Annotated in this window: 49 protein-coding genes (1 of these 49 only partly in view); 30 read left to right on the forward strand and 19 right to left on the reverse strand. The window is 69.7% G+C overall.

Annotated elements, in window-relative coordinates; genetic code table 11:
- On the forward strand, positions 1-380 hold the 3' end of the coding sequence (locus ACXIZN_RS01775; protein ID WP_457952150.1) for a vWA domain-containing protein. 721 nt of this gene lie to the left of the window's left edge; 380 of the gene's 1,101 nt are visible here — the last part of the coding sequence; its start codon lies beyond the left edge, outside the window; it ends in the stop codon at positions 378-380.
- Positions 373-1,485, forward strand: coding sequence for an XdhC family protein (locus ACXIZN_RS01780; protein ID WP_457952152.1), 1,113 nt, complete (start codon positions 373-375; stop codon positions 1,483-1,485). The genes ACXIZN_RS01775 and ACXIZN_RS01780 overlap by 8 nt, the downstream gene beginning before the upstream one ends.
- Here ACXIZN_RS01780 and ACXIZN_RS01785 read toward each other — a convergent pair.
- On the reverse strand, positions 1,463-1,942 hold the full coding sequence (locus tag ACXIZN_RS01785) for an Lrp/AsnC family transcriptional regulator (protein ID WP_457952153.1): 480 nt from the start codon (positions 1,940-1,942) through the stop codon (positions 1,463-1,465). The two genes, ACXIZN_RS01780 and ACXIZN_RS01785, sit on opposite strands and share 23 nt — an antisense overlap.
- A gap of 70 nt (positions 1,943-2,012) precedes the next feature.
- Between ACXIZN_RS01785 and ACXIZN_RS01790 the strand changes: the two genes are divergently transcribed.
- The 8 genes from ACXIZN_RS01790 to ACXIZN_RS01825 all read left to right on the forward strand — a co-directional run bounded on the left by ACXIZN_RS01790 (position 2,013) and on the right by ACXIZN_RS01825 (position 10,413).
- Positions 2,013-2,930 carry a threonine ammonia-lyase gene (locus ACXIZN_RS01790; protein ID WP_457952155.1) on the forward strand — a complete coding sequence of 306 codons (918 nt, stop codon included), beginning with the start codon at positions 2,013-2,015 and terminating at the stop codon, positions 2,928-2,930.
- 349 nt (positions 2,931-3,279) lie between these two features.
- Entirely contained in the window at positions 3,280-3,810 is a 531-nt protein-coding gene (locus ACXIZN_RS01795) for a (2Fe-2S)-binding protein (protein ID WP_016336316.1), read from the forward strand.
- A complete protein-coding gene (locus ACXIZN_RS01800) occupies positions 3,810-6,248 on the forward strand; it encodes a xanthine dehydrogenase family protein molybdopterin-binding subunit (protein ID WP_457952156.1) in 2,439 nt (812 codons plus the stop codon). The genes ACXIZN_RS01795 and ACXIZN_RS01800 overlap by 1 nt, the downstream gene beginning before the upstream one ends.
- Complete coding sequence (locus ACXIZN_RS01805) at positions 6,245-7,099, forward strand: FAD binding domain-containing protein (RefSeq protein WP_457952157.1); 855 nt, start codon at positions 6,245-6,247, stop codon at positions 7,097-7,099. Before ACXIZN_RS01800 ends, ACXIZN_RS01805 begins: the two co-directional genes overlap by 4 nt.
- Before the next feature lie 25 nt (positions 7,100-7,124).
- Entirely contained in the window at positions 7,125-7,766 is a 642-nt protein-coding gene (locus ACXIZN_RS01810) for an SRPBCC family protein (protein ID WP_457952159.1), read from the forward strand.
- Between the two features lie 42 nt (positions 7,767-7,808).
- Positions 7,809-8,867, forward strand: coding sequence for an NAD(P)-binding domain-containing protein (locus ACXIZN_RS01815; RefSeq protein ID WP_457952161.1), 1,059 nt, complete (start codon positions 7,809-7,811; stop codon positions 8,865-8,867).
- Positions 8,868-8,919: 52 nt separating this feature from the next.
- A complete protein-coding gene (locus tag ACXIZN_RS01820) occupies positions 8,920-9,498 on the forward strand; it encodes a TetR/AcrR family transcriptional regulator (RefSeq protein ID WP_457952163.1) in 579 nt (192 codons plus the stop codon).
- A gap of 54 nt (positions 9,499-9,552) precedes the next feature.
- Positions 9,553-10,413 carry an NAD(P)-dependent oxidoreductase gene (locus tag ACXIZN_RS01825; protein WP_457952164.1) on the forward strand — a complete coding sequence of 287 codons (861 nt, stop codon included), beginning with the start codon at positions 9,553-9,555 and terminating at the stop codon, positions 10,411-10,413.
- 1 nt (position 10,414) lies between these two features.
- Here ACXIZN_RS01825 and ACXIZN_RS01830 read toward each other — a convergent pair whose 3' ends face one another.
- On the reverse strand, positions 10,415-11,275 hold the full coding sequence (locus ACXIZN_RS01830) for an SDR family NAD(P)-dependent oxidoreductase (protein WP_457952165.1): 861 nt from the start codon (positions 11,273-11,275) through the stop codon (positions 10,415-10,417).
- Between the two features lie 3 nt (positions 11,276-11,278).
- Complete coding sequence (locus ACXIZN_RS01835; RefSeq protein ID WP_457952166.1) at positions 11,279-11,824, reverse strand: nuclear transport factor 2 family protein; 546 nt, start codon at positions 11,822-11,824, stop codon at positions 11,279-11,281.
- Positions 11,825-11,928: 104 nt separating this feature from the next.
- Between ACXIZN_RS01835 and ACXIZN_RS01840 the strand changes: the two genes are divergently transcribed.
- Positions 11,929-12,822, forward strand: coding sequence for a LysR family transcriptional regulator (locus ACXIZN_RS01840; RefSeq protein ID WP_457952168.1), 894 nt, complete (start codon positions 11,929-11,931; stop codon positions 12,820-12,822).
- On the opposite strand, the gene iolD is transcribed toward ACXIZN_RS01840, so the two are convergent.
- The 7 genes from iolD to ACXIZN_RS01875 are packed head-to-tail and all read right to left on the reverse strand — an operon-like array spanning position 12,803 to position 20,177.
- A complete protein-coding gene (iolD, locus tag ACXIZN_RS01845) occupies positions 12,803-14,641 on the reverse strand; it encodes a 3D-(3,5/4)-trihydroxycyclohexane-1,2-dione acylhydrolase (decyclizing) (RefSeq protein WP_457952170.1) in 1,839 nt (612 codons plus the stop codon). The two genes, ACXIZN_RS01840 and iolD, sit on opposite strands and share 20 nt — an antisense overlap.
- Positions 14,638-15,528 (reverse strand): 5-deoxy-glucuronate isomerase, encoded by an 891-nt coding sequence (gene iolB, locus ACXIZN_RS01850; protein WP_457952172.1) that lies wholly within the window; start codon positions 15,526-15,528, stop codon positions 14,638-14,640. The genes iolD and iolB overlap by 4 nt, the downstream gene beginning before the upstream one ends.
- Complete coding sequence (gene iolC / locus ACXIZN_RS01855; protein WP_457952174.1) at positions 15,525-16,457, reverse strand: 5-dehydro-2-deoxygluconokinase; 933 nt, start codon at positions 16,455-16,457, stop codon at positions 15,525-15,527. The genes iolB and iolC overlap by 4 nt, the downstream gene beginning before the upstream one ends.
- On the reverse strand, positions 16,454-17,239 hold the full coding sequence (locus tag ACXIZN_RS01860) for an ATP-binding cassette domain-containing protein (protein WP_257485143.1): 786 nt from the start codon (positions 17,237-17,239) through the stop codon (positions 16,454-16,456). Before ACXIZN_RS01860 ends, iolC begins: the two co-directional genes overlap by 4 nt.
- Entirely contained in the window at positions 17,236-18,270 is a 1,035-nt protein-coding gene (locus tag ACXIZN_RS01865; RefSeq protein ID WP_457952176.1) for an ABC transporter permease, read from the reverse strand. The genes ACXIZN_RS01860 and ACXIZN_RS01865 overlap by 4 nt, the downstream gene beginning before the upstream one ends.
- Positions 18,267-19,253, reverse strand: coding sequence for a sugar ABC transporter substrate-binding protein (locus tag ACXIZN_RS01870; RefSeq protein WP_457952177.1), 987 nt, complete (start codon positions 19,251-19,253; stop codon positions 18,267-18,269). The genes ACXIZN_RS01865 and ACXIZN_RS01870 overlap by 4 nt, the downstream gene beginning before the upstream one ends.
- A gap of 24 nt (positions 19,254-19,277) precedes the next feature.
- Positions 19,278-20,177 (reverse strand): sugar phosphate isomerase/epimerase family protein, encoded by a 900-nt coding sequence (locus tag ACXIZN_RS01875; RefSeq protein ID WP_457952179.1) that lies wholly within the window; start codon positions 20,175-20,177, stop codon positions 19,278-19,280.
- Between the two features lie 118 nt (positions 20,178-20,295).
- Between ACXIZN_RS01875 and ACXIZN_RS01880 the strand changes: the two genes are divergently transcribed.
- From ACXIZN_RS01880 to ACXIZN_RS01890, 3 genes are all read left to right on the forward strand, one after another.
- Positions 20,296-21,300: a LacI family DNA-binding transcriptional regulator gene (locus tag ACXIZN_RS01880; protein WP_192742680.1), complete on the forward strand. Its 1,005-nt coding sequence runs from the start codon at positions 20,296-20,298 to the stop codon at positions 21,298-21,300.
- A 4-nt stretch (positions 21,301-21,304) separates the two neighbouring features.
- Positions 21,305-22,306, forward strand: a complete 1,002-nt coding sequence (locus ACXIZN_RS01885) for a Gfo/Idh/MocA family protein (RefSeq protein WP_457952181.1) — start codon at positions 21,305-21,307, stop codon at positions 22,304-22,306.
- Positions 22,307-22,752: 446 nt separating this feature from the next.
- A complete protein-coding gene (locus tag ACXIZN_RS01890) occupies positions 22,753-23,280 on the forward strand; it encodes a hypothetical protein (RefSeq protein ID WP_457952182.1) in 528 nt (175 codons plus the stop codon).
- Here ACXIZN_RS01890 and ACXIZN_RS01895 read toward each other — a convergent pair.
- The gene (locus ACXIZN_RS01895; RefSeq protein WP_457952184.1) at positions 23,277-26,255 is read right to left on the reverse strand and encodes a BTAD domain-containing putative transcriptional regulator; all 2,979 of its coding nucleotides are present in this window, start codon (positions 26,253-26,255) and stop codon (positions 23,277-23,279) included. The genes ACXIZN_RS01890 and ACXIZN_RS01895 overlap by 4 nt on opposite strands.
- A gap of 416 nt (positions 26,256-26,671) precedes the next feature.
- Here ACXIZN_RS01895 and ACXIZN_RS01900 point away from each other — a divergent pair, with 416 nt between their 5' ends.
- The 4 genes from ACXIZN_RS01900 to ACXIZN_RS01915 are packed head-to-tail and all read left to right on the forward strand — an operon-like array spanning position 26,672 to position 29,660.
- Positions 26,672-27,067: a GntR family transcriptional regulator gene (locus ACXIZN_RS01900; protein WP_126733463.1), complete on the forward strand. Its 396-nt coding sequence runs from the start codon at positions 26,672-26,674 to the stop codon at positions 27,065-27,067.
- Positions 27,064-27,927, forward strand: coding sequence for an ABC transporter ATP-binding protein (locus ACXIZN_RS01905; RefSeq protein ID WP_457952185.1), 864 nt, complete (start codon positions 27,064-27,066; stop codon positions 27,925-27,927). Before ACXIZN_RS01900 ends, ACXIZN_RS01905 begins: the two co-directional genes overlap by 4 nt.
- A 9-nt stretch (positions 27,928-27,936) precedes the next feature.
- Complete coding sequence (locus ACXIZN_RS01910) at positions 27,937-28,725, forward strand: ABC transporter permease (RefSeq protein ID WP_457952187.1); 789 nt, start codon at positions 27,937-27,939, stop codon at positions 28,723-28,725.
- A gap of 14 nt (positions 28,726-28,739) precedes the next feature.
- The gene (locus ACXIZN_RS01915; protein WP_457952188.1) at positions 28,740-29,660 is read left to right on the forward strand and encodes an ABC transporter permease; all 921 of its coding nucleotides are present in this window, start codon (positions 28,740-28,742) and stop codon (positions 29,658-29,660) included.
- A gap of 136 nt (positions 29,661-29,796) precedes the next feature.
- On the opposite strand, the gene asnB is transcribed toward ACXIZN_RS01915, so the two are convergent.
- Positions 29,797-31,629: an asparagine synthase (glutamine-hydrolyzing) gene (gene asnB, locus ACXIZN_RS01920; protein WP_457952190.1), complete on the reverse strand. Its 1,833-nt coding sequence runs from the start codon at positions 31,627-31,629 to the stop codon at positions 29,797-29,799.
- 344 nt (positions 31,630-31,973) lie between these two features.
- Here asnB and kdpF point away from each other — a divergent pair, with 344 nt between their 5' ends.
- From kdpF to ACXIZN_RS01950, 6 genes are read left to right on the forward strand one after another with little or no spacing between them, the layout of a single operon-like run.
- Entirely contained in the window at positions 31,974-32,075 is a 102-nt protein-coding gene (gene kdpF, locus ACXIZN_RS01925; RefSeq protein WP_007031325.1) for a K(+)-transporting ATPase subunit F, read from the forward strand.
- A gap of 37 nt (positions 32,076-32,112) precedes the next feature.
- Entirely contained in the window at positions 32,113-33,774 is a 1,662-nt protein-coding gene (kdpA, locus tag ACXIZN_RS01930) for a potassium-transporting ATPase subunit KdpA (protein ID WP_457952192.1), read from the forward strand.
- Positions 33,771-35,864 (forward strand): potassium-transporting ATPase subunit KdpB, encoded by a 2,094-nt coding sequence (gene kdpB / locus ACXIZN_RS01935; protein WP_457952193.1) that lies wholly within the window; start codon positions 33,771-33,773, stop codon positions 35,862-35,864. Before kdpA ends, kdpB begins: the two co-directional genes overlap by 4 nt.
- 4 nt (positions 35,865-35,868) lie before the next feature.
- Complete coding sequence (locus tag ACXIZN_RS01940; RefSeq protein ID WP_457952195.1) at positions 35,869-36,480, forward strand: potassium-transporting ATPase subunit C; 612 nt, start codon at positions 35,869-35,871, stop codon at positions 36,478-36,480.
- Positions 36,481-36,485: 5 nt separating this feature from the next.
- Complete coding sequence (locus ACXIZN_RS01945; RefSeq protein ID WP_457952197.1) at positions 36,486-39,071, forward strand: DUF4118 domain-containing protein; 2,586 nt, start codon at positions 36,486-36,488, stop codon at positions 39,069-39,071.
- The gene (locus ACXIZN_RS01950) at positions 39,068-39,769 is read left to right on the forward strand and encodes a response regulator (RefSeq protein WP_126733454.1); all 702 of its coding nucleotides are present in this window, start codon (positions 39,068-39,070) and stop codon (positions 39,767-39,769) included. The genes ACXIZN_RS01945 and ACXIZN_RS01950 overlap by 4 nt, the downstream gene beginning before the upstream one ends.
- A gap of 178 nt (positions 39,770-39,947) precedes the next feature.
- Here the strand turns inward: ACXIZN_RS01950 and ACXIZN_RS01955 are convergent, their stop codons facing one another.
- Positions 39,948-40,544 (reverse strand): hypothetical protein, encoded by a 597-nt coding sequence (locus tag ACXIZN_RS01955; protein ID WP_457952199.1) that lies wholly within the window; start codon positions 40,542-40,544, stop codon positions 39,948-39,950.
- A 193-nt stretch (positions 40,545-40,737) separates the two neighbouring features.
- Here ACXIZN_RS01955 and ACXIZN_RS01960 point away from each other — a divergent pair, with 193 nt between their 5' ends.
- A complete protein-coding gene (locus ACXIZN_RS01960) occupies positions 40,738-41,034 on the forward strand; it encodes an acylphosphatase (protein WP_457952201.1) in 297 nt (98 codons plus the stop codon).
- Positions 41,035-41,122: 88 nt separating this feature from the next.
- Positions 41,123-44,722: a chromosome segregation protein SMC gene (gene smc / locus ACXIZN_RS01965; protein ID WP_457952203.1), complete on the forward strand. Its 3,600-nt coding sequence runs from the start codon at positions 41,123-41,125 to the stop codon at positions 44,720-44,722.
- A gap of 42 nt (positions 44,723-44,764) precedes the next feature.
- Here smc and ACXIZN_RS01970 read toward each other — a convergent pair whose 3' ends face one another.
- Together ACXIZN_RS01970 and ACXIZN_RS01975 are read right to left on the reverse strand one after the other, a co-directional pair.
- A complete protein-coding gene (locus ACXIZN_RS01970) occupies positions 44,765-46,348 on the reverse strand; it encodes a sodium:solute symporter (RefSeq protein WP_457952205.1) in 1,584 nt (527 codons plus the stop codon).
- A gap of 9 nt (positions 46,349-46,357) precedes the next feature.
- On the reverse strand, positions 46,358-47,566 hold the full coding sequence (locus ACXIZN_RS01975; RefSeq protein ID WP_457952207.1) for an anhydro-N-acetylmuramic acid kinase: 1,209 nt from the start codon (positions 47,564-47,566) through the stop codon (positions 46,358-46,360).
- 152 nt (positions 47,567-47,718) lie between these two features.
- Between ACXIZN_RS01975 and ftsY the strand changes: the two genes are divergently transcribed.
- A complete protein-coding gene (ftsY, locus tag ACXIZN_RS01980) occupies positions 47,719-49,041 on the forward strand; it encodes a signal recognition particle-docking protein FtsY (RefSeq protein ID WP_457952209.1) in 1,323 nt (440 codons plus the stop codon).
- Here the strand turns inward: ftsY and ACXIZN_RS01985 are convergent.
- Positions 49,038-49,607 carry a hypothetical protein gene (locus ACXIZN_RS01985; protein ID WP_457952211.1) on the reverse strand — a complete coding sequence of 190 codons (570 nt, stop codon included), beginning with the start codon at positions 49,605-49,607 and terminating at the stop codon, positions 49,038-49,040. The genes ftsY and ACXIZN_RS01985 overlap by 4 nt on opposite strands.
- A gap of 89 nt (positions 49,608-49,696) precedes the next feature.
- Positions 49,697-51,193, reverse strand: coding sequence for an MFS transporter (locus ACXIZN_RS01990; protein ID WP_457952213.1), 1,497 nt, complete (start codon positions 51,191-51,193; stop codon positions 49,697-49,699).
- A 107-nt stretch (positions 51,194-51,300) separates the two neighbouring features.
- On the opposite strand from ACXIZN_RS01990, the gene ACXIZN_RS01995 reads away from it, so the two are divergent.
- Positions 51,301-52,032: a TetR/AcrR family transcriptional regulator gene (locus ACXIZN_RS01995; RefSeq protein ID WP_457952215.1), complete on the forward strand. Its 732-nt coding sequence runs from the start codon at positions 51,301-51,303 to the stop codon at positions 52,030-52,032.
- Here ACXIZN_RS01995 and ACXIZN_RS02000 read toward each other — a convergent pair.
- A complete protein-coding gene (locus ACXIZN_RS02000) occupies positions 52,022-52,798 on the reverse strand; it encodes an IclR family transcriptional regulator (protein ID WP_126733446.1) in 777 nt (258 codons plus the stop codon). The two genes, ACXIZN_RS01995 and ACXIZN_RS02000, sit on opposite strands and share 11 nt — an antisense overlap.
- 103 nt (positions 52,799-52,901) lie before the next feature.
- Here ACXIZN_RS02000 and aceB point away from each other — a divergent pair, with 103 nt between their 5' ends.
- Positions 52,902-54,479, forward strand: coding sequence for a malate synthase A (aceB, locus tag ACXIZN_RS02005; RefSeq protein ID WP_457952217.1), 1,578 nt, complete (start codon positions 52,902-52,904; stop codon positions 54,477-54,479).
- Between the two features lie 4 nt (positions 54,480-54,483).
- Positions 54,484-55,680: a DUF6986 family protein gene (locus ACXIZN_RS02010; protein ID WP_457952219.1), complete on the forward strand. Its 1,197-nt coding sequence runs from the start codon at positions 54,484-54,486 to the stop codon at positions 55,678-55,680.
- Between the two features lie 127 nt (positions 55,681-55,807).
- Here ACXIZN_RS02010 and ACXIZN_RS02015 read toward each other — a convergent pair whose 3' ends face one another.
- A complete protein-coding gene (locus tag ACXIZN_RS02015) occupies positions 55,808-56,149 on the reverse strand; it encodes a hypothetical protein (protein ID WP_457952221.1) in 342 nt (113 codons plus the stop codon).
- Positions 56,150-56,424 lie beyond the last annotated feature (275 nt).

Raw genomic sequence — 56,424 nt, forward strand, 5'->3', positions numbered from 1 at the left:
AGCTCCGGCTGCGCGATCCCGAGCACGCCATGCTCGCCGCGGCCGCCGCGGTCCCCGATTTCGCGGGCGGGACCAGGCTCGGCGAGACCTTGCGGGCGTTCCTCGACCGATGGGGACAACGCGGTGTGGCCAGGCGATCCGTGGTCACCGTGTTCTCCGACGGCTGGGAACGGGGCGACCCCGGCCTGCTCGGCGAGCAGCTCGCGAGGCTGCGGAGGCTCGCGCACGTCGTATTCTGGGTTAATCCGCACGCGGGGCGGGCGGGTTACGCTCCCGTGCAGTCCGGCATCGTGGCCGCGCTCCCGCACCTCGATCGGCTGCTCGCCGGGCACAGCTTGGCCACATTGGAACGACTTCTGGTGGAGATCGCCGATGCGTGACGTACTGGACGAACTGCACCGCCGCTGGGCGGCAGGCGAGACGGTGGGGGTCGGCACGGTGGTGGCGACGTTCTCGTCGGCGCCGCGGAGCCCCGGCGCGGCGATGCTCGTCGCCCCGGACGGCACGGTCACCGGCAGCGTCTCCGGTGGCTGCGTCGAGGGCGCCGTCTACGAGCTCGCGCAGCAGGTGGTCGCCGAACGCGCGCCCGTGCTGCAGCGCTACGGCGTGTCCGACGACGACGCCTTCGCCGTCGGGCTGACCTGCGGCGGGATCATCGACATCTACGTCCAGCACATCGACCGCGACTCGATGCCGGAGCTCGGCGACGTCGTCGAATCGGTCCACAGTGGACAGCCGGTCGCCGTGGTCACGGTGATCGAGCACGAGCGGGAGGGCATGGTCGGCGAGCACCTGATCGTCTGGCCGGATCGTGTCACGGGTTCGCTCGGTTCCTCGCGCATGGACGACGCCGTCGTCGACGACGCGCGCGGCATGCTCGCCGGCGGCCGCACGGGCACGCTGCACTACGGGCCGGACGGGCAGCGCCGCGGCGAGGGGATGACGGTCTTCGTCAACTCCTTCGAGCCGCCCGCGCGCCTGCTGGTCTTCGGCGCGATCGACTTCGCCGCCGCGATGGCGAAGATGGGCGCGTACCTCGGCTACCAGGTCACGGTCTGCGACGCCCGGCCCGTGTTCGCGACGAAGAGCCGGTTCCCCGACGCGGACGAAGTCGTCGTCGACTGGCCGCACCGCTACCTCAAGGCCGAAGCCGACGCCGGCCGGGTCGACGGCCGGACCGCGATCGCCGTGCTCACCCACGACCCGAAGTTCGACGTTCCGTTGCTGGAGGTCGCGTTGCGCCTCGACGTCGGCTACGTCGGGGCGATGGGCTCGCGCAAGACCCACGACGACCGGTTCGCGCGGCTGCGCGAGGCCGGGGTCACCGAGGCGGAGCTCGAACGGCTGTCTTCGCCGATCGGCCTCGACCTCGGCGCGCGGACCCCCGAGGAGACCGCGGTGTCGATCGCGGCCGAGATCATCGCGCTGCGGTGGAGCGGTTCGGGCTCGCGGCTCGCCGAGCTCAGCGGCCGGATCCACGGCTGACACCGGGCACCGGCACCGCCTGGCTCGATTTGACCACCTCGAACGCGGGCAGGGTCTCGAACCGTTTGACGTGCTTGTCGAACAGCTTCCTGGACAGGTACCGGCTCGCCTTGAGATCCGGGGTGAGCAGCACGACGACGTAGTCCCACTGCCCGACGATGCTGTAGCAGTGCTGGACGCGGTGCTCCGCCAGCATCCGCTCGCGGAAGGCCGTGTGGCGCTTTTCGTCGTCGTCGGTCAGTGCGACCAGGATGACCGAAGTCATCCCCGCGCCGAGCGTCTCCGGATCGAGCACGGCGACCTCGGCGCGGATCACGCCCGCGGCGCGCAGCCTGGTCAGCCGCCGCTGCACCGCGCTGGGGGAGAGGCCGACGGCGTCGCCCAAGTCGTGCAGGGGGCGCGCCGCGTCGGCCTGGACGAGGTCGAGCAGCAGATGGTCGATCTCGTCGAGAGGCACGCAAGATTTTTGCACGCGGGCGGGAAAGTTTACAATCGGCATGATCGGCCTCCGGCCTAGCTTGAGGGTCATGGACCTCAAGCTGGACAACGTCGCCGAGGCGGCGAAGGTGATCGATCCCGTTTTCCTGAACTCCCCGCAGTACGGCGACGAACAGCTGAACGCACGGCTCGGCCGTTCCGTGCTGGTGAAGATCGAGACGCTGAATCCGTTGCGCAGCTTCAAAGGCCGGGGCGCGGACTACTTCGCCGCCGGGCTGGAGCCGGGGACCACGATGGTGTGCGGGACCAGCGGCAACTTCGGGCAGGCCGTCGCGTACGCCGCCAGGAAACGCGGATTGCGGGCCGAGGTGTTCGTCCCGGCCGACGTCTCCCCGGTCAAACTGCGGCGGATCAAGACCCTGGGGGCGCGGGTGCGGAGGGTCGAGGGCGAGGTGAAGGTCGCCGCGGCCGCCTTCGCCGCCGAAGCGCCGGACCGCGTGTTCGTGGTCGACGGCCGTGATCCCGCGATCTCCGAAGGGGCGGGCACGATCGGGCTGGAACTGGCGGCGGCGGGCGCGATCGACACGGTCGTGCTCCCGGTCGGCGACGGCGCGCTGATCGCCGGCGTCGCGCTCTGGCTCAAGGCGCACACGCCGGACGTCCGCGTCGTCGGCGTCGGGACCACGTCGGCGCGGGCGATGGCGACGAGCTGGCGGGCCGGTGAGCCGGTCACCGTCGACCGGGTGAATTCGTTCGCCGGTGGCATCTCGATCCGCACCCCGGAATCCGAATCCGTCCGGCGCCTGCGGTCGCTGGTGGACGACTTCGTGCTGGTCGAGGACGACGATTTGCGCGCGGCCATGCGGCTGGGCGCGGAAACCCTCGGCGTCCTGCCGGAACCCGCGGGGGCCGCCGGCCTGGCCGCGCTGACCGTGCACGACCTCCCCGGCGACCGGGTCGCCACCGTGGTCACCGGGGCGAACGCCGCCTGGCCTCCCGAGTGGTAAGGACGGTTAGAGCGGAAGGTGTTGGTCGCACGTCCGTGAAGGCCTCCTTGCCTACCCTGAAGGTAGGGAAGGAGGCCTTCACGGACTGCGGGGGCGGGCAAGGGAGTCTGTACCTAAAGGACACTCGCACTTTCCCGCATCTGCGCCGATTTTCCTTCAGCGTGACCGCATTTGCGGAGCCGTTCGCGAGTCACCCCCTGGTGGGGGTTGCCCTGGCAGGCGCTGAGTAGCACGCTCGACTGTGAGTCCGATCACGGTCGCTCCGGGGTCGGTCCGTGACAACCGAATGACCGGCCGCTCCCGAACGACCCCGGACCAGCGCGGGGTTTCTCTTGCTTTTGGAGGCCTGATGCGCATCACCGTCACCGTCGACGGCACCAGCTACACAGACGACGTCGAGCCCCGCACCCTCCTCGTGCACCATCTGCGCGAACGGCTCGGGAAGGTGGGCACCGTGGTCGGCTGTGACACCAGCAACTGCGGCGCCTGCACCGTCCACCTCGACGGGCACAGCGTGAAATCCTGTTCGGTACTCGCGGTCCAGGCCGACGGCTGCGAGGTCACCACGATCGAGGGACTCGCCCGCGACGGCGAACTGCACCCGGTGCAGAAGGCCTTCCACGAGAACCACGCGCTCCAGTGCGGTTTCTGCACTCCCGGCATGATCATGCAGTCGATCGACCTGCTCGCCGACAATCCCGATCCGGACGAGAAGGCGGTCCGCGAAGGACTCGAAGGCAACCTGTGCCGCTGCACGGGTTACCAGAACATCGTCCGCGCGGTGCGCGACGCCGCCCACGAGATGCGGCCCGGTGCCGGGCCCGAAGCCGAGCGGCTCGCTTCGGACACCGCTTCCCGTGTCGGCGCGGGTGGTGAGTGATGACCTCCACGATCGAGCCGGAGGTCGGCAAGTCCCGTCGCCGCAAGGAGGACGAACGCCTCATCACCGGCAGGACCCGCTGGACCGACAACCTGACCCTGCCCGGCATGCTGCACCTCGCGGTGCTCCGCAGCCCGTTCGCGCACGCCAAGATCGTCTCGATCGACGTCACCGAGGCGAAATCCGCGCCCGGCGTGGTCGCGGTCTTCACCGGGAAGGACCTCGACCCCGATGGCGCCATCGGCATGCCGTGCGCGTGGCCGATCACGCCCGATATGAAGTCGCCGAGGCGGCCCATCCTCGCCTCGGACACGGTGAACTTCGCCGGTGAGGGGGTCGCGGTGGTCGTCGCCCGCACCTCGGCCGAAGCGCACGACGCCCTCGAAACGATCGACGTCGACTACGACGAGCTGCCGGTCGTCCTCGGCCTGGAGAACGCGCTCGCCGACGGCGCGCCGCTGGTGCACGAGGATCTCGGCACCAACCAGAACGCGGTCTGGGTCTTCGATTCCGCCGACGCGGGAACGGGTTCCAGCGTCGAGGACGCGATCTCGAATTCCGAGGTCGTGCTCAAGCGGCGGTTCCGCCAGCAGCGGCTGGTGCCGGCGTTCATGGAACCGCGGGCGTGTGTGGTCGACCCGACGGGCAATCAGCTGGTCATGTGGTCGGCCACCCAGGTCCCGCACATCCTCAAGACGATGACCGCGGCCACGCTCGGGCTCCCCGAGCACAAGGTGCGGGTGATCGCGCCCGACGTCGGCGGCGGGTTCGGCGGCAAGATCGCCGTGCTGCCCGAAGAGATGATGTCGACGCTCATCGCCAAGCGGCTCGGCAAACCGGTGAAGTGGAACGAATCCCGTTCGGAGACGATGGTCGCCGCGCACCACGGCCGCGACCAGATCCAGGACATCACCATCACCGCGAACCGCGACGGCACGGTGACCGGCCTCAAGGTCGAACTGCTCGCCGACATGGGCGCGTACCTCGGTCTCGTCGGCCCCGGCGTGCCGATCCTCGGCGCGTTCATGTTCAACGCGATCTACAAGTTCCCGGCGTACCACTTCGCCTGCACCAACGCGTTCACCAACACCACGCTCACCGACGCCTATCGCGGCGCCGGGCGGCCGGAGGCCACGTTCGGGATCGAGCGGATGATGGACGAACTCGCCGTCGAACTGGGCATGGACCCGATGGAGATCCGCGAGAAGAACTGGATCAAGCACGAGGAGTTCCCGTTCACGACGGTGGCCGGGCTGACCTACGACTCGGGCAACTACGAAGCCGCCACCGCCAAGGCCAAGGAACTCTTCGACTACGACGGCCTCCGCCGCGAGCAGAAGGAACGGCGGGATTCGGGCGACCCGGTCCAGCTCGGCATCGGCATCTCGACGTTCACCGAGATGTGCGGTCTCGCGCCGTCGCGGGTGCTCGGCTCGCTGGACTACGCGGCGGGCGGCTGGGAACACGCGGAGATCCGCGTGCTGCCCACCGGCAAGATCGAGGTCATCACCGGCGCCTCCGCGCACGGCCAGGGCCACGAGACGGCGTGGAGCCAGATCGTCGCCGACAAACTCGGTGTCCCGTTCGAGGACATCGAGGTCATCCACGGCGACACCCAGTCCTCGCACAAGGGCATGGACACCTACGGCTCCCGGTCGCTGGTGGTCGGCGGGATCGCGGTGGTCAAGGCGGCGGACAAGGTCCTCGCCAAGGCCAAGCCGATCGCGGCGCATCTGATGGAGTGTTCCGAGGACGACCTCGAATTCTCGGCGGGCAGGTTCTCGGTCAAGGGCACGGATTCCTCGACGTCCATCCAGGACATCGCGTGGGCCGTGTTCTCGGCGCACAACCTGCCGGACGGCGTCGAGCCCTCGCTGGACTCTTCGGACACGTTCGATCCGGAGAACTTCTCGTTCCCGCACGGCACGCATCTGTGCGCGGCCGAGGTCGACACCGAGACCGGGCGCGTGCGGTTGCGCTCCTACGTCTGCGTCGACGACGTCGGCGTGGCCGTCAACCCGCTGATCGTCGAGGGCCAGGTGCACGGCGGGCTCGCGCAGGGCATCGCGCAGGCGTTGTTCGAGGAGGCCGTCCACGACGAAGGCGGCACGCTGACCACCGGGACCTTCGCCGACTACCTGCTCCCGTCGGCGGCGGATCTGCCCAGCTTCACCACCGACCGCACCGAGACCCCGTCGACGACGAACCCGTTGGGCGCCAAGGGAGTCGGGGAGGCGGGCACGATCGCCTCGACCCCGGCGGTGGTCAACGCCGTTGTCGACGCCGTCCGGCACTTCGGGGTGAACGACATCGAAATGCCGTTGACCCCGATGCGGGTCTGGCACGCCATCCAGCACGGGTCGGCCGCCGCGGGCGGGCTGGGCTCCGAAGCGGGTGGCGGTCTCGGTTCGATCGACGCCACCGGAGGTGCCCAGTGATCCCGGCCCCGTTCGACTACGTCGCTCCGTCCACAGTGGACGAAGCGATCAGCGCGCTCGCCGAGGCGGGCGAGGACGCCAAGGTGCTGGCGGGCGGGCAGAGCCTGCTGCCGGTGCTGCGGATGCGGCTCGCCACGCCGACCACGCTGGTCGACCTCGGGAAGGTCGCCGAACTGCGCGGCGTCCGCGAGGACGGCGACGCGGTGGTCATCGGCTCGATGACCACGCATTACGACGTCCAGCGGGACGCGCTGGTCGCCGGGCACGCCGCGTTGCTCAAGGCCGCCACCGACACGGTGGCCGATCCGCAGATCCGCCACCGCGGCACGTTCGGCGGCGCCATCGCGCACGCCGATCCCGCCGGAGACCTGCTCGCCCCCGTGCTCGCGCTCGGCTGCGAACTCGTCGTCGCCGGGCCGGGCGGGCGGCGGACGGTCGCCGCGGCGGACTTCTTCCAGGACATGTTCACCACCGCGCTCGCCGCGGACGAACTCCTGGTCGAGGTCCGGGTGCCGAAGCACACCGGCTGGCACGCCCACTACGAGAAGTTCAACCGGGTCGCGCAGGCGTGGTCGATGGTCGCGGTCGCGGCCTGTGTCCGCACCGAGGCGGGCACCATCGAGGAGGCGCGGGTCGCGCTGACCAACATGGGCTCGACCCCGGTGCGGGCGGCCGGGGTCGAGGCGGCGCTGGTCGGCTGCGCGGCCACCGCCGAGGCGATCCGCGGCGCGGCCGAACGCGCGGCCGAGGGCACGAATCCCACGGCCGACGGCAACTCCGACGTCGAATACCGGCAGCACCTCGCGCGGGTGCTGACCGGCCGGGCGGTCCTCGCCGCGGCAGGTTCCTGAGCACGTCAAGAAGGGAGGTCGGCCCGTGCGGCTCGACCACGAATTCACCGTTTGCGCCCCGGTCGGCGAGGTCTGGAAGGCCCTCATCGACCCGGAACGGGTGGCGCCGTGCATGCCGGGCGCCACCGTCACCGAAGTCGACGGTGACGCCTTCAAGGGCACGGTGAAGGTCAAGCTCGGGCCGATCTCCCTGCTCTACAAGGGAACCGGCCAGTTCGTCGAGAAGGACGCCGACGCGAAGAAGGTGGTGATCAAGGCCGCCGGGAAGGACGCCCGCGGGGCGGGCACGGCGTCGGCGACGGTGACGGTCACCCTGACCGAGAAGGACGGCGTCACCCATGGCGCCGTCGCCACGGAGCTGGCGGTCACCGGTAAACCCGCGCAGTTCGGGCGCGGGATGATCTCCGAGGTCGGCGGCAAGATCCTCGACTCGTTCGCGGAGTGCCTGTCCGGCAAGCTCGCCACCACGCCCGAGCCCGAGTCAGAGAAACCTCCGGAACGCCCGCCGTTGCAGGCGGTCAAGCCGGTGACGGAGGGCGAGGCCATCGACCTGATGGAGTACGCGGGCCAATCCGTGGTCAAACGGGCGGCGCCGGTGCTGGTGGTGCTCGCCGGGGTGCTCCTGGTCGTCGCGATCGTGCGGGCTGTGACGCGGCGGACACAGTGACGTAGAAGGAAATAGTGGCTTCCGCCTGCCGTTGAACCCGGTATGAAGGCGGATCACGAAGTCGACGTGGCGGTGATCGGGGCGGGGCAGGCCGGTCTGTCGGCGGCGTATCACCTGCGCCGCGCGGGATTCGCCAACGAGGCGGGTTTCGTCGTGCTCGACCACGGCAAACGGCCAGGCGGCGCCTGGCAGTACCGCTGGCCGTCGCTGATCGTGGAGAAGGTCCACGGCATCCACGACCTGCCGGGGATGGCCTTCGGCACCCCGGATCCGAAGCTGCCCGCGGCCGAGGTCGTTTCCGACTACTTCGGCCGCTTCGAACGCACCTACGACCTCCCGGTCCACCGGCCCGTCGACGTCCTGTCGGTGAGCGCCGAGTGCGATCGGCTGGTCGTGGCCAGCGTGGCGGAAACCTGGGCCGCGCGCGCGGTGATCAGCGCGACCGGCACCTGGGACCGGCCGTTCTGGCCGCACTATCCGGGGCAGGAGACCTTCCGCGGCCGTCAGCTGCACACCGCCGACTACACCGGCGTCGAGGACTTCCGCGGGAAACGCGTCGTCGTGGTCGGCGGTGGCTCGTCGGCCGTCCAGCTGTTGCTGGAGATCGCGCCGTTCGCGCGCTCGACGCGCTGGGTGACCCGGCGCCCGCCGGTGTGGCGGGACGAGCCGTTCAACGAGAACTGGGGCCGTGAGGCCGTCGCGAAGGTCGATCGGCGTGTCCGCGAGGGCCTGCCGCCGAAGAGCGTCGTCAGCGTGACCGATCTGGCGGTGACGCCCGAGGTACGCGCCGGACTCGACGCGGGGATCCTCGACCGGCACCCGATGTTCCAGCGGATCACGCCGGACGGCGTGGAGTGGGCGGACGGCACCTTCGAGCCGGCCGACGTCATCCTGTGGGCCACCGGGTTCCGCGCCGCGATCGACCATCTCGCGCCGCTGCGCCTGCGGGCGGCAGGCGGGGGCATCCGGATGGACGGCACCCGCGTCGTCGCCGAACCGAGGCTGCACCTCGTCGGCTACGGCCCTTCCGCGAGCACCGTCGGCGCGAACCGGGCGGGCCGCGCGGCCGTCACCGAGATCCGGCGCCTGCTCGGACGCTGAGGTCGCGGGCCCGTATTTGACCGATCGTTACAAAACGTGGCATGCTGCGGCCATGCCCCGCCCCAAGGGATTCGATCCCACCGAAGTGCTCGATGCCGCCGTCAGTACCTTCTGGCGCAAGGGATACGCGGCCACGTCGGCCCAGGATCTGGTCGACGGCACCGGGCTGGGCCGGGGGAGCCTGTACAACACGTTCTCGGGCAAGCGGCAGCTGTTCAGCGAGGCGCTGCGCCGGTACGAGGAGACGACGGCCGTCCGCATCGAGGAGATGCTGGCCGCGCCGGAGTCCATCCGGGCTCGGGTCAGGCGTGTCCTGATGGACGTCGCCGACGACGAGCTGGACACTTCGGCCGCGCATCGCGGCTGCCTCGCCGTCAACGCCGCCATCGAGCTCGGCGGGATCGACGACGAGGTCACCGCCCGCGTCCGCCACGACTTCGAACGGGTGGAGAACGCCTTCCACGCCGCCTTCGCCGCCGCGAGGGAGGCGGGCGAGATCGGCCCGGACCGGGACCCGCGGGCGCTGGCGCGGTTCACGCTCGCCGCGATGTACGGCCTGCGGGTGCTGGGAAAGACCGCGGACCGGCAGGCGCTCACCCAGATCGTCGAAACCACCGTCCAGGCGTTGTGAGATTTCCTGATTCTTTAACGAACATTCCACTACTGGCAGGGAGCAAGCCAAGTCATGACGAAGACCGTCGCGGTGCTCGGCACCGGAATCATCGGTGCCCCGGTCGCCCGCAACCTGAGCAAGGCCGGGTTCGAGGTACGTGCCTGGAACCGCACCCCGGCCAAGGCCGAAGCCCTGTCCGGGGACGGCGTCCGGGTCGCGGCGAGCGCCGCGGAAGCCGTGGAGGGCGCGCCGGTCGTGCTCACGGTCCTCACCGACGGCCCGGCGGTACTGGAGGCGATCCGCGCGGCCGGTCCCGCCGCCGGAACGATCTGGCTCCAGCTCAGCACCGTCGGCGACGCGGTCGACGAACTGGCCGCATACGCGGACGAGCACGGCCTCGTCTTCGTCGACGCACCGGTGCAGGGCACCCGCCAGCCCGCCGAGCTGGGCCAGCTGATCGTCCTGGCGGCGGGCATCGCCGAGGCACGCGAGACCGTCCAGCCGCTGTTCGACGCCATCGGCAAGCGCACGCTGTGGGTCGGCGAAGACGGCCGCACCGGCGCGGCGAGCAGGCTCAAACTGGTGCTGAACACGTGGGTGATCGCGCTGACCCACGGTGTCGGCGAAGCACTCTCGCTGGCCGAAGGGCTCGGTGTCGACCCGCGGCATTTCGTCGACGTCGTCACCGGCGGCCCGATGGACAACGGCTACTTCCAGGCGAAATCCACCGCGATCCTCGCGAACGACTACACCACCGCCTTCTCGGTCGACAACGCCGAGAAGGACTCCCGGCTGGTACTGGAGGCCGCGGCCCGCGCGGGTGTCCGGCTGGACGCCGTCGAGGCCGGACGAACCCGCTTCGCCCGCGCGTCCGCGGCCGGACACGGTGCGGAAGACATGGCGGCCGGGTACTTCGCCAGCTTCATGAAGTGAGTCAGGCCGTCAGGTAACCGCCACTCGCGTCGACGTCGGTCCCGGTCACCGCGCTCGAATCCGGGGAGCTGAGCCACATCACCACGGTCGCCATCTCCTCCGGCCGTACGATGCGCTTGATCGGATAGTCCTGCGCGATCTGTTCGTAGGTCAGGCCGAAGGCCTCCGCGGCGCGGCGGAGCATCGGGGTGTCCACGGCGCCCGGAGCGAACGCGTTGACCCGGATGTTCTTGTTCGCGTACTCGAGTGCCGCGACCTTGGTCAGCGACGTGACGCCGTGCTTGCTCGCGTTGTAGGGCGCGATGGTGGCGAACCCGACCTCCGCGGAGATCGAGGCGGTGTTGACGATGACGCCACCACCCTGCGCGAGCATCCGCGGGATCTCGTACTTCATCCCGAGGAAGACCCCGGCCGTGTTGGTGCGCCAGACGTCCTCCAGCTCGGCCAGGGTCTGCTCGGCCAGCGGCACCGCGCGCGGGCTTTCGATCCCCGCGTTGTTGACGGCGATGTCCAAGCGGCCGTAACGGCGCACGCACTGGTCGACCAGACCGCGCACGTCGGACTCCACCCGGACGTCCGCGCGGCGGAAGGTCGCCTCGCCGCCCCGCGCCCGGATTCCGGCCGCGACCTCCTGGCCGAGCTTTTCGCGGCGGCCACAGAAGAACACCTTCGCACCCTCGTCCGCCATCGCCCGCGCCGTGGCGGCACCGATACCCGAGGTCGCGCCGGTGATCAGTACGACTTTGCCGTCGAACCGGCCTCGTGACCGTTCCGCGGCGGTGGCCGCGCCGGTCGGTGCCATGGCCGTCGCCGCGAGCCCCAAGGCACCCGCGGTCAGCACTCGCCTGCGTGAGGTATCCATCGCTCAGCCCTCGGCGAGACGGTCGGGAATCCGTGCCAGCGGATACCGCCGCCAGAAGAAGGCGTCGGCGGCGTGCTGGTCGGAGGCGAAGTTGATCGCCTCGGCGATCCGCTTGCCCTGGATGCGATAGGCGAGCACCCAGGTGATGTCGAGCCCGGCGGGCGCGGTGCTCCAGCCGCGGTGCAGATCGACCACCCAGTCGCCGTCCGCGGCGAGGTACAGCACGTCCGCGCGGAATCCCGCGCGGGCGAGCTCGCCGAAGAAGGCGATCACCTCGTCCGCGCCGGTCTTGGTCCCGGCGAGCGGATGGTGTCCCGGGATCGTCCACCGGATGTCCGGTGTGAAGAACTGCTTGAGGGCGTTGAGATCGCCGGAGCCGTAAGCCTCGTAGTAACGGCGGATCAGCGCGACGTTGGGGTGCTCCCGGGTCCGCTCCGGCACGGCGGAGGCGGTCCCGCCGGTCAGGGACGTGGCCAGTAGCGCGGCGGCGCCGGCCCCGCCTGTTCGCAGGAACGTCGCCCGGTCGATCGGTGTCCTTCGGTCTTCCACGGTCTTTTCCCTCCAGAAGTGGCTGCCGTCCACGCAATCACCGGAACCTCACGGCGGTCCAATGCCCGTACCCATACGTTCTGGGCATCGGGGAGGATCGGGACATGGATGTCGACACGAGGGTGCTGCGCTACTTCGTCGCCGTCGCGGAACATCTGAGCTTCACCAGGGCCGCCGAAGCCTTGTTCGTCACGCAGCCGTCGCTGAGCCGCCAGATCCGGCAACTGGAGTCCCGGCTCGGCACGGACCTGTTCACCCGGGGGAACTCGGAGATCCGGCTGACCGCAGCCGGTGAGGTACTCCTGCCCGCCGCGCGCCGTCTTCTCGCCGACTGGCAGCTCACCGGCCGTCTCGTGCGCACGGCCGCCGCGGCCGCGGGCAACGTGCTGCGGGTCGGCTTCGTCGCGACCGGCGGTGGTCCGCTCGCCCGGCGGGCGCGGACCCTGTTCACCGAACGCCACACCGACGCGACCATCGAACCGAAGCGGTTCGACTGGGGTGGTGAGGCGCAGGCCTTACGTGACGGACTCGCGGACATCGCGTTCGTCTGGCTACCCGCCGATCTGACCGGTTTGCACGCCGAAGTCGTCGCGACCGAACGGAGATGGGTCGCCATGAACGCGTCACATCCCTTGTCGGCCAAGGAAGAAGTCGTCATCCACGATCTCCGCGACGCGCCTTTGCTGTGGACCCGCAACGCTCCGCCCGAGTGGGTCGACTGGTGGGCGGTCAACCCGCGTCCCGACGGCTCGGCCCCGAACTGGGGACCGGAGAACGGCAACGTGGAGGAGATGCTCGAACTCGTCGCCACCACCGACGCGGTCTGCATCTCGCCCGAGTCGATGGCGAGGTTCTACGCGCATCCGGAGCTGGTGTGGCGGCCGATCGCCGACATCGAACCACTGCGGATCGCACTGGCTTGGCCGAAGGAGAGCACCGGCCCGCTGGTGGGAGCGTTCGTGCGGGCGGTGCGTCTCGTCAGCTCTTCAAGTACCTGACCTGTCCGGCTTTGCCCTCCTCGAAGTCTCCACGTCCGGAAAGGTGTTCCGGGACGCCGACTTCCCACCAGGCACCGGCTTCGGTCCACGCGTCCGGCCGGGTGCGCACCACGACCACCGCCGGCCGGTGTTCGGCCACCGCGGCTTCCCGTGCCCTCGCGTACGCCGCCCGCACGTCGTCCACAGTGGACGCCGTGAACACCGCGCACCCCAGCGACTCCGCGTGCCGCGCGAAGTCGACCCGAGGGGGAGTGGTGTGCGCGCTCCGGCAGTCATCGAGGAAGTTGTTGAACGGCTTGCCGCCCTGCCCCTCCTGTAGCCGGGCGATGACCGCGTAGCCGTCGTTGTCGCAGACCACCGCCACGAAGGGATGCCCGGCGAAGGCGGCCGAGAACAGTTCGGAGTTCAGCATCAGGTACGAACCGTCGCCCAGCATCGTGGTGACCAGGCCCTCGGTGTGCGCCATCGCCGCACCCCAGGCACCCGCCAGTTCGTAGCCCATGCACGAGAACCCGTACTCGACGTCCATGCCGATCGAGCCCGAACCGCGCCAGCCGCCGATCAGTTCGCCCGGCATCCCGCCGGACGCGGTCATCACGTAGTCGTGCGGTTCGGAGAGGTCGTTGACCGCACCGACGACCTGGGCGTACGTCGGCACCTCGCCGGAAGCGGCACGCAGGGTGTCGATATGCGCGTCCCAACGGGTGCGCTCCGCCGAGGCGCGCTCCGTCCACAGTGGATCGACCTGCCAGTTTTCGAGCTGGGCGGACAGATCCACGAGACCCGCGTCGGCGTCGCCCACGACGGCCAGCGCACCGTGCTTGACCGCGTCGAACCGGGCGGCGTTCAGCGTGATCAGCCGGACGTCCGGGGAGAACACCGTCCAGGACGCCGTGGTGAAGTCCTGCAGGCGCGTGCCGACGGCCAGCACGACGTCGGACTCGGCGGCCAGCACGTTCGCCGACGTCGAGCCGGTGACCCCGAGCGGACCTGCGTGCAGCGGATGGCCGTGCGGGACCAGGGTGCGCCCCGCCGTGGTTTCGGTGACCGGGATGCCGTGCCGTTCGGCGAAGGCCAGCGCCCGCGCGCCCGCGCCGGAATACCGGACGCCGCCGCCGAGTACCAGCAACGGTTTCCGCGCCGCCCGGAGCAGGCCCGCCGCTTCGGTGAGCGCCCGGCGATCGGGCCGCGGGCGCTGCGGGCGATGGGTCACCGGCGCGAACAAAGCGTCCGGGAAGTCGTAGGTCTCCGCCTGGACGTCCTGGGGGAGCGCCAGCGTCACCGGCCCCGCGTCCGCCGGATCGGTCAGCACCCTGGCGACCTGCGGCAGCGTCGAAAGCAACTGCTCCGGCCGGGTGATCCGGTCGAAATACCGGCTCACCGCGCGGAAGGCGTCGTTGACCGTGGCCGTCGGATCGCCGAAATGCTCCACCTGCTGCAACACCGGATCCGGGGCGCGGCTGGTGAAGGTGTCGCCGGGGAGCAGCAGTACCGGCAACCGGTTCGCGTGCGCGACCCCGGCCGCGGTGACCATGTTCAGCGCGCCGGGACCGATCGACGACGTCACCACGCCGACCTGCCGCCGGTGCGTCGCCTTGGCGTAGCCGACCGCCGCGAGCGCCATGCCCTGCTCGGTCTGCCCTCGCCACACGGGGAGTACGTCGCGGTGCTCCTCCAGCGCTGTGCCGAGACCGAGGACGTTGCCGTGCCCGAAGATCGCGAACACCCCGGGGAACAATGGGACCTCCCGCCCGTCCAGGGTTTCCGACCGCTGCGCCAGCAGCCAGCGCACGAGGGCCTGTGCCGTGGTCAGCCTCATGAGACCCGCCCTTCGTGGCTCGTGACCGGGCAACGCGGATCGAGCTCCTGGTCGTTCCACGTGTCGCGGACCCAGCCGTGCGCGGGGTCGTCGCAGAAGGCCATCGACCGTTCGGCGGCGGGCCCGGCCAGGACGTTCAGGTAGTACATCGGATAGCCGGGCGCGGCGACGCAGGGACCGTGGTAGCCGCGCGGGATCAGGAAGACGTCGCCGTCCCGGACCGCGACGTCCTCGTCCAGTTCACCGTCGGCGGTGTACGTCCGGTGCAGGCCGAACCCTTCGCGCGAAGGGGTCACGCCGTCGCGGCCCGCGATACGGAAGTAGTAGATCTCCTCGTTGACGACCTCGCATTCGGACGCCTCGTCGTGTTTGTGCGGCGGGTACGACGACCAGTTGCCGCCGGGGGTGATCAGCTCGCAGGCGTTCAGCTTGTCCGCGTGGTCCCAGACACCGGGTACTCCGAAGTTGGTGACCTGCCTGGTCGCCTGTCCCGCGCCGCGCACCTCCACCGGCACGTTCTCGGCCGGTCCGTAGCGCGGTTCGAGGCGGCGTGTGCAGCGGGCCATCGGCAGGGCGACCTCGATCCCCGCGACTGTCGACAACTCGACTTCGGCGTCCCTTGGCACATAGGCGAAATCCGTGACGCGGGCGAACACGGAATCCCGTCCGGCGAGGGCGAAGACCTGCCCGTCGACCCGGACGGTGCACGCGCCGGACAGGGGCAGGACGAATGCTTCGTACTCGCCCGTGCGAACCACCCTGGACTCCCCGGCGGCCAGCGAGAGAACCCGCAGGCCACTGTAGTCCCAGCCCGCCGAATCCGGGGTGAGCCGGACCGGGTCCCGCTCGTCCGAAAGCGTCCCGAGTGGACGGTGCAGCTTGCTCACAGCAACTCCTCGATCTCGTCGGCGGTGGGCATGGCGTCGGCGCAGGCGAGCCGGGAAGCGACGAGCGCGCCCGCCGTGTTGGCGTAGGTGGCGATGCGCACCGGATCCCAGCCGGACAGCAGACCGTGGATCAGCGCGCCACCGAAACCGTCCCCGGCGCCGAGCCCGCAGACGACCTCGACCCGCTGGGGCGGCACGGTCCAGCGGCCCTCGGCGGTGGCCACCAGCACCCCGTCCGCGCCTTTCTTGATCACCGCCAGCTCGACACCCCTGGCCAGCATCCGGGACGCGGCCTCGTCGGGGTCCGCCGTGCCGACGGCGACCTCCACCTCGGTGCGGTTGCCGACGGCGACCGTGACGTGGTCGAGCATCCAGCTGATCTCTTCGTGCGCCGTCTCGGTGTCCGGCCAGAACATCGGCCGGAAGTCGAGGTCCAGCACGGTGTGCGACCGGCGTCCGCGCCGTTCGAGCATCTTGCGCTGGGTGCCGCGCGCCGGCTCGACGGAGACACCGGTGCCGGTGACCCACAGCAGCGGAACGGATTCCACGACGTCCCACGGGACGTCGTTCTCGGTGATGGTCAGGTCCGGGGCGATGGGGGACCGGTAGAACAGCAGCGGTGGATCCGCGGGCGGGTCCAGCGCGCAGAACACCACCGGCGTCTGCAATCCGGCCGACGTCCCGACGTGCTCGGGGGAGACGCCGAACTCCCGCAGCGCCTGCCGCACGTACTCGCCGAAGCCGTCCGGGCCGACCTTCGTCAGCACCGACGTCGAGCGGCCGAGGCGCGCGGCGGCGACCGCGACGTTGGTCGCGGTGCCGCCGAGCGACTTGGCGAAGGTGCTGACCCCGGCCAGCGGCACGCCGCTCTGTTCGGGGTAGAGGTCCACCCCGACCCGGCCGACGGTCAGTGCTTCGAGAGCGGTCATGAAGGGGACTCCGCGGCTCGCAATTCGTGTTCGAGGGCTTCCAGTTCCGCGCCGCCCGCCATCTGCCGGGTCAGCTCGGCCAGATCGATCTCGGACTTCTCGTACGCGCCGAGCGACGCGCCCCGTTTGAGCAACAGGAAGCGATCGGCCACCGGATACGCGTGATGCGGATTGTGCGTGATCAGCACGACGCCGAGCCCTCGGTCACGGGCCTGTGCGACGTACTTGAGCACGACGCCCGCCTGCTTGACCCCCAGCGCCGCCGTCGGCTCGTCGAGGATCAGGACCTTCGCCCCGAAGTACACGGCCCGTGCGATGGCGACGCACTGCCGCTCGCCACCGGACAGCGTGCCGACCGGCTGCTCGACGTCACGCAGGTCGATGCCCATGTCGGACAACGCCTTCTTGGTCGTCTCGCGACCCTTCTTCCGGTCGAGCGCGCGGAACGGGCCGAAGCCGACCGTCGGTTCGGAGCCGAGGAAGAAGTTCCGCCAGACGCTCATCAGCGGGACGACCGCGAGATCCTGGTACACCGTCGCGATTCCGCGATCGAGCGCCTCACGCGGCGAAGCGAACTTCACCGGCTCACCTTCGACCAGGAACTCGCCCTTGTCGTGCTGGTGGACCCCGGCGAGGATCTTGATCAGGGTGGATTTGCCCGCGCCGTTGTCGCCGAGGACGCAGGTGACCTCGCCCGCGTCGACCACGGTGGAGACGTCGCGCAACGCGATCACGCTGCCGTAGGTCTTGCCGACGTCCTTGACCTCGAGAAGACGACTCATCGCCGCACCCTTTCCGCGCGCCGCCGGAAGGCGTTGTTGACCAGGACCGCGGACAGCAGCATGACCCCGAGGAACAGCATGAACCAGTCGCTGTCCCAGCGGGCGAACACGATGCCCTGCCGCGCCATCCCGAAGATCAGCGCGCCGATCGCGGCGCCGATCGCCGAACCGAACCCGCCGGTGAGCAGGCAGCCGCCGATGACGGCCGCGATGATGTACTGGAACTCCAGCCCGATGCCCTGGTTCGCCTGGACGCTCGCGAACCGCAGGATGTTGATCGAGCCGACCAGCCACGCGGCGAGCGCGGTGGTCATGAACAGCAGGATCTTGGTGCGCACCACCGGGACCCCGACCGCGCGCGAACTCTGCGCGGAGCCGCCGACGGCGAAGATCCAGTTGCCGAAGCGGGTCCGCACCAGCAGCCAGGCCGCCAGCACGGCGAACCCGATCCACCAGACGATGGAGATCTGGAACGCGGTCCCGCCGACGTCCACTGTGGACGCGAAGACGAAGCCGGCGGATTCGTAGCCGTCGGCCGAGCGCATCCCGGACACCTGGACGGTGCCGGTGACCAGGCGGGTCACCCCGAGGTTGAGCCCCTGCAGCGCCAGGAAGGTGCCCAGGGTGACGATGAAGCTGGGCAGCCCGGTGCGCATCACCAGCCAGCCGTTGAACGCGCCCACCGCGAGAGCGAAGACCAGCGACGCGAACAGCGCGAGCCAGACGTTCCAGCCGGCCTGAGTCGCCAGCGTCGCGGTGACGAGCGCGGTGGACGCCGTCATCACGCCCGCCGACAGATCGAACTCGCCGCCGATCATCAGCAGGGACACCGCGACCGCCATGATGCCGAGCGTCGAGGCGTCGTCGAGCCAGGTCGCCACGCCGCTGCCGCTGAAGAACTGGTCGGTGACGAGGGTGAAGAACAGGAAGACGACGACGGCGCCGAGGAGCGCGCCGATCTCGGGGCGGACGACCAGCCTGTCGAGCAGGCGGGGTTTCGCGATCCGTTCGTCGAGCATGGTGGTGGTCATCGCGTGCCCCTTTGCACGTACTTGCCGACGGTGTCCACAGTGGATTTGTCGACCAGGTCGGGCCCGGTGAGCACCGGCTTCCCGCCGCCGACGACGTTCGCGTTGTCCCGGTAGAGCTTGAGGAACTGCACCGGGAGATAGCCCTGCTCGTACTGCTGCTGGTCGACCGCGAACACCACGTCGCCCGCCTTGATCGCGCCGACCACGTCGGTGTTGAGGTCGAACGTGCCGACCTGGGCCGCCGAGCCGACCGCCTTGATCGCGCTCACCGCCCGCGCCGCGACCTGGGAGTTCAACGTCAGAACGGCGTCGAGGGTGGAGTCGGTCTGCACCGCGCCCCTGATCCGGGATTCGGCGTCGGTGGGGTTGCTGATGTCGACCTGAAGGGTCTGCACGTCGCCCGCGAAGCCGGTCTTGGCGCCGTCGCACCGCTGCGCCTGCCCGACGTTGCCCGCTTCGTGGACCACGCAGAGCAGCTTCTTCTTACCCAGTTCACGGAATTTCTTCCCGGCTTCCTCGCCGGCGATGGTCTCGTTCTGCCCGACGTGGGTGAGCGCGCCGTAGCCCGCGCTCTTGTCCTCGCCGGAGTTGATGGTGATGACCGGGATCCCGGCGCGGACCGCGTTCTCGATCGAGGTCTTGAGCGCCTCCGGGTTCGCCATCGACACCACCAGCCCGCCGACCCGCTGGGCGACCGCGTTGTCGATCAGCTTGGCCTGGTTACCGGGGTCTCCGTCGGAGTTGTACTCGACCTGGACGTCGAGCTGCCTGCCCGCCTCCTCGGCGCCGTTCTTGACCACGTTCCAGAACGCGTCGCCCGCCGTGCCGTGCGAGATGACCGCGACCCGCAGCGGCCCGCTGGGCTCCGCCGTCTCCGGGCCCGCGCCCGCGGCGGGTTTCACCTCGGCCTTCGGCCCGGTGCACGCGGACAGGAGCAACAGCCCCGCCACGAGCGCCAAAGCCGCTTTCAAGCGATGGGACATCGTCGTCTCTCCTCGCTTCTTCCGTTACCTGGCAGCCGGGAGCCGGCTGACGATTCCGTCGAGATGCGCCAGGCTCCTGGCGACATCCCGCTTCGGCAGATCCTCCGGGCTCCCCTCGCTCAGCGCGGTGTCCTGTTCGAGCACGTACCACCCGTCGTAGCCCGCCTCGTGGACGGACCTGACCATCGTTTCGATGTCGACGTCCCCGTCGCCGAGGGGGACATACAGACCTTTGCCCACGGCTTCGGCGTAGGGAAGCCTGCCGGCGCGGACGTCTTCGGCGAGCTCGCCGCGCACGTCCTTGAGATGCAGATGCCCGACCCGTCCGGGGTATCGCTTCGCCAGCGCGACCGGATCGGTCCCGCCGATCAGGAGATGGCCGGTGTCCAGGCACAGGGGGAGAGTGGAATCGGCGAGGAAGCGCTCGACCTCTTCTTCGGTTTCCGCGTGCGTCCCGACGTGAGGGTGCAGCACGGTGCGAAGGCCATGGCGTGCGGCGATTTCCTCGATCTCGCCTGAGGTTTCGACGAGGGTCGTCCATTCGGTTTCGCTCAGCTTCGGCCGGTCGTCGTAGCCGTCGAGTCCGGTGGCGGCGGCGAGTACGAGCACGTCGCCACCGCAGGCCGCGAACAGCGCCGCGGACTCCTCGGCCGCGGCCAACGCGGCTGCGGGATCCTCGTGCAGCACCACGGCGAGGAAACCGCCGACCAGTTCCAGCTCGTATCCGCCGAGAAGTTCACGCAGCGCGGCCGGGTCACGCGGCAGATAGCCGGGCGGGCCGAGCTCGGTGGCGCGCACCCCCAGCTCCGCCATTTCGCCCAGCACGGTCTCCGCGTCGAGCACGCGGCCCCAGCCGGGGACTTCGCAGACGCCCCAGGAGATCGGGGCGGCGGCGATGCGGATCCGGGGTGTCGTGGCTGTCATCGGCGGCCTCCGGGAGATCGATTAGAGCGCTCTATTGATTAGAGCGCTCTAATCATGTAGTGTCCGTCACAGTAAAGTCAAGGGCACGGGCGGTCAAGAAACAGGGGGACAGTGGAAAATGGCGCGACCGACGATGGAGGACGTCGCCGCGAAGGCGGGGGTGTCCCGCGCGCTCGTGTCGCTGGTGATGCGGAACGCGCCGAACGTCTCCGACGAACGGCGCACGCGAGTGCTGTGCGCGGCGCACGAACTGGGTTACGAACCGCACGCGATGGCCAGGTCGCTGGCGAGCCGGACGTCGACCGTCCTCGGCGTGATGGTTTCCGACCTTCGCAACGCTTTCTTCGCCGACGTCGTCGAAGGGCTGGACGCGGCGGCCGAAGCGGCCGGGTTCCACCTGATCCTCAACACCGGTGGCCGCAGTCCCGCGCGCGAGCGTGCCGCGCTGAAGAGCCTGCTGTCCTTCCGGCCGGCCGGGGTGATCCTGCTGTCACCGGTGGTCCCCGCTTCGGCGATCGAGGAAGCGGCCGCGCAAGGTCCCGTCGTCCTGGTGTCGCGCACTTCGCGCGCCGCGGGGGTGGACACGGTGAACGACGACGGCGAGGCCGGGTCCGCGCTCGCCGTCGATCATCTGGTTTCGCTGGGGCATCGAAGGATCGCCCATCTGGACGGTGGGCTCGCGGCCGGTGCGGCGGCCCGGCGGCGGGGTTACCAGCAGGCCATGCGGCGGCATCGGCTGCATCCGATCATCGTGCACAGCGAGCATACGGACACCGCCGGGGAGAAGGCCGTGCACGAACTGCTCAGCGACCCTCCGATGGCCGGAATGCCGACGGCCCTGGTGGCGGGCAACGACTTCAACGCCGTCGGCGCGATCTCCGCACTCGAAGAGGTGGGCCTGCGCGTACCGGAGGATGTTTCCGTGGTCGGCTACGACAACACCTCGCTCGCCGCGCTGCGCCATGTCTCACTGACCACTGTGGACCAGCCGCGCACGGAAATGGGCAGGCTGGCCGTCGAAGCGCTGCTCGAACGGATCCGCGGCGAACGCGCCGAACCGGTCCGGCATCTGCTGCACCCGTCGCTGGTGGTCCGTTCGACCACCGCCGCTCCAGAAAGGTAACCACATGAGGTTGGGACTCGCCGGCACCGGCCGGATCGGCACTTCGCACGCCGAGACCTTGAAGAGCTTCGACGAGGTTTCCTCCGTGGTCGTCGCCGACGTCGACGCCGCCCGTGCCCAGGCCGCCGCGGCGAAGCTCGGCGTCGAAGCGGCGGCGGACATCCCCTCGCTTTTCGCGTCCTCTTTGGACGGTCTGGTGATCGCCGCGGCGACGGACGCCCATCCGGAGCTGATCCTCAAGGCGGTGGACGCGGGCATCCCGGTGTTCTGCGAGAAGCCGGTCGCCGCCGACATCCCGGGAACGCTCGCGGTGATCGACAAGATCGCCGGTGCCGACGTCCCGGTGCAGATCGGTTTCCAGCGCAGGTTCGACGCGGGTTACGCGGCGGCACGGGCGGCGGTGGCGTCCGGCGAACTCGGCTGGCTGCACACCTTGCGCGCGACCACGCTCGACCCGGCACCGCCGCCCGCCGAGTACGTCGCGCACTCCGGCGGCCTGTTCCGCGACTGCGGGGTGCACGACTTCGACGTCGTCCGGTTCGTGAGCGGCCGCGAGGTCGTCGAGGTCTACGCGGTCGGCGCCAACAAGGGCGAGCGGTTCTTCGCCGACGCAGGTGACGTCGACACCGCGGCCGCGACGCTGACGCTCGACGACGGGACGCTGGCGGTGGTTTCGCTGACGCGCTACAACGGCGCGGGCTACGACGTCCGGCTGGAAGTCCTCGGCTCGGCGGGCAACGCCGTGGTGGGCCTGGACGACCGCGCGCCACTGACGTCGGTGGAACCCGGCGTCCAGCCGTTGCCCGGCCCGGCCTACCCCGGCTTCATGGAACGCTTCCGCCCCGCGTACATCAGCGAGCTGAAGGCGTTCCTCGATGTCGCCGCCGGTCGCGCGCCGAGCCCGTGCGGCGCGGCGGACGCGCTGGAGGCTTTCTACATCGCCGAGGCCTGCGAGGTCTCGCGCCGCGAACGGCGCCCGGTCCGCGTGGACGAGGTCCGCGTCTGAACGACCGACACGCGTGACTGGATGGACGACACGCGCGTGGCCGGGCTCGAAGTGAGTCGGCTTTCTGATCACGCGTGTCGTCCGTCCAATCACGCGAGACGTCCACTCGCGCGCCCCGGCGGTACATCCCTGAGACACGGTCGGCTCTAGCGACCCCGAAGAAGTCACGAGTGCTTGCCGCCGGTGCCACGTGCGAAGGTCGAGTTTCCTCAGCCGAGCACTCACGGCCGTGTCGCGAAAGCCACTTTCGGGACATCCAACGTCCCGAAAGTGGCTTTCGCGACACGGGCCGGGCCGACCTCGCCGCATTCGCCCGCACGGACTCACCGCGTTAAGCGAAGGCAGGTTCCTGCCATGAACGGTCCGCCATGGGCCGGTTTTCGCTACGGTGACCGCGAACCACGACAGGCGGCCGGTTCGTGCCGCCGAACGCGCGAGGAGTGCGGATGCAGCCGAATCCACCGCAGCCCGGCTTTCCGCAGTCCGGTCAGCCGGCGCCGAGCGGACCTCCGCCGTGGGGCCGGACGGCGCGGCCCAAGCCGAGGGCCAACCCGCCGGCCGCGGTGACGGCCGGCGTCCTCGCGTTGCTCGCCGCCGCCATGCTCGTCTGGTTCGCGCTCTACAACGTCGTCGTCGCCGCGGAGGCGGACGGTCGCCCGCCGGGCATCACGGTGCAGAACATGGCCAGCGGCGTCATCTCCGCCGTGGTCCTGGTGATCGCGGCGGCGTTCACGTTCGCCCGCCGGATTCCCGGCGCCTGGATCCTGTGCGGGCTTTGCCTGTTCTACGTGCTGGCGGTCTTCGTGGGGGCGCCCCTGGTGTGGGGCACGCCGTTCGGCGCTCAGGCGAAGTGGCTCTTCAGCTTCGACGACGGCGACAGCACCGCCATGGCACTGACGATCATCCTCGCTGTCCTGACGGCGATCGCGGCGGCGATCGCCGCCAGTGTGAAGTCGTACGACACCAACGACTAAAGCTCGTCCAGGATCAGCTTCGCGCGTTCCTCGACGAGCCGGTAGCCGGAGCGCGCGGCGAGTTCCAGTGCCAGTTCGCCGTGAGTCCGGGCCTCCGCGAGCTTTCCCAGCTTCAGCAGGGTTTCCGCGAGCCCGGTCCGGGCGGCGGCTTCGCACCAGAAGAAGCTGGTCGTCCGCGCGATGGACAACGCGAGCAGGTAGTGCTCCACGGCTTCCTCGGGCCTGCCGAGCCGCAGGCAGACCTCGCCGAGCCCCACGAGCGTCCAGGCCTCGGTGCCCCGGTCGCCGATCTTGCGGGTGAGTTCGACGGCTTCGAGCGCGTCCGCGTGGTTCTGCTCGCCCGGGTCGCGCCTGCTTTCGAGCACGGCCCTGCCGGACAGCGCCGTCGCCTCGCCGTAGGTGTAGCCCAGCTCGCGGTTGGCCGCGAGCGCCCGGGTGTAGAAGTCGTAGGCATCGTCGAGGAGGCCGAGGTCGCGGTGCACGTTGCCGAGGTCGACCAGCAGCACCGCGACGCTGAACCGGGCGCCGTCGCGTTCGGAGACCGCGAGCGCGCGGGTGAAGTTGGCGAGCGCCTCGTCGAGCTGACCCGTCTGCCAGTACGGGAAACCGAGGTTCGCCAGCGCCATCGAGACGGCGGGCATGTTCAGTTCTTCGCACAGCCGCAGGGATTCCAGCCCGCAGCGGATCGCCTCCTGCGGGTCGCCGAGCCGCTGGTGCACCGCGCTCAGATTGTTGAGCACGGCCGCGCGGCCGGCGTCCCAGCCGTCCAGGAGATCGCCGCGCAGGGCGCTGGTGAGGTGTTCGCGCGCTTCGTCGTAGCGGCCGCTGTTGACGCAGGCCAGCGCGATGCTCAAGTGCATCGCGGCCTGGGCCTGTCCGGCGCCGCTGCGGCGGGCGGCCTTGAGCGCGGTCGAGGCCGTGTCGATCCATTCCGCGTGATGCCCGCGCTGGTGGAAGAAGGCGCGGAGCGCGTCGGCGAGATGCCACGAGAACTCGGGCGGGCCGTGTTCGGCGCTGTGCTCGACGGCGGCGGCGAGGTTCGGCCACTCGGCGTCCAGCCAGGCCAGCGCCTCTTCGGTGTCGGCGAAGGGTTTGTCCGCCGGTTCTTCGCGCGGCAGGCGCAGGAAGTGCGGGATGAGGACACGTCCCGCGGCGTCGGCGGTGCTCAGGTAGCTCTCGAAGAGCCGCCTCTCCGCGGCGTCACGGTCGGCCTTCGAGTCCTCCGAGAGCGTGCGTCCCGCCGCGAAACTGCGGAGAAGATCGTGGAACCGGTAGCGCCCCGGGGTGTAGCGCTCGACCAGATGCGCCGCCGCGAGCGCCTTGAGTTGCTGGTTCGCCTTCGAGTGCGCGACACCGGTCAGCGCCTGTGCCGCGGGAGCGGTGAACGTCTGGCCCGGGACGAGCGCGAGACGGCGGAACAGCTCCCGGTGCTCCGCGGGAAGCGCCCGATAGGAGACACCGAACGCCGTGGTCACGGCACTTTCCTCGGCGCCGTCGACGGTCAGCTCCGCCAGCGGGTCACCGCCTGCCAGCTCGCGGGCGAGTTCGGCGATCTCGGGTTCGCCGCTGGCGCCGAGGTTGGCCGCCGCGATCCGCAGGGCGAGCGGGAGATGCCCGCACAGCCGCGCCAGTTCGGCGGCCGCGACGGCCTCGGCGGCGACGGTTTCGCTGCCCAGCACGGCTTCCAGCAGATGCCGCGCGTCCTCGGCGGGCAGGACGGACAGCGGGAGCGCGCGGGCGCCGGTGCGGGCGATCAGGTCGCCGAGCCGCTGGCGGCTGGTGACCAGGACGGTGCCGGAAGGCGGCAGCAGCGGGAGCACCTGGCCGCTGTCGCGCACGTTGTCGAGCACCAGCAGCACCCGGCGGTCGGCGAGGAGGGACCGGAGCAACGCGGCCCGCGTGTCGGTGTCCGGCGGGATCGCCTTGGGCGCGGTGCCGAGCGCCTGCAGGAGCTGGGTGAGCGCGACGGCCGGAGTGAGCGGTTCGTGGTCGGGGTCGAAACCACGCAGGTCGAGATAGAGCTGGCCGTCGGGGAACGAGTCTCGGACGCGGTGGGCCCAGCGGACGGCGAGCGCGGTCTTGCCGACCCCGGCGGTCCCGCTGATGACCCAGATGTCGGTGCCCTCGCCCGGGTTCCGGGTCGCCTCGTCGAGCCGTCCCAGCTCGGCCGCCCGTCCGGCGAACCCCCGGACGTCGTGCGGCAGCTGGGCCGGGCGGACCGGCTCGGGCCGGGTCGCGGGTTCCAGCGCGGGATCGGCGCCGAGGATGGCGGATTCCAGCCGCCGCAGCTCCGGCGAGGGATCGAGACCAAGCTCGGTGCCGAGCCGGCTCCGCAGTGCGCGGAAGGCTTCGAGGGCGTCGTCGGTGCGGCCTTCGCGGTGCAGCGCGAGCATGAGCTGTCCGACGAACCGCTGGCGCAGGGGATGCGCGGCGACCAGTTCGGTCAGCTCCGCGAGGACCTGCCTGCCGCGGCCGAGCCGCAGCTGCGCTTCGGCACGATCCTCCAGCGCGGTCCAGCGTGCTTCGTGCATACCGCCGCGGAGCCGCTGGGCGACCTCGCCGCTCACCACGTCGGACAACGCCTCGCCGCGCCACAAACCGAGCGCCTCGTCCAAAAGCTCGACGGCGGTCTCGTCGTCGGCGTCGCGGGCCTGCGCGGTCAGCTCGGTGAAGCGGTGCAGGTCGACCTGGCGCGGGTCGACCTTGAGCAGGTACCGGGTCCCCTCGGAGACGATCTCCGGCCCGCCCGCGCCGCGGAACACCGCACGCAGCCTGGACACCAGCGCTTGAACGGTGTTCCGGGCACTGGCCGGGGGTTCTTCGGGCCAGAGCAGGTCGATGATGCGGTCGCGCGGTACCGGTTTGCCCGCCTCCAGCAGCAGAACCGCCAGCACGAGCCGTTGTTTGGGCGAGCCGAGATCGACCGGAACGCCGTCGGCCCACGCCTCGACGGCGCCGAGGACGCGGAACTCCACGCGGCCACCTCCGCTCACCCTCGTCAGAGCCTGCAAGCGTAGTGCAAGCGCCCTGCATCCGGACGGCGTGATGCTTGCCCACGTGTCCACCGAGGACCCGTCGCCGGAACCGTGCCCAACCAACCAGACGGGCAGGACCCCCCATTCGGTTCCGGTACGACGGTGGGCACCTTCGCTTGCACAGGCACCGCCGATCTGAAGGCGGTGGGGGTTGGGGGTAGTGCCAGCTCGACGTCTTCCCCCGTGTCGTCGAACTGGCGCTTCTTCTTACTGGGGCTGGGGTTTTCCGTGTAGGCCCCCTTGAGGGATCCAGAGTCCCTCAAGGGGGCCTTCACGGATTTTTCGCGTGATCACTTGACAGTCGCCGGAGCCTGCCTGCACTCTTTCACTACTTAATTAGTGAAAGGGTGTTGCCAGTGGTCACCTTCCACCTGGACAAGGGCTCGGGCGTCGCGACGTACGTCCAGCTGGTCCAGCAGGTCAAGAACGCCCTCCGCCTGGGATTGCTGGAGCCGGGGGACCGGCTGCCGACGGCGAAGGAAGTGGTCGCCGAGCTGGCGATCAACCCCAACACCGTCCTCAAGGCCTATCGCGAGCTGGAGCGCGAAGGGCTCGTCGAGGGGAAGCCGGGCCTCGGCACCTTCGTCAAGAAGACGCTCGGCGGCGCTTCGTTCGCGGAGCACACCCGCTTGCGGAAGAGCCTCGGCGCGTGGGTCCGCGACGCGCGGGAATCGGGGCTGGATCAGGAAGACGTCGAGGCGCTGTTCACCTCGGTGGTGGTCGATGGCTTTCGAGGGGAGCGGACGGCATGACCGATAAACCCGTCATCGAGGCGACCGGGCTCGGCAAGCGTTACCGCCGCAAGTGGGCGCTGCGCGACTGTTCCCTCGCCGTCCCGAAAGGTCGCGTCGTCGCGCTGGTCGGGCCCAATGGCGCGGGTAAGACGACCTTCCTGCACCTGGCCGTCGGGCTGCTCGACCCGACCCTCGGCTCGGTCTCGATCCAGGGCACCGCCGCCTTCCTCGCGCAGGACAAGCCGTTGTACGCGGGCTTCAGCATCGCGGAGATGCTCAAGTTCGGCAGACGCCTCAACCCCGGCTGGGACGACGAGTTCGCGCTCAAACGCATCGACGCGCTCGGGCTTCCCTTGAAGCACAAGGTCGGCAAGCTCTCCGGCGGTCAGCGCGCGCAGGTCGCGCTCACCCTCGCCCTCGCGAAACGCCCGGATCTCCTGGTGCTCGACGAACCACTCGCGAACCTCGACCCGCTCGCCCGTCACGAGGTCATGCGCGGGCTGATGGAGGCGGTCGCCGAGACCGGGATGACCGTGCTGCTCTCGTCCCACGTCGTCTCCGATCTGGAGAACACCTGCGACTGGCTGATCGTCCTCAACGGCGGCCGTGTCCAGGTCAGTGGTGACATCGACGAACTCGTCGCCGGTCACCGGACCTTCGTCGGCCCAGCCGAGGAGGCCGACGCGCTGGCCAGGCGGGTCGCGATCGTGGACGAGGCGAGGGCAGGACGGCAGGCGACCGTCTTCGCCCGCACCGGACCGGTCCCACTGGGTCCACAGTGGACAGAGCGGCCGGCGAACCTGGAGGAACTGGTGCTCGCTTACCTGCGGCGGCCCGAATCCGCGAGCCTGCCTCGCCCGACACTGGCTTCGGCGTAAGGGGGAACGATGCTCTGGCTCACCTACCGTCAGCATCGCATGCAGCTGGTGATCACCGCCGGTCTGCTCGTCGCCGTCGGGATCGTCCTGCTGGTCAACGGCAACGCCGCGGCGGACAGTCCGACCCCGGCGAAGCTGTTCGCGGATCTCTACCAGTACCTTTCCTGGCTTCAGGTCGTCCCGGTGGCGATCGGCGTGTTCTGGGGCGCCCCGCTCGTCGCGGCCGAATTCGAACGTGGCACCACGAAACTCGCCTGGACCCAGTCGATCTCGCGATTCCACTGGCTCGGCGTGAAACTGGGATTCCTCGCGGTTCTCGCCACCCTCGGCGGGCTCGCGTTCGGCACGATGATGCAGCGCTGGGTGGCGGTCTTCCCCACCGACCGCGGCGACACCGCCTTCACCAGCCGGTTCGACAACCCGGTCCTGTTCGCGATGACGGGTGTCGCGCCAGGCGCGTGGTGGCTCTTCGGGTTCGTGCTCGGCACGGCCGCGGGGGCGCTCATCCGCAAGACGCTGCCCGCCATCGCCGTCACCATCGCGGTGTCGGTGGGTTCGATGATCGGCGTGAGCAACGTCCGTGACCTCTACGCGGAACCGCGGCTCGTCGCGCTGGGCGCGGAACCCGTCGGCCGGGTGGTCGAAATGGTCAGGGACGCGGCAGGTGAGATCACCGCGCTCAAGGTCCTGCCCGCGGACTGGTACTGGCGTTTCCAGTGGACCGAAGCCGCGATCCTGGCGGGTGTCTCGCTCCTGCTCGCCGTCGCCGCCACCTTCGCCATCCGCCGCCGCTCCTAGAAAGGCACAGCTTCTTGCTCTGGCTCACCTGGCGGCAGCACCGCGCCCAGCTGCTCGTCACCCTCGGATTCCTCGTCGTGCTCGGCGGGATCCTGTTCCTCTCCGGACAGATCGCCGCCGACGCCGCGAACGGAAAGACCTCCTTGTACTGTCACGGCGGCGGCGTCCCGTGCCGTGAATACGACGCGGGACTGGAGGATCTCTATCAGAGGCTCTACCCGCTGGTCGTGCTGGTGCCGTTCGTTCCCTTGTTGGCGGGTGTCTTCTGGGGCGCGCCGCTGCTGGCCAGGGAGTACGAGCGCAACACCCATCAGCTCGCGTGGACCCAGTCGGTCGGCCGGGGGCACTGGCTGGCCGTCAAGTTCGGCGTTCTCGCCGGGTGCGCGATGCTGGCCGGGCTCGCTTCCGGGCAGATGTTCGGCGCGTGGCTGGAAATGTTCCCCGGCAAGTCGGAGAGCTTCGCCGAGACGTCCTACTTCGGTGCGCTCGGGATCGCGCCGGCGGCGTGGTGGCTGTTCGCCTTCGTCCTCGGTGCGGCGGCCGGGGCGCTCGTGCGCAAGACCTTGCCCGCCATCGCGATCACCGTCGCGGTGTTCCTCGCGGCTTCGATCGCCTTGCTGGTGCTGAGGCCGCATTACGCCGAGCCGGTGCGCACGATCGGCGCGGATCCGGCCACCAAGGGGGCGCTGATCGTCAAGCTGGGCAGGGTCACGCCGGACGGCCGCGAGACGAGTTCGCTGGACGAAGTGCCCGGTTGCCCGCTGGGGTTGGGGAAGAACGCGTGCGCTCAGGCGGCGGGGTATCGGGACTTCACCGTCTACCAGCCCGCCGACCGGTTCTGGCGGTTCCAGTGGACCGAGGCGGGCATCCTGCTCGCCGCGACCGCGGTGCTCGGGGGCGCCGCGGCCGGGGGCACGGTCCGCCGCCGTCGTTGACTGTCCGCTGGTGAACCCGCGGCGCCCTGCCACCGCGATAGCGGGGCCTCCGGCCGGGCGGGTTCACGTGTGTGGTCACTTCACGGACGAATCTCAGCTCCGCCCACAGGCGCCGAGACGGCGGCGGACCAGGACCTCAGTCGAGCTGGAGTTCGGGCCGGTACAGGTCGAACCAGTGGTAGAGGTCCAGCGCCCGGTCGATCCCGGAGCGCTGGGCCGACGACATCGTGGCCGGGTCCACTTCGGACACCCGGTGCAGCCAGTCACGGTCCACCAGCTCGAACACCGGGTTGTCCCGTTCGGTCAGGGCCTCCTTGGCCTGCTGCTGCAACGCCGCCGCGTAGCCGGGGTCCTGAGTGGACGGATACGGGCTCTTGACCCTGTCCCGCACGGACGTCGGCAGCACGTGTTCGGTCGCGTGCCGCAGCAGGCTCTTTTCCCTGCCGTCGAACGTCTTCAGCGACCACGGCGTGTTGTAGACGTACTCGACGAGGCGGTGGTCGCAGAACGGCACGCGCACTTCGAGCCCGACGGCCATCGACGCCCGGTCCTTGCGGTCCAGCAGCATCCGCACGAACCGGCTCAGGTGCAGGTTGCAGACCGTGCGCATCTTGCGGTCCTGCTCGCTTTCGCCGTCGAGGTGCTCGACCTGGGCGACGGCGGTGGCGTACTGGTCGGCGATATAGCCGGGCAGGTCGAGCTTCTCCTGGACCTCGCCACGCAGGAGCGCGCCCCGCTCGCTGGTGAGCCCCATGCGGAAGGCGAGCCAGGGGAACGTCCCCGAGTTCACCGCGGCCTCGTCGTGGAACCAGCGGTATCCGCCGAAGACCTCGTCGGCGGATTCGCCGGACAGCGCCACCGTCGACTCCGCGCGGATCGCCTTGAACAGCAGGTACAGCGAGGTGTCCATGTCCCCGAGCCCGGCCGGGATGTCCCGCGCGGCCACCACCTTGCGCCGGACTTCGGGGTCGCTGAGCTCGGCGGGGTTGAGCACGACGTCCTTGTGGTCGGAGCCGACCAGCTGCGCGACGTCGCGGATGAACGGCGAGTCCGGAGTGTCGCGCACCTCGTCCGGTTTGAAGTTCTCCTCCTGGCCCTGGAAGTCGACCGAGAACGTGCGCAGCCGCTCACCCTGTTCGGCCAGCCGGGCGGCGGCGAGACCGGTGACGGCGCTCGAGTCGAGTCCGCCCGAGAGCAGGACGCAACGGGGCACGTCGGCGATCAGCTGACGGTGCACGATGTCGGTCATCAGTTCGCGCACCCGCTCGACCGTCGTCTCCTGGTCGTCGGTGTGCTGTTTCGCGTCGAGCTTCCAGTACGTCCGCGTGCGGATCCCGGAGCGGTCGACCGTGACGATGGTGCCCGGCCCCACCTCGTGCATGCCCTTCCACAGCGACCAGCCCGGCGTCTTGGTCATGGCCATCAGCTCGCGGAGGCCGTCCGTGTCGACCACCTTGCGCGCCAAGGGATTCGCGAGGATCGCCTTCGGCTCGGAACCGAAGAGGACGCCGTCCGGGGTCGGGTAGTAGTAGAACGGCTTGATGCCCATGCGGTCGCGGATCATCACGAGCTTCTCGTCACGCTCGTCCCAGATCGCGAAGGCGTACATGCCGTTGAGGTGGTCGACGACCTCGTCGCCCCATTCGAGGTAGCCGTGGAGCACGACCTCGGTGTCGCTGTCGGTCTCGAACTTGTGGCCCCGCTTGAGAAGTTCCCCGCGCAGCTCGGTGAAGTTGTACGCCTCACCGCTGTAGACCATCGCGGCCAGCCCGGCTTCGGCCATCGGCTGCCTGCCGCCCGGCAGGTCGATGATCGCCAGCCGCCGATGGCCCAGCGCCACGTTCGGCCGCACCCAGGTGCCCGAGTCGTCCGGCCCGCGGCACGCCATGGTCGCGGTCATCGCGTCGACGACCTCACGGCGTTGGGTCAGGTCCGTGCCGTAGGAGACCCACCCTGCGATTCCGCACATCGCTACCTCCCGGTGATTAGTTAGCGCATACAACTATCCGTAACACCGGTGTAACACGCATCGGCGGGCTTGTCTGCCCGAATTGCACGCTCCGTCCGCAGTGCGTCACCGTCTGTGGGGCACATCACCGGGCATCAAGAAGTCGTAAAGGCACCCGATCGGGGCATCAAGAGCCCGTCAGGCGAGGGTCGCGTTGGTCTGTACCAGGCGCAGTGTTGCGGGGTCCTGGTCACCGATGGGGTGACCTGTCCTGAGAGGTGCCTAGTGGCCGACTTGCTCTACGCCGTGCTCCTGATCGGCGTATTCGTGGTTCTCGCCCTGACCCTTCGCGGTCTGGAAAAGCTGTGACCGGCACGGGAGCCGTGGCCAACGTCGTCGGCGGACTGCTGGCGCTGGGGCTGATCGTCTATTTGTTCATCGCACTGGTCAGGCCGGAGAAATTCTGATGCGTCCCGACGTACTCGTTCCCGCGGAGGGACTGGAATGACAGACACCGCGGCCGGCCTCTTGCAGGCCGGCCTCCTCCTCGTCGCGCTCGCCGTGGTCCACCGGCCACTCGGCGACTACATGGCGCGCGTCTTCTCGACAGAGAAACACACGAAGGCCGAACGCGGCCTGTATCGCCTGTTCCGGGTGAACCCCGGATCGGAACAGCACTGGAAGACCTACGCGTCCGCCGTGATCGGCTTCTCGTTCGTCTCCGTCGTCTTCCTCTACCTGCTTCAGCGGCTCCAGGCGATCCTGCCGTGGAGCCTCGGCAAGGAACCGGTCTCGCCGGCGGTCGCCTTCAACACCGCCGTCAGCTTCGTGACCAACACGAACTGGCAGTCCTACAGCCCCGAAGCGACCATGGGTCACTTCGTGCAGATGGCCGGCCTGACCGTGCAAAACTTCCTGTCCGCCGCCGTCGGCCTTTCGGTCGCCATCGCGGTCGTCCGCGGTTTCGTCCGCTCGAAGACCGACCGCCTCGGCAACTTCTGGGTGGACCTGACGCGCGGCACGATCCGGATCCTGCTGCCGATCGCGTTCGTCGCGGCGATCGTGCTGATCGCGCTCGGCGTCGTGCAGAGCCTCAAGAGCGGCGTCGACGTCCTCAACCCCGACGGCAGCACGAGCAAGATCGCGCTCGCCCCGGCCGCGAGCCAGGAAGCCATCAAGGAGCTCGGGACCAACGGCGGCGGCATCTTCAACGCCAACTCCTCCCACCCGTTCGAGAACCCGAACGCCTGGACCAACCTGATCGAGATCTTCCTGATCCTGGTCATCCCGGTCTCGCTCACCCGGACGTTCGGCAAGCTCGTCGGCAACACGCGCCAGGGTTACGTCCTGCTTTCGGTGATGGCCGGGCTGTGGACCGCGATGCTCGCGGTGACCTGGCTGTCCGAGGCCAACGCGAGCGGGCCCGCGTCGCTGGCCGCCGGGGCGAACCTGGAGGGCAAGGAACAGCGCTTCGGCATCGGCCTGAGTTCGCTGTTCGCCAACAGCACCACGGGCACGTCCACCGGCGCGGTCAACAGCATGCACGACAGCTACAGCGGGCTCGGCGGTGGCGGAGCGCTGCTCAACATGCTGCTCGGCGAGATCTCGCCGGGCGGGGTGGGCACCGGTCTCTACGGCATCCTCGTGATGGCCGTGATCGCGATGTTCCTCGCCGGGCTGATGGTCGGCCGGACACCGGAATACCTGGGGAAGAAGCTCGGCAAACGCGAGGTCACCTGCGCGGCCGTCTCCATGCTCGCGATGCCGACGGTGGTACTGCTCGGTTCCGGTGTCGCGCTGATGCTGGCCGACACCCCGGCCGCCATGACGAACTCGGGTGCGCACGGCCTTTCCGAAGTCCTGTACGCCTACGCCTCGGCGGGCAACAACAACGGCAGCGCGTTCGGCGGGCTGACCGTGACGAACGACTGGTTCCAGTCTTCGCTGTCGGTGGCCATGCTGCTCGGCCGGTTCATCCCGATCCTCGCCGTGCTGTGCCTGGCCGGATCCCTTGCCTCCCAACGGAAGGTTCCGGAGACCGCCGGCACGCTGCCCACCACCGGGCCGCTCTTCGGCACGATGCTCGCGGGCACGATCGTGCTCGTCGCGGCCCTCACCTTCATCCCGGCGCTCGCGCTCGGGCCCATCGCAGAGGCATTGGCATGACCGTCACCCAGGAACGCACTCCCGAAGAAACGACACAGCACCACGTCGAGAACACCGGCCGGGTCGGCGCGGGGATCTTCAGCCCGCGTCAGCTGCTGACCTCCTTGCCGGAGGCGCTGCGCAAGCTGAATCCCAAGCACCAGCTCGCCAACCCGGTCATGTTCGTGGTGTGGATCGGCTCGGCGCTGACCACGGTCTTCGCGATCACCGACCCGAGCGTGTTCACCATCCTCATCACGATCTGGCTGTGGTTCACCGTCCTGTTCGCGAACCTCGCCGAGGCCGTCGCGGAGGGCCGGGGCAAGGCGCAGGCGGAAACCCTGCGGCGCAGCAAGAAGGAGACCGTCGCCCGCCGTCTCACCGAAGACGGCGACGAGGAAACCGTGCCGGGCGCCGATCTGCGCGTCGGCGACCTCGTGGTCGTCGAGGCGGGGCAGGTCGTCCCGGGCGACGGTGACGTCGTCGAGGGCATCGCGACCGTCGACGAATCGGCCATCACCGGCGAGTCCGCCCCGGTCATCCGCGAATCGGGCGGTGACCGGTGCGCGGTCACCGGCGGCACCACGGTGCTCTCGGACAAGGTCGTCGTGAAGATCACCACCAAACCCGGTGAGTCCTTTGTGGACCGCATGATCGCGTTGGTGGAAGGCGCTTCCCGGCAGAAGACGCCGAACGAGATCGCGCTGACGATCCTGCTCTCGACGCTCACGATCATCTTCCTGCTCGCCGTCGTGGCGTTGCAGCCGATGGCGGGCTACTCCGGCAGCCAGCAGTCCGTGATCGTGCTGACCGCGCTGCTGGTCTGCCTGATCCCGACGACGATCGGCGCGCTGCTGTCCGCGATCGGGATCGCGGGGATGGACAGGCTGGTGCAGCGCAACGTCCTCGCGACGAGCGGTCGCGCGGTGGAGGCCGCGGGCGACGTCTCGACGCTGCTGCTGGACAAGACCGGCACGATCACCTTCGGCAACCGCAAGGCCACCGAGCTGATCCCGGTCGGCGACTCCACCATGGGCGACATCGCCAAGGCGGCCCGGTTGTCCAGCCTCGCCGACGGCACGCCGGAAGGCCGCAGCATCGTCGAACTCGTGGCGCGAGAGCACGGTCTCGCCGAAACCGCGTCCGACGAGGAGAAGCTCGCGGAGTTCGTCGAGTTCACCGCGCAGACCCGGATGAGCGGTATCGACATCGGCGCACGCCAGGTCCGTAAGGGCGCCACCTCGGCCGTCCGGGATTGGGTCCGCGAACACGGCGGCGACATGCCGGACGAGACCGAACGCGTCGTCGACGAGATCAGCGGGCAGGGTGGCACTCCGCTCGTGGTCGCGGAGTACGACGGCGTGAAAGCGTTCGTGCGGGGCGTGATCCGGCTGTCCGATGTGGTCAAACCCGGGATGAAGGAGCGGTTCGTCCAGCTCCGCTCGATGGGCATCAAGACCGTCATGATCACCGGCGACAACCCGCTGACCGCCAAGGCCATCGCGCGGGACGCGGGCGTCGACGACTACCTCGCCGAAGCCAAGCCCGAAGACAAGATGGCGCTGATCAAGAAGGAGCAGGAGGGCGGGCGGCTGGTCGCGATGACCGGCGACGGCACCAACGACGCCCCCGCGCTCGCGCAGTCCGACGTCGGCGTCGCGATGAACACCGGGACCTCCGCCGCCAAGGAGGCGGGGAACATGGTGGACCTCGACTCCGACCCGACGAAACTGATCGAGATCGTGGAGATCGGCAAGCAGCTGCTGATCACCCGCGGCGCGCTGACCACCTTCAGCGTCGCCAACGACCTCGCGAAGTACTTCGCCATCCTGCCCGCGATGTTCACCGGTATCTTCGCCCAGCTCGGCGCGCTCAACGTCATGCAGCTGGCGACGCCGAAGTCGGCGATCCTGTCGGCGGTCATCTTCAACGCCCTGATCATCGTCGGGCTGATCCCGCTCGCCTTGCGCGGCGTCCGGTACAAGCCGTCGTCCGCCTCGGCGCTGCTGCGCCGGAACCTGCTGGTCTACGGCCTCGGCGGGATCGTCAGCCCGTTCCTCGGGATCTGGCTGATCGACCTGCTCGTCCGTCTCATCCCTGGAATCGGGTGACCCCATGAACGCACTGTTGAAGCAGACCCTCGCCGGGCTGCGTGTCCTGCTCGTCTTCACGGTCCTGCTGGGCGTGGTCTACCCCCTGGGTGTCTGGGCGATCTCCCGGATCCCCGGCCTCGAAGGCAACGCGGAAGGCTCGATCATCACCCAGGACGGGCAGGCCGTCGGCTCGTCCCTGATCGGCGTCGACCCGGTCGCGGCGGACCCGGCCAAGGACCCGTGGTTCCACAACCGCCCGTCCGCGGGCTCGAAGGACGTCCTCGGCCCCGGCGACCCGTCGTCGTCCGGCGCGTCGAACAAGGGCCCGTACAACGAAGACCTGGTCGCCGCGATCGGTGAGCGCAAGAAGCTCATCGCCGCCCGCGAGGGTGTCCAGGAGTCACAGGTACCCGCCGACGCGGTGACGGCGTCGAGTTCCGGGATGGACCCGGCGATCAGCGTCGCCTACGCCGACCTCCAGATCCCGCGAGTGGCCAGGAACACGGGTCTGCCCGAGGAGAAGGTCCGGCAGCTCGTGGCGGAGAACACGAGCGGAGCCGGGATCGGTGTGCCGGGCGTCAATGTGCTGAAGGTCAACTTGGCCGTGCGCGACGCGGCCGGAGGAGCACACTGACAGACGTGGACGAGAACACGACCAAGCCGCGCCGGGGCGAGCTGAGGATCTACCTCGGCGCGGCCCCGGGCGTCGGCAAGACCTACGCGATGCTCGGCGAGGCGCGGCGACGCCTCGACCGGGGCACCGACGTGGTCATCGGCCTGGTCGAGACGCACGGGCGGAAGAAGACCGCGGAGCTCGTCGAGGGTCTGGAGACCGTGCCGCGCCGCCGGTCGGCGCACCGGGACCACGAGTTCGAGGAGATGGACCTCGACGCGCTGCTCGCCCGCGCCCCCGAGGTCGCCGTGGTCGACGAACTCGCGCACACCAACGTGCCGGGTTCGCGCAACGAGAAGCGCTGGCAGGACATCGACGAACTGCTCGCCGCCGGGATCGACGTCCTCTCCACGGTCAACGTGCAGCATCTGCAGAGCCTCAACGACGTCGTCGAGCGGATCACCGGCGTCGTCCAGCAGGAGACGGTGCCCGACGAGGTCGTGCGGCGGGCCGAACAGCTGGAGCTGGTCGACATAACGCCCGAAGCGCTGCGGCGGCGCCTGGCGCACGGGAACGTGTACCCGGCCGAGCGGATCGACGCGGCGCTGGGCAATTATTTCCGCCCCGGCAACCTCACGGCGCTGCGGGAGCTCGCGCTGCTGTGGGTCGCCGACCAGGTGGACGTCGCCCTGCAGCGGTACCGGGCCGAGCAGAAGATCACCGACACGTGGGAAGCACGCGAACGGGTTGTCGTGTCCATCACCGGTGGCGCGGAGAGCGAGACGCTCATCCGCCGCGCGAGCCGCATCGCGAACCGCGCGGGCGCCGAACTGCAGGTGCTGCACATCCTGCGCGGCGACGGGCTCGCCGGGATGGGGCCGACCGCGGTCGGCAAGTACCGGAAGCTGGCCGAGGAAGTCGGCGCGACCTTCCACACCGTCGTCGGCGACGACGTGCCGACGGCGCTGCTCGACTTCGCGCGCGGGGTTAACGCGACCCAGCTGGTCGTCGGGACCTCGCGGCGGTCACGCGTGGCGAGGCTGTTCGACGAGGGCATCGGCGCGGCCGTGGTCCAGCGGTCCGGCCCGATCGACGTCCACATGGTCACGCACGACGAAGCGGGCGGACGGCTGCGCGCCCGCTTCACCCGGAGCCCTCTGCCCTCCTCGCGGCGGCTGGCGGGCTGGGCACTCGCTTTCGTGCTGCCCGTACTGGCGACTTTGCTCGGTGTCCTGCTGGAGGAACAACTCGACTTCTCGACCGACATGGTCGCCTACATGCTGGCGACGGTGCTCGTCGCGCTCGCGGGCGGGCTCGGGCCCGCGCTCCTGGCCGCGGTGCTTTCGGCGGGTTTGCTCAACTTCTTCTTCACCCCGCCGCTGTACACCCTGACCGTCCACGAGCCGCGCAACGTGATCACGCTGATCGCGATGGTGCTCGTGGCGATCCTCGTCGCGGCGGTCGTCGACACCGCCGCCCGGCGGGCCGCCCAGGCGGCGCGGGCGCGGACCGAGGCCGCGCTGCTCGCCTCCTACGCGCGGACGGTGCTCACCCACGCCAACCCGATCGAGCGGTTGCTGGAGAAGGTCCGCGAGAACTTCGGCCTGACTTCGGTGACCCTGCTGGAAAAGCGGGACGGGAAGTGGAAACGGGTGGCGAACGCGGGCACGGATCCGTGTGCCGACCCGGACCAGGCCGACGTCGACATCGCGGTCACCGCCGACGTCCACCTGACGCTGCGGGGCCGCGCGCTGCCCGCGTCGGACCGGGGAGTGCTGGAAGCCGTCGCGGGGCAGGCGTTGCTGGCCCTGCGGCAGCAGCGGACGGCGAAGGCGGCCATCCGGGCCGAGCGCAAGGCCGAGGCGACCGAACTCCGTACGGCGTTGCTGTCGGCCGTCGGCCACGACCTCCGGACGCCGCTGACGTCGATCAAGGCGGCCATCGGCAGCCTGCGCGCGACCGACATCTCACTGTCCGAAGAGGACACCGACGAACTGCTCGAAGCCATCGAGGAATCGGCGGACCGGCTGGCGGGGCTGATCGACAACCTGCTCGACTCGTCCCGGCTGGCGACCGGCGCGGTACGCCCGCACCTGCGTCCGGTCGGTTACGACGAGGTCGTGTCGCATGCTTTGTCCAATGTGGACAACTCGGCTTCGGTCGTCGTCTCGATCGACTCGCGGCTGCCGTCGGTGTGCGCCGACCCCGGCCTGCTCGAACGGGTCGTGGCGAACGTGATCGACAACGCGCTGCGGCACGGCGCGTCCGGCGAGCCGGTCTCCGCCCGCGCGAGCACGCATTCGGAACACGTCGAACTGCGCATCATCGACCACGGGCGCGGGCTTAAGAAGGGCACCGCGGATTCGGCGTTCGCGCCGTTCCAGCGGCTCGGGGGAGACCGGGACAGCGTGCCCGGCGTGGGACTGGGGCTGTCGGTCGCCAAGGGGTTCACCGAGGCGATGGGCGGGCGGATCCGGGCGGAGGACACGCCCGGCGGCGGGCTCACCGTCGTCATCTCGCTGCCCGCTTATGTTGGTCAGGATCCGGAAAAGAGCCTCCTCGCGTTCGACGACGAGGGTCTGGAGAACGAAGAGGAGGAGCGAGTGCGATGAGCGCAGACACCGCGTCGGCGACCGTGCTGGTCGTCGACGACGAACCGCAGATCGTGCGAGCCCTGCGGATCAACCTGTCCGCCCGCGGCTACAAGGTGATCACCGCGCACGACGGGACGGCCGCGCTGAAGGCCGTCGCCGAGACCAAACCCGACGTCGTCGTGCTCGACCTCGGCCTGCCCGATCTCGACGGCACCGAGGTGATCGCCGGGCTGCGCGGCTGGACGACCGTGCCGATCATCGTGCTGTCCGCACGCGGCGACTCGGCCGACAAGGTGCAGGCCCTCGACGCCGGCGCCGACGACTACGTCACCAAACCCTTCGGCATGGACGAACTGCTGGCGCGGCTGCGGGCCGCCGTGCGCCGCTCGGCGTCGTCCGGTGTGGACGGTGCGGACGCGGTGGTGGACACGGGATCGTTCCGGATCGACCTCGCGGCGAAGAAGGTGCGCCGGGACGGCAAGGAGGTGCACCTCACCAAGACCGAATGGGGTGTGCTGGAGCTGCTGGTGCGCAATCGGGGGCGTCTGGTGGCGCAGAAACAACTGCTGCACGAGGTGTGGGGGCCGACGTACGAGACGGAGTCGCACTACCTGCGGGTGTATCTGGCGCAGCTGCGGCGGAAGCTGGAACCGGAACCCTCGCGGCCGCGGCACCTGCTGACGGAGCCGGGGATGGGCTACCGCTTCGAGGTTTGAGGTCCCGCGTGCGTCGGGCTGACGCGTTGCGAAAGCCACTTTCGCACCCTCCTGCCGCCCCAGCACCATGCCGCAATTTGTCGGCTGACTGCGGCCGATTCGGTGCGGCACGGGAAGTGGTGAAGGCCTCCTTCCCTACCGTCAAGGTAGGCAAGGAGGCCTTCACGGACCTCAAGTCTTACCGGGCGCTGCTCGTGGACGTGTCGGTGCCGGAGGTGCTGGACCGGCCCGGCGACGATTCCGGGGCGCCACTGGAGCTGGAGCCGCCACCCGGAGGGCTGGACGGGGGATCCGACGGGTCCGACGAGGGGGGCGTCGACGTGGTCGGACTGGTTGTAGGAGTCGTCTTCGTGGTGGTGGGCTTGGTCGGCGTCGTCGGCAGGACCGTGGTGCCCGGGCCGCCGCCCGGGTTCGGCGGCACCACCGGCGGGGGCGGCGTGACGACGCTCGTCGTCTCCTTGCCGTCCGGCCCGACCGAGGTCACCGTGGTCGGCGGCGCCGTCGAGCTGGAGGGCGCGCCCGGGGTGGGCGAGCCGCTGACGGTCATCGGGCCGCCGGGGACGCCGTTGCCCGGGACCAGCTGGACACCGGCGGGGGCGATGCCCTGCCCGCCGCCGGGGACGCCGGTGCCGCCCGCGGTGGCGGAGACGCCGGGACCCGCGAGTTCGGCGATCGCGGCGAAGGCCGTCGCCACCACGAGGCCGCTGACGCCGAGTACGGCGTAGCCCGCGCGGTTGAGCTTGCCGGTCGCGCCGCGCGGGGGTGCCACGGACACGCGTGCGCTCGAATCAGACCCGTCGGGACGGGGCATGTGCTGGCTCCTCGGATGGGGGACTTCGGGGAGTTCGGCTACCCGGGCGAGGTAGCCCAAGTGGGGACCCGGCGCGGAGATTATCACCGCCGCTTCACCGTCTGCGAACTCCAGCGGACGTGGTGTTCACCCTCCGCGTTCATCCGCATGGTGCACGATGGGGGTCGTGAGTGAAGAAGTAACGCACATCAGGCTGACCGCGTGGGTGCACGGCCGGGTGCAGGGTGTCGGTTTCCGCTGGTGGACCCGTAGCAGGGCGCTTGAGCTGGGGTTGGCAGGCAGCGCGGCCAATCTGGCCGACGGACGTGTCGAGGTGATAGCGGAGGGTGTTCGTGAACACTGTGAGCGGCTTTTGGCCGCCCTGCGCTCCGGGGAATCACCCGGAAGTGTGGATCACGTCGTCGAGCGGTGGTCGCCCGCGAAAGGCGGGCTTCGAGGGTTCGTGGAGCGCTGAAGCCCGGCGTCCCACGATCACCGTGAGCACACAGGTAGCCTGGGCCGATTGAAAGACCGGTTCCCGCAGCCAGAGGGGTCAGCACGCCGTGCACCTGAAGAGCCTGACGCTCAAGGGCTTCAAGTCCTTCGCCTCGGCGACGACGTTGCGTTTCGAGCCGGGCATCACCTGCGTGGTCGGACCGAACGGGTCCGGCAAGTCGAACGTCCTCGACGCGCTCCGCTGGGTCATGGGCACCCAGGGCGCGAAGGACCTGCGCGGCGGCAAGATGGAGGACGTCATCTTCGCCGGGACCGCCGGCCGCGCCCCGCTCGGGCGCGCCGAGGTCACGCTGACCATCGACAACGCCGACGGCGCGCTGCCCATCGAGTACTCCGAGGTCTCGATCACCCGCCGGATGTTCCGTGACGGCGCGAGCGAGTACGAGATCAACGGCGACCGCTGCCGCCTGATGGACGTGCAGGAACTGCTGTCCGACTCCGGTATCGGCCGCGAGATGCACGTCATCGTCGGGCAGGGGCAGCTTTCGGCGATCCTCGAATCGAAGCCCGAGGAGCGCCGCGCCTTCATCGAAGAGGCCGCGGGCGTCCTCAAGCACCGCAAGCGCAAGGAACAGACCCTGCGCAAGCTCGCGAACATGCAGGGCAACCTCGACCGCCTCGGCGACCTCACCACCGAACTCCGCCGCCAGCTCAAACCGCTGGGCAAACAGGCCGAGATCGCGCGCAAGGCGCAGTGGGTGCAGTCCGAACTGCGCGACGCGCGGCTCCGGTTGTTCGCCCACGACCTGGTCACCCAGCGCGAAGGCATCGCCAAGGAAGAGGCCGACGAGCGGGTCGCCCGTCAGCGGCGCGCCGAGGTCGAGCAGGCGCTGGAGATCGTCGCCGCCGAGGAGGCCGAGCTCGAAGCGTCGCTCGCCGAGGACGCGCCGAAGCTGGCCGCCGCCCAGGAGACCTGGTACAAGCTTTCCGCCTTGACGGAGCGGTTGCGCGGCACCGTGCGGCTCGCGCTGGAGCGTCAGCGGCACCTGTCGTCGGACGTCCAGCAGGCGAGCACCGGCCGCGACCCCGACGAGCTGCTCGCCGAGGCCGAGCAGGTCGCCGAACGGGAGCAGGAGCTCAACGAGGCCGTCGCCGAGGCCAGGATGGTGCTTTCGGAGACCGTCCAGCGGCGCGAGCAGCTCGAACACCTCGTCCAGGCCGCCGAGCGGGCGCATATGGCCGCCGTCCGCGCGATCGCCGACCGCCGGGAAGGGCTCGCGAAGCTCTCCGGCCAGGTCGAGGCGCTGCGCAGCAAGAACGGCGCCACCTCCGACGAGATCGACCGGCTCACCGTGTCGCTCGAAGAGGCGGCCGAGCGGGCCGAGATCGCCGTCGAGGAACTCGAAGAGGCCAAGGCCGCGGGTGGCGTCGAGGAATCCGACGATTCCGACCTGCAAGCCCATCACGACCGCGCGGTGGAGGCCAACAACGCCGCCAAGGCCCGCGTCGAGGAGCTGGTCAAGGCCGAGCGCGCCGCCGAACGCGAGATCGCGTCGGAGAAGGCGCGCGTCGAGGCGCTGTCGATGGGCTTGCGGCGCAAGGACGGCGCCGGGGCGCTGCTCGGCGCGCAGCGCGAACTTCCGGGCCTGCTCGGTTCGGTCGCCGCCCTGCTCACCGTCGAAGCCGGACACGAGGTCGCGCTGGCCGCGGCGCTCGGCCCGGTCGCCGACGCGGTCGCGGTCAACGGTGGCGAAGACGCGCTCGCCGCGTTGAAGTTCTTGAAGGACAACGACTCCGGGCGCGCGGGCATTCTGCTCGGCAGCCTTGAGTCCACTGTGGACACGAGCGGGTGGCCGTCGCTGCCCGAGGGCGCGCGCTGGGCGCGTGAAGTGGTCACCGCGCCGCCCGCGTTGCGGTCCGCCGTCGAGCACGCGCTCGACCGGGTGGCCATTGTGGACGGTCTGGAGTCCGCGCGCCGTCTCGTCGAGGTGTATCCCGAAGTCAGCACGGTCACGCCCGAAGGCGACGTCTTCGGCGCGCGCTGGGCGGTCGGCGGGTCCGCCCGCAGTGAGAGCGTCATCGAGGTGCAGGCCGCGGTCGACGAGGCGAGCGATCGGCTCAGTGCCGCCGAGCGCGCGCTGGAGCGCACCGCCGCGGAACTAGAAGGCGCCCGCGCGGGGCAGGCCGCCCGGCGCGAAGAGGTCGGCAGGGCCAAGGAAGCGCTCGGGGACGCGAAGGTCCGCAAGGCGCGCTCTTCCGAGCGGCTGAACCGGATGCAGCAGGCCGCGCGCGCCGCGCAGGCCGAAATGGACCGGCTGAGCAACCAGCGTGCGAAGGTCGAGCAGAGCCGCGAAGAGGCGTTGCGGCAGCTCGCCGAACTCGAAGAGCGGCTGGCCGCCGTCGCCGACCAGGAGGTCGACGAGGATCCGGACACCGCCGAGCGGGACCAGGCCGCCGAAGACCTCGGCACGGTCCGCCAGGAGGAGATGGAATCCCGGCTCGCGTTGCGCACCGCCGAGGAGCGCGCGCGGAGCATCCAGGGCAAGGCCGAATCGCTCCGCCGGGCCGCACACGCAGAGCGGCAGGCGCGCGAACGCGCCGAAAAGTCGAGGGCCGCGCGGAAACGCGGCGCCGAGATCGCCAACGCGGTGGTCAACGGCGGCGAGATCGCGCTGGAGCGCATCGAGGTCTCCGTGCAGCGCGCCGCCCACGAACGGGACGAGGCGCAGGCGCAGCGGCAGTCTCGGGAGACCGCGCTGACCCAGGTCCGCAGCAAGGTCCGCGAGCTGACCGGCGAGCTGGAGAAGCTCACCGACGCCGTCCACCGTGACGAGGTGCTGCGCGCCGAGCAGCGGCTGCGGCTGGAACAGCTCGAAACCAAGATCGCCGAGGACTTCGGCATCGGTCTCGAGGACCTCGTCGCCGAGTACGGCCCGGACGTCCCGGTTCCGCCGAGCGCGGGGGAGATGGCCGAGTACGAGGCCGCCAAGGAACGCGGCGAGGACGTCACCCCGCCGCCGCCGATGCCGTTCGACCGCGACACCCAGGCCCGCCGGGCGAAGCGCGCGGAGAAGGACCTGAGCCTGCTGGGCAAGGTCAACCCGCTGGCGCTGGAGGAGTTCGCGGCGCTGGAGGAGCGCTACAAGTTCCTCTCGACCCAGCTCGAAGACCTCAAGGACACCCGCAAGGACCTCGAAGCCGTCATCAAGCAGGTCGACGAAAAGATCCTCGAGGTCTTCGCGTCGGCGTACGAGGACGTCGCGCGCGAGTTCGAGACGGTGTTCAGCGTGCTGTTCCCGGGTGGCGAGGGGCGCATGGTGCTCACGCAGCCCAACGACCTGCTCTCCACCGGTGTCGACGTCGAAGCGCGGCCGCCGGGCAAGAAGGTCAAGCGGCTTTCACTGCTCTCCGGTGGCGAGAAGTCGCTCGTCGCCGTCGGCATGCTGGTGGCGATCTTCCGCGCCCGGCCTTCGCCCTTCTACGTCATGGACGAGGTCGAGGCCGCGCTCGACGACACCAACATGCGGCGGCTGATCGGGTTGCTGGAGCAGCTGCGGGACTCTTCGCAGCTGATCATCATCACCCACCAGAAGCCGACGATGGAGATCGCCGACGCGCTGTACGGCGTTTCGATGCAGGGCGACGGCATCACCAAGGTGATCTCGCAGCGGCTGCGTACGTCCGAAGAGGAGCTCGTCACCTCGTGAGTGGTAAGGACGGTTCTACCCGTCCTTACCACTCACGAGGCCCTAGACGGGGGTGGACTCCTTGACGTCCGGCTCCGCCAGCGGGTCCACGCTTCCATGCCGCAGCGACAGCAGCCCGCCCACCACGAGCGTGATCACCACACCGCACAGCGTGTACCAGGGCCACGCCAGCGCGACGGTGTTCCCGGAAGCCTTGCTGAAGTCGACGCCGATCAGGCTGCCGTCCGGTTTGTTGAACTTGACGCCCAGGATGATGAACGCCATCACGATCACCGTCGCCACGAACGCCACGATCGCGTCGGCCTGCCTCGCCCGCTTGAACAGCAGGCCCAACAGGAACGCGCCGAGCAGCGCGCCGTAGGTGTACCCGGTGATGCCGAGCGCCTGCACCACGATCGGATCGGCCGAGGTCTTGTTGGAGGAGGCGAACAATCCCGCGCACAGGATCAGCGCGCCCGCCCAGACGATCGTCCAGATCCGGCCGTGCTTCAGCCGGTCGGCTTCCGGGAGTTCCCGGCCGATCACCCGTTCGTAGACGTCGGTCACCGTGGATGACGCCAGTGCGCCGAGCGACGAACTCAGTGCGGCGGCAAGGATCCCGGCGATCACGAATCCGGACAGCCCGCTCGGCAGGTCGTTCACGATGAAGTTCGCGAACAGTTCGTCCTTGTTGGCCAGCCCCAGTCCTTCCGGCTTCGGCTTCGTCGGGGCGAGACCGTTGTACAACGCCCACAGCAGCACACCGATGAACAGGAACAGCGCGAACTGCAGGAACACCACGAAACCACTGGCGACCAAGGCCTTCCGCGCGGCGCGCAGATCATTGGTCGCCTGGAGGCGCTGCACGATCAGCTGATCCGAACCGTGCGAGGCCATCGAGAGCACCGCGCCACCGATCAGCGCGGTGAAGAACGCGTACTGGCCGGTGAGCATGTTCGAGGAGAAGTCGAAGATCTGGAACTTGTTGGCGTCCACGGCCTTGCCGAACCAGCCGTCGGGCAGCCTGCCGGAGATCGCCCAGATCACCACGACCGCGCCGAGGACGTACCAGAGCATCTGGATCGCGTCGACCCAGACGACCGCGCGGACCCCGCCGAAGAAGCTGTAGAGCACCATCGCGATGCCGAGGCCGATCACGATCGTCCAGTACGAGACGTTCAGCCCGTAGGCCGCCATCACCACCTTGATCGGGATCGCGGTGGCGAACAGCCGGATCCCGTCCGCCAGCGTCCGGGTGAGCAGGAAGGTCACCGACGCGGTGCCCTGCAGGCCGCTGCCGAAGCGTTTGCCGAGGAAGGCGTACGCGGTGACCAGGTTGCCCGCCACGTAGCGCGGCAGCAGCACCATCGACACCACGATCCGGCCCGCGATGTAGCCGATCGCCAGCGCCAGGTACGTCATCCCGCCGTCGCCGGGGGTGGCGATGTAGGCCACCGTCGGAACGGAAAGGACGGTGAGGGTGGACGTCTCCGCGGAGACCACCGAGAGACAGGCCACCCACCAGGAGATCTTGCCTTCACCGACGAAGTAGTCGGAGCCGGATTTCTGTTTGCCGCCGATCCAGACGCCCAGCAAGGGCATGCCGACCAGAAAAAGCCCGATGATCGCGAGGTCAAGTGCGCGCATCCGTATCTCCTATCGCTCGCCGGTCTTCGCCGCTACCCGTAGCCGGGTCACGGTTGAGCTGTGCGGGGCGGGGAGCCGCAGGGGCCCCGCGCCCGGGGTGATGCTGCCGAGCAGCCGGTCGCCGCGGGCTCCGGTCGCCGACGGGAGGTTCCCCGGGACGCCGGACCAGGTCAGCCAGCCGAGCAGAATGGTCAGGTATGCCTCTTTGCCCGCGCGGGGCAGCCCGTGGTCGTCGCTGGTCTTCAGCGCCGTGTCCGGCAGGTTCCTGGCGAGCGCGGCCATCAGCGCCGGGTTGTCGGCGCCGCCGCCGGAGACGATCACGGTGGCGATGGAGTGGCGACGGCATTCCGCGGCGATCGTCACCGCGGTCAGTTCGGTGAGCGTCGCCAGGAGGTCTTCCGCGCCGACCGGCGAGAGCCCGTCGAGCGCTTCGTCGACATACGTGGCGTGGAACAGTTCCTTGCCGGTGGACTTCGGCGGCGCGGCCGCGTAGTAGGGATCGAGCAGGAGTTTCGCCAGCAGGTCGGGCCGCACGTTTCCGCGCAGGGCGAGTGCTCCGCCGATGTCGGCGCGCAGCCCGGTGACGCGGTGCGCGGCGATGTCCATCAGCGCGTTGCCGGGACCGGTGTCGTAGGCCAGGACCGGACCGCTCGCGGGGACCACGGTGATGTTCGCGATCCCGCCGATGTTCAGCGCCGCGACCGGACCGGCCGCGGCCATTTCCCGGAGCCACAACGCGTCCAGCGTGCTGGCGAGCGGCGCGCCGTGCCCGCCGGCGGCGACGTCGCGGACGCGCAGGTCGGCCACCACCGGCAGCCCGGTGCGTTCGGCGATCCACGCCGGGTTCCCCAGTTGCAGCGTGCCGCGCGCCACGCCGTCCTCGACCCAGTGGAACACCGTCTGGCCCAGCGAGGCGACGACGTCGGCCTCGCCGCCGGCCAGTTCCTCGACGCCGCGCGCGGCCGCCTCGGCGAAGGCCTGGCCCACCAGGGTGTCGAGTTTCGTGAGCTGCTCGGCGTCGCAGGGATTCGGCGGCAAGGCGGCGAGCAACGCCTCGCGGAGCGCTTCGGGATAGGGGACTTCGAGCTGGCCGAGCGGCGAGAGCACCACCGTGTCCCCGTCGGCGCGCAGTTCGGCGGCCGCCACGTCGATGCCGTCGATCGATGTGCCGGAGATGAGTCCGATCACCCGGACCCCAGTGCCGGAGGAAACCGTCATTCGGAGTGGTTTATCCGTCGTTCCGGAGAGCGCGCAAGCCGGACCGTTTCTTCTTGTCCGAAATGAGTCCTATCCAGTGGGTGTTTGACAAGATCGGCTTGCTTCCCGTGGGGCGTCTGAGCGCGACGGGGTGCGGATGCGAGGATGGCGCCGTGTCGAGTACCCCCTGGTTCTGGATCGTTGTCGTTGCCGTCGTGGTCCTGGTCGCCGTACTGGTGGCCGGGCTGCTCATCGCGCGCCGCCGCCGGATCAGCCTGGACGAGTCCAAGGCTGCCGACGTCGTCGAGAAGCCGAAGGGCGGCGGTTATACCGCGACAGGCGGGATCGCGCTCGCCCCTGGTGGAGAGAAGACCGAGGAGCCGGAGCACCCGGTCGAGGATCGCCCGGAGACCGAGGGGCAGCCCGCCGTCGGGGACGACGCGGCGGTGCCGAGGGATTCCGCGCAGCGCACGGTGCGCGACGTCGAACTTCCCGAACCCGCCGAAGCCCCCGAAGCCGCTGAGGAAGCGGCCCCCGAGCCCGCCCCCGTCGAGGAGATCGCCCCGGCCACCGGCCGCCTGGAGCGGCTGCGCGGCAGGCTGGGCAAATCCCGTTCGGTGTTCGGGCAGAGCCTGCTCGGCCTGCTGGGCGCCGGTGACCTGGATGAGGACTCCTGGCAGGACGTCGAAGACACGCTGCTCATGGCGGACCTCGGCGCCGCGACGACCACCGAGATCGTCGAACGCCTTCGTGACGAGCTGAAGCGCCGCGCCGTGCGGACCTCGGAGGAGGCGCGCGCGGTCTTGCAGGAAGTGCTGACCGCGGCCCTGTCGACCGACGCGGTCCGGGCCGTCCGCGCGCTGCCGCACACCGTCGACGGGAAGAAGCAGCCCGCCGTCGTGCTGGTCGCCGGGGTCAACGGCACCGGCAAGACCACCACCACCGGCAAACTCGCCCGGGTGCTCGTCGCGCAGGGGAGCACCGTGGTGCTCGGCGCGGCCGACACCTTCCGCGCCGCCGCGGCGGACCAGCTCCAGACGTGGGCCGAGCGCGTGGGCGCGGAGGTCGTGCGCGGCAAGGAAGGCGCGGACCCGGCGGCGGTCGCCTTCGACGCCGTCAAACGCGGCACCGAGGCGGGCGTGGACACGGTCCTGATCGACACCGCCGGCCGCCTGCACACCAAGACCGGCCTGATGGACGAGCTGGGCAAGGTCAAGCGAGTCGTCGAGAAGCAGGCGAAGGTCGACGAGGTGCTGCTGGTACTCGACGCCACCACCGGGCAGAACGGGCTGATGCAGGCCCGCGTGTTCTCGGAGGTCATCGACGTCACCGGCATCGTGCTGACCAAACTGGACGGCACCGCGAAGGGCGGCATCGTCTTCCAGGTGCAGCGCGAACTCGGGGTGCCGGTCAAGCTGGTCGGCCTCGGCGAGGGGCCGGACGACCTGGCGCCGTTCGAGCCGGGCGCGTTCGTCGAGGCCCTGCTCAGCAGCTAGGACCCGGACGGCTGCCCGATCCGCCTGCCGCCGGCGGGAAGCCCGGGCTGAACTGCCCGGGCTTTGGAGGGCTTGCGTGACGGCTTGGGTGCGTCCGCTTTGGCTCCGCTTCGTTTGGGCCTGAGTCTTCGGGGCGCCTCGACGAGCACCGGCGCCGGGCGCAGCCGGGCCTTCTTGGTGCGGTTGTGGCCCAGCCAGAGCCGCTGCCATCCGACGGCGTGCACGGTCTCGGTCTGGCCGTGCAAGAGCGAGAGCTGGACGACCCACGCCGTGATCTCGTAGGTGCCCCGCCTCAGTCTCACGCGGAGGGTTTCCCCGAGCACCATGGGCAGGCTCAGGGTCTCGGGGTAGCCGTCGACCCTCTGCAAGATCAGCCGTACCGGTGCTTTCGCGCTCCGCCAGTACGGCAGGGTGTACTTCACGATGATGTCGAGGTCGCTGGTCGCTTCGGCACCTTCGACGCTGAGATCGTGGCGCCGTGTATTCCGGTCGCCTACGGTCACCATCCGGTCGAGCGTCTTCTCCGCGACTTTCTGTCCGATCCAGGCGATAACCGATTCGACCATCTGACATCCCCTCGCTCGGCCCTGTTTCGAGGTTACGGCGAAGGCCCCTCCTCCGGCTGAGCCGAAAGAGGGGCCTTCGCGCGTTTTCGTCAGACGGCGGCCGGGGCCTTCTCCTCGGTCCCCTCCGGTGCGGTCTTCTTGTCCCGCATCACCAGGAACGCGAGCACCGCCGCGGCCAGCACACCGACCGCGCTCACCAGGAACGTCGTCGACATCGCCGAGGTGAACGACTCGCGGGCCGCGGCGATGAGGCCGCCGTCGCCGGTCGCGAAGGCGTCACCGATCGAAAGCCGTGCCTGCGCCGGGGCGGACTCGGGCATGTTCGCGGTGAACAGGCCCGACACGACGCTGCCCAGGATCGCGATGCCGAGCGCGGCACCCAGCTGCTGGATGGTGTCGTTGAGCGCCGAGCCGACCCCGGCCTGCTCTTCCGGGACCTCGCCCATCAGCGCCGCGATCGCCGCCGGCATCGCCAGCCCGCCGCCCGCTCCGAGCAGGAACAGTGCGATGGCGGGCAGCAGGAAACCTTCGTTCGCCGACATCGTCGCGAGCAGTCCGAAACCGCCTGCCATCACGATCATCCCGACGGTGGCCAGTGCCCGGTTGCCGATCTTCTGGCCCAGCGTGGCGCCGAGGGTGTTGAACAGCAGCGACGCGACGGCCATCGGGATGAACGCGAGACCCGCCTCGGTCGGGGTGTAGCCGAGCACGAACTGCAGGTACTGGGTGAGGAGCAGCAGGAGCCCGCCGTTGCCGATCTGCACCAGCGTGAGCGACAGGCTGCCGCCGCTGAAGTTGCGCTCGCGGAACAGCTTGAGCGGGACCATCGGCGACGGCGTGTGCCGCTCCCAGAACACGAAACCGGTCAGGCACACCACCGCGACCGCCAGCGGGATCAAGGTCCCCGCCTCGGCGATGCCGTGCTTGGGGAGCTCGATGATCGTCCAGACCAGCGCGACCATGCCCGCCGCCGACAGGAGCGCGCCGAGCGGGTCGGGCTTCTGCCACGGGCCCTTGGACTCCGGCATCAGCGTGAGCGCGGCGATCACCGCGATGACGACGATCGGCACGTTGATCAGGAACACCGCGCCCCACCAGAACCACGCGATCAGCACGCCGCCCAGCACCGGGCCGCCGATCAGGCCGATCATCGCGACCGCGCTCCACGCCGCCATCGCCTTGCGGCGCTCCTCGTCGTCGAAGACGGTGATCAGGATCGACAGGGTGCTCGGCATGATCAGCGCGCCGCCGACGCCCATCACCGCGCGGGACACGATCAGTTCGAGCGGGTTCGCGGCGAACGCCGCGACGAGTGAGGCCACTCCGAAGAGGAGGAGGCCGATGAGCATCACCTTCCGGCGGCCGAACCGGTCACCGAGGCTTCCCGACGTGAGCAGCAGGCCGGCGAACACCAGGATGTAGGAGTCCAGGATCCACTGCGTGTCCTGGGCGCTGGCGCCGAGGTCTTCGGCCAGCGGCGGGACGGCGACCGTCAGCACCATGTTGTCGACGACCAGTACGAGCGTGCTCAGGCACAACACGATCAGGATCCACCAGCGGCGTGGATCGCGGACGGGTTCGTTCATCGGGATACCCCCAGAAGTGGTTGCGTACGTTGTTCGGCTGATGCGCACACTGTACGCAGAACGAAACGGCGTACGCAAGGGGGTACTTCGTGCGCTAAGATGGGGGCATGTCGATCGAGGAGCAACCGATCCAGTCGGTATGGACCCGTCCTCGCCGCAAGCGGGATCAACCCGCGTTGAGCCAGGCGCAGATCGTGGCCGAGGCCGTCCGGCTCCTGGACGTCGAAGGTGTCGACGCGCTGAGCATGCGCAGGCTGGGCACCGCGTTGAACGCGGGCGCGACCTCGCTCTACCGGCACGTGGCCAACCGCGACGAGCTGATCGAACTGGTCGTCGACGAGGTCTACGGCGAGATCACCGTGCCGGACGGCGACGATCCGGCGCGGTGGCGTGAAGCCGCCGTCGTGGGGGCGGAAAGCGTCCGCGCGATGATCCTGCGGCACCCGTGGGTCGCCTCATTGCTCGGCTCGGTCGGCCTGTCGTATCTGGGACCGAACGTCATGCGGCTCAACGAGCGGCTGCTGGGGATCTTCGTGGCCGCGGGGTTTCCCGGCGACGAGGCCGATCAGGCGATCAGCGCGGTGATCTCCTACGTCATCGGCATGGGGACGACCGAGGCGGCCTGGCTCACGACCGTCGCCAGGAGCGGCCGGAGCGAAAGCGACTGGGCGGAGCGGCTGCGGCCCGCCGTCGAAGAGGCGGTGCAGGGGCATCCGCACCAGCGGGAGATGCTCGCCAGGGCCGTCGCCGAAACCGATCCGGTCCGGCTCCGTGACGAGAAGTTCCGCTACGGGCTGGACAGGATGCTCGACGGCCTGGAGGCCAGGCTCAAACGGTGACCCCGTCCTTCGAAAGGGTCGAACCGAGCGAGTTCGCGATCCGCTGGACGACGGGCGCGATCCGCTCGACGGCCTCCATCGTCAGCCGTCCCGACGGTCCGGACACCGAGACGGCCGCCGGCACCGGCGCGCCCGGGACCGCGACGGCCACGCAACGGACGCCCAGCTCCTGCTCCGCCTCGTCGAGTGCGTAACCCTGCTGGGCGATCTTCGCCAGCTCGCGCAGGAGCGCGTCCTGGTCGGTGAAGGTGTGCTCGGTGTAGGAGGGCATGCCCGTCCGGGCGAGCAGCGCCGTGACGTCGTCGGACGGCAGATGCGCGAGCATCGCCTTCCCCACGCCGGTGCCGTGCGGCAGGAGCCGCCGTCCGACCTCGGTGAACATCCGCATCGAGTGCTTCGAGGGCACCTGGGCGACGTAGACGACCTCGTCGCGCTCGAGGACGGCGAGGTTCGCGGTCTCGCCGACCTCGTCGACCAGCTCCGCGAGCAGCGGGCGGGCCCACGAGCCGAACTGCATGCTGGCGTTCTCGCCCAGCCGGATGAGGCGGGCGCCCAGCGCGTACCGGCGGTTGGTGTTCTGCCGGACGTAACCCAGGTCCACCAGTGTCCTGATCAGCCGGTGGATGGTCGGCATCGGCAACCCGGACAGGGTCGCCAGCTCCGAAAGACTGGCCTCCCCGCCGGTGTCCGCGAGATGCTCGAGGAGCTCGAAGGCCCGCTGAAGGGACTGGACGCCGCCGTCGCGCCCGTTCTTCTCCGCTGCCACCGTGGTACTCCTTACGTCTGCGTTGATGTTCCGCTATGCAGAAACTATAGTCCGTCATGTAAAACCGTAGGGACGTTATCTTTCCGAACTCGGGGTGTTACTCATGTCTGAAGCTCAGGTGCTCGGCGATCCGGTCGAGCGCGGGGACGAAATCCTCACGCCGGAGGCGCTCGCCTTCCTCGCCGGCCTGCACGAGGCCTTCGCCGCCCGCCGCGACGAGCTGCTGCAGGCCAGGAGCAAGCGCCGCGAAGAGGCCAGGGTCACCGGCAAGCTCGACTTCCTGCCCGAGACCAAGGAGATCCGCGAGGGCGACTGGAAGGTCGCCGAGGCGCCGCCCGCGCTGCGCGACCGCCGGGTCGAGATCACCGGCCCCACCGACCGCAAGATGACCATCAACGCGCTGAACTCCGGCGCCAAGGTCTGGCTCGCCGACCTCGAAGACGCCAACACGCCGCACTGGGCGAACGTCGTCTCCGGCCAGGTCAACCTGTACGACGCGGTCCGCGAGACCATCACGCTGGAAAGCGGCGGCAAGAGCTACGCGCTGAAGGACGACGTCGAGCACGCGACCATCGTCGTCCGCCCGCGCGGCTGGCACCTCGACGAGCGCGGCCTGTCCTTCGGCGGGCGCCAGGCCGTCGGCGCGCTGGTCGACTTCGGCCTGTACTTCTTCCACAACGCGCAGGAACTGCTCAACCGCGGCAAGGGCCCGTACTTCTACCTGCCGAAGATGGAGAGCCACCTCGAAGCCCGGCTCTGGAACGACGTCTTCACCCACGCGGAGAAGGCGCTCGGCATCGAGCACGGCACCGTCCGCGCGACCGTGCTGATCGAGACCATCCCGGCCGCGTTCGAGATGGAGGAGATCCTCTACGAACTGCGCGAGCACGCCTCCGGCCTCAACGCCGGCCGCTGGGACTACCTGTTCAGCGTCATCAAGTACTTCCGTGACGCGGGGGAGAAGTTCGTCCTGCCGGACCGCAACTCGGTCACCATGACCGCGCCGTTCATGCGCGCCTACACCGAGCTGCTGGTGCGCACCTGCCACAAGCGCGGCGCGTTCGCGATCGGCGGGATGGCCGCGTTCATCCCGAACCGCAAGGACCCGGAGGTCACCGCCGCGGCGCTCGACAAGGTCCGCGCCGACAAGAGCCGTGAGGCGGGCGACGGCTTCGACGGTTCCTGGGTCGCGCACCCCGGCATGGTGGACATCTGCCGCGAGGAGTTCGACAAGGTCCTCGGCGACAAGCCGAACCAGCTCGACCGCACCCGCGACGAGGTGTCCGTCACCGCCGACCAGCTGCTCGACGCCGCTTCGACGCCGGGCAGCGCCACCGCGGCCGGGCTGCGCGCCGCCGTCGACGTCGGCATCCGCTACATCGCCTCCTGGCTGGGCGGCAACGGCGCGGCGGCCATCCACAACCTGATGGAGGACGCGGCCACCGCGGAGATCTCGCGTTCGCAGGTGTGGCAGTGGGTGCGCAACGGCACCCAGCTCGACACCGGCGACAAGGTGACCGGGGAACTGGTGCGCGGCGTGCTGGCCGAAGTCCGCGGCGAACTCGCCGCCGAGATCAAGCCGGAGCTGCTGGAGCCCGCCGTCGAGCTGTTCGAGCAGGTCGCGCTCGCCGACGAGTTCCCGGACTTCCTGACCCTGCCCGCCTACGAACGGATCAAGTAGACAGATGGGGAACGGGCGGCTCACCGAGGACGTTTACACCGCCGCTGACGCGCGTCTGGCCGAGGCCGACGCGCGCGTCACGGCCAAGTATCCCGGCGAGCCGCCCGGCCGCCAGCCCGTGCACACCGTGTACGTGCCCGCGTCGCAGTACAAGACGCGGCTCGTGGCGGACTGGGGCAAGCAGGCCTTGCGGGTTTTCGGCGAGCACGCCGACAAGCTGGGCCTGGACGCGGACATCGCCGACCGGGTCCGGACCAAACTGCTGACCGAGCCGATCGAGGATCTGCGGATCGACTTCGAGGACGGTCTCGGCAGGCCGGGCGACGGCGAAGAGGACGCCATCGCGCTCGCCGCCGGGAGGACCCTCGCCGTCACGGGCGGCACGCCGTTCGTGGGTATCCGGTTCAAGAGCTTCGAGCAGGCGACCCGCCGCCGCGGCATCCGCACTCTCGACCTCTTCCTGGCCGGGTTGCTGGAAAGCGGCCCGCTGCCGGACGGTTTCGTCGTCACGCTGCCGAAGGTGACCGCCGTCGAGCAGGTCGAAGTGGCGGCGGATGTCATGGAGCGCCTCGAAACCGCGTACGGGCTGCCCGACGGCGCGTTGCGGTTCGAAGTCCAGATCGAGACCGCCCAGTCCATTGTGGACATCGATGGGACGGTGGCGGTGCCGCGGATCATCGAAGCCGCGCGCGGCCGGTGCTCGGGGCTGCACTACGGAACCTACGACTACAGCGCCGGGCTCGGGATCAGCGCCGAGTACCAGAGCATGGAACATCCGGCCGCCGACTTCGCAAAGCAGCTCATGCAGGTTTCGGCCGCGGGCACCGGCGTCCGGCTTTCCGACGGCTCGACGAACAAGCTGCCCGTCGGCGACGCGATCCTCCCGGCCTGGCGCGAACATCTGCGGCTCGTGCGGCGTTCTCTGGAGCGGGGCTTCTACCAGGGCTGGGATCTGCACCCGCACCAGCTGCCGACCCGGTTCGCCGCCACGTACGCGTTCTTCCGCGAAGGTTTCGCGGCCGCGCTGGGCCGGTTGCGGGATTACGCGGACCAGACCGGTCGTGGAGTGCTGGACGAGCCGGCGACCGCTCAGGCCTTGGCGAGCTTCTTGGTGCGGGGGCTGGATTGTGGCGCCGTCGACGTGGGGGAGCTTTCGTTCTCCCGGGCGGAGTTGGACGGCTACGCGCGACGGACGGTATGAGCAGCGGCTGAGCGAACGTCTTTCGTGGCAGACGCTCGCTCAGCCGCTGCTCGGCCGGTATGAGCAGCGGCTGAGCGAACGTCTTTCGTGGCAGACGCTCGCTCAGCCGCTGCTCGGCCTTCCCGCCTCAGTCCGTCGGCAGCGGGCCGGGTTTTCCCCGGCGGTGCACGGACCTCGCGACGAGCGCCAGCATGGCGAGCTGGCCTGCGATCGTCCCGGCCGTCACTCCCGCCGGGAAGGTGGCCGGAACCACCTGCAGCGTCAGCGCCGGACCGAGAACGGCTCCGAGTACCACCAGCGTGTCGAGGATCGTGGTGAGCAGCCGGTGTGTCTGGCTCGCGGGCACCGCCGCCTCCGCCGTCAACTCCGACGTCTCGATCCTGACGCGGGCGAGCTGGGTTGGTGTTCCTGCCCAACTCGCCATCTCTTCGGACGTCGTGTTGTCCACGCCGTCGATTTCGGCACCCATGCGTCGTGCCCTTTCTTGCCCAGTCAGGCGAGCCCGGGTTGGCGCGTCAAGCTGGGGACCACTGGGGGACAGCCGATTCTCGGCTGCCGGGACCGGACGAACCCCCAGCTCGCGGTTGTCCGGTCCTCTTTCCCCTTCGGGCGCCTCACGCGTGAAGGCCGTGGCCGCACCTTCGATGGTGGTACCCGCCGCATGGAGACGGGCCTGCGTGAGGTTGTTCTCTACCGCGATGCCGGTCCGGGAACCGTAGCGTCGGTCACGGTGGGCGCGCAACC

Source organism: Amycolatopsis sp. TRM77291, from assembly GCF_054166285.1.

What these genes read in the sequence shown, in the direction of transcription:
- ACXIZN_RS01990 (WP_457952213.1), bottom strand. Translation starts at nt 51,193, where the DNA reads ATGAACGAACCCGTCCGCGATCCACGCCGCTGGTGGATCCTGATCGTG.
- ACXIZN_RS01885 (WP_457952181.1), top strand. Translation starts at nt 21,305, where the DNA reads ATGAGGTTGGGACTCGCCGGCACCGGCCGGATCGGCACTTCGCACGCC.
- ACXIZN_RS01800 (WP_457952156.1), top strand. Translation starts at nt 3,810, where the DNA reads ATGACCTCCACGATCGAGCCGGAGGTCGGCAAGTCCCGTCGCCGCAAG.
- ACXIZN_RS01910 (WP_457952187.1), top strand. Translation starts at nt 27,937, where the DNA reads ATGCTCTGGCTCACCTACCGTCAGCATCGCATGCAGCTGGTGATCACC.
- ACXIZN_RS01970 (WP_457952205.1), bottom strand. Translation starts at nt 46,348, where the DNA reads ATGCGCGCACTTGACCTCGCGATCATCGGGCTTTTTCTGGTCGGCATG.
- ACXIZN_RS01790 (WP_457952155.1), top strand. Translation starts at nt 2,013, where the DNA reads ATGGACCTCAAGCTGGACAACGTCGCCGAGGCGGCGAAGGTGATCGAT.
- kdpA (WP_457952192.1), top strand. Translation starts at nt 32,113, where the DNA reads ATGACAGACACCGCGGCCGGCCTCTTGCAGGCCGGCCTCCTCCTCGTC.
- aceB (WP_457952217.1), top strand. Translation starts at nt 52,902, where the DNA reads ATGTCTGAAGCTCAGGTGCTCGGCGATCCGGTCGAGCGCGGGGACGAA.
- ACXIZN_RS01960 (WP_457952201.1), top strand. Translation starts at nt 40,738, where the DNA reads ATGGGGGTCGTGAGTGAAGAAGTAACGCACATCAGGCTGACCGCGTGG.
- ACXIZN_RS02010 (WP_457952219.1), top strand. Translation starts at nt 54,484, where the DNA reads ATGGGGAACGGGCGGCTCACCGAGGACGTTTACACCGCCGCTGACGCG.
- ACXIZN_RS01975 (WP_457952207.1), bottom strand. Translation starts at nt 47,566, where the DNA reads ATGACGGTTTCCTCCGGCACTGGGGTCCGGGTGATCGGACTCATCTCC.
- ACXIZN_RS01830 (WP_457952165.1), bottom strand. Translation starts at nt 11,275, where the DNA reads ATGGATACCTCACGCAGGCGAGTGCTGACCGCGGGTGCCTTGGGGCTC.
- ACXIZN_RS01880 (WP_192742680.1), top strand. Translation starts at nt 20,296, where the DNA reads ATGGCGCGACCGACGATGGAGGACGTCGCCGCGAAGGCGGGGGTGTCC.
- ACXIZN_RS01825 (WP_457952164.1), top strand. Translation starts at nt 9,553, where the DNA reads ATGACGAAGACCGTCGCGGTGCTCGGCACCGGAATCATCGGTGCCCCG.
- ACXIZN_RS01795 (WP_016336316.1), top strand. Translation starts at nt 3,280, where the DNA reads ATGCGCATCACCGTCACCGTCGACGGCACCAGCTACACAGACGACGTC.
- ACXIZN_RS01820 (WP_457952163.1), top strand. Translation starts at nt 8,920, where the DNA reads ATGCCCCGCCCCAAGGGATTCGATCCCACCGAAGTGCTCGATGCCGCC.
- ACXIZN_RS01840 (WP_457952168.1), top strand. Translation starts at nt 11,929, where the DNA reads ATGGATGTCGACACGAGGGTGCTGCGCTACTTCGTCGCCGTCGCGGAA.
- iolD (WP_457952170.1), bottom strand. Translation starts at nt 14,641, where the DNA reads ATGAGGCTGACCACGGCACAGGCCCTCGTGCGCTGGCTGCTGGCGCAG.
- ACXIZN_RS01815 (WP_457952161.1), top strand. Translation starts at nt 7,809, where the DNA reads ATGAAGGCGGATCACGAAGTCGACGTGGCGGTGATCGGGGCGGGGCAG.
- ACXIZN_RS01870 (WP_457952177.1), bottom strand. Translation starts at nt 19,253, where the DNA reads ATGTCCCATCGCTTGAAAGCGGCTTTGGCGCTCGTGGCGGGGCTGTTG.
- ACXIZN_RS01890 (WP_457952182.1), top strand. Translation starts at nt 22,753, where the DNA reads ATGCAGCCGAATCCACCGCAGCCCGGCTTTCCGCAGTCCGGTCAGCCG.
- ACXIZN_RS01905 (WP_457952185.1), top strand. Translation starts at nt 27,064, where the DNA reads ATGACCGATAAACCCGTCATCGAGGCGACCGGGCTCGGCAAGCGTTAC.
- ACXIZN_RS01780 (WP_457952152.1), top strand. Translation starts at nt 373, where the DNA reads ATGCGTGACGTACTGGACGAACTGCACCGCCGCTGGGCGGCAGGCGAG.
- ACXIZN_RS01950 (WP_126733454.1), top strand. Translation starts at nt 39,068, where the DNA reads ATGAGCGCAGACACCGCGTCGGCGACCGTGCTGGTCGTCGACGACGAA.
- ACXIZN_RS01865 (WP_457952176.1), bottom strand. Translation starts at nt 18,270, where the DNA reads ATGACCACCACCATGCTCGACGAACGGATCGCGAAACCCCGCCTGCTC.
- ACXIZN_RS01940 (WP_457952195.1), top strand. Translation starts at nt 35,869, where the DNA reads ATGAACGCACTGTTGAAGCAGACCCTCGCCGGGCTGCGTGTCCTGCTC.
- ACXIZN_RS01875 (WP_457952179.1), bottom strand. Translation starts at nt 20,177, where the DNA reads ATGACAGCCACGACACCCCGGATCCGCATCGCCGCCGCCCCGATCTCC.
- asnB (WP_457952190.1), bottom strand. Translation starts at nt 31,629, where the DNA reads ATGTGCGGAATCGCAGGGTGGGTCTCCTACGGCACGGACCTGACCCAA.
- iolC (WP_457952174.1), bottom strand. Translation starts at nt 16,457, where the DNA reads ATGACCGCTCTCGAAGCACTGACCGTCGGCCGGGTCGGGGTGGACCTC.
- ACXIZN_RS01860 (WP_257485143.1), bottom strand. Translation starts at nt 17,239, where the DNA reads ATGAGTCGTCTTCTCGAGGTCAAGGACGTCGGCAAGACCTACGGCAGC.
- ACXIZN_RS01995 (WP_457952215.1), top strand. Translation starts at nt 51,301, where the DNA reads ATGTCGATCGAGGAGCAACCGATCCAGTCGGTATGGACCCGTCCTCGC.
- ACXIZN_RS01985 (WP_457952211.1), bottom strand. Translation starts at nt 49,607, where the DNA reads ATGGTCGAATCGGTTATCGCCTGGATCGGACAGAAAGTCGCGGAGAAG.
- ACXIZN_RS02015 (WP_457952221.1), bottom strand. Translation starts at nt 56,149, where the DNA reads ATGGGTGCCGAAATCGACGGCGTGGACAACACGACGTCCGAAGAGATG.
- kdpB (WP_457952193.1), top strand. Translation starts at nt 33,771, where the DNA reads ATGACCGTCACCCAGGAACGCACTCCCGAAGAAACGACACAGCACCAC.